General features: G+C 52.6%; 56 protein-coding genes and 5 tRNA genes (2 of these 61 cut by a window edge). 13 read left to right on the top strand and 48 right to left on the bottom strand.

Translation table 11 applies throughout. From position 1 onward, the window contains the following. Positions 1-297 carry the 5' portion of a YaiI/YqxD family protein gene (locus ABD035_RS10010; protein ID WP_212714250.1) on the bottom strand. Its footprint begins 147 nt before the window's first position, so the window shows 297 of its 444 coding nt (coding positions 1-297); its start codon is at positions 295-297; its stop codon lies off the left edge, out of view. Positions 298-448: 151 nt separating this feature from the next. On the opposite strand from ABD035_RS10010, the gene proC reads away from it, so the two are divergent. Then, positions 449-1,261: a pyrroline-5-carboxylate reductase gene (gene proC, locus ABD035_RS10005; protein ID WP_212714249.1), complete on the top strand. Its 813-nt coding sequence runs from the start codon at positions 449-451 to the stop codon at positions 1,259-1,261. A gap of 564 nt (positions 1,262-1,825) precedes the next feature. On the opposite strand, the gene ABD035_RS10000 is transcribed toward proC, so the two are convergent. The 4 genes from ABD035_RS10000 to ABD035_RS09985 form a co-directional block, all read right to left on the bottom strand. Continuing rightward, positions 1,826-2,089, bottom strand: coding sequence for a PsiF family protein (locus ABD035_RS10000; RefSeq protein WP_371813119.1), 264 nt, complete (start codon positions 2,087-2,089; stop codon positions 1,826-1,828). A gap of 147 nt (positions 2,090-2,236) precedes the next feature. Beyond that, complete coding sequence (locus ABD035_RS09995) at positions 2,237-2,491, bottom strand: anti-adapter protein IraP (RefSeq protein ID WP_249213588.1); 255 nt, start codon at positions 2,489-2,491, stop codon at positions 2,237-2,239. A 233-nt stretch (positions 2,492-2,724) separates the two neighbouring features. Then, on the bottom strand, positions 2,725-2,874 hold the full coding sequence (locus ABD035_RS09990; RefSeq protein WP_343869781.1) for a hypothetical protein: 150 nt from the start codon (positions 2,872-2,874) through the stop codon (positions 2,725-2,727). Positions 2,875-3,052: 178 nt separating this feature from the next. Continuing rightward, positions 3,053-3,346, bottom strand: a complete 294-nt coding sequence (locus ABD035_RS09985; protein WP_212715232.1) for an I78 family peptidase inhibitor — start codon at positions 3,344-3,346, stop codon at positions 3,053-3,055. Between the two features lie 368 nt (positions 3,347-3,714). On the opposite strand from ABD035_RS09985, the gene ABD035_RS09980 reads away from it, so the two are divergent. Beyond that, positions 3,715-4,368, top strand: coding sequence for a CPBP family intramembrane glutamic endopeptidase (locus tag ABD035_RS09980; RefSeq protein ID WP_212715249.1), 654 nt, complete (start codon positions 3,715-3,717; stop codon positions 4,366-4,368). 35 nt (positions 4,369-4,403) lie between these two features. Here ABD035_RS09980 and ABD035_RS09975 read toward each other — a convergent pair whose 3' ends face one another. Then, the gene (locus ABD035_RS09975) at positions 4,404-4,601 is read right to left on the bottom strand and encodes a hypothetical protein (RefSeq protein WP_212715251.1); all 198 of its coding nucleotides are present in this window, start codon (positions 4,599-4,601) and stop codon (positions 4,404-4,406) included. Between the two features lie 162 nt (positions 4,602-4,763). Here ABD035_RS09975 and ABD035_RS09970 point away from each other — a divergent pair, with 162 nt between their 5' ends. Beyond that, positions 4,764-4,961, top strand: coding sequence for a hypothetical protein (locus tag ABD035_RS09970; RefSeq protein ID WP_212715233.1), 198 nt, complete (start codon positions 4,764-4,766; stop codon positions 4,959-4,961). A gap of 80 nt (positions 4,962-5,041) precedes the next feature. Further along, positions 5,042-5,311: a hypothetical protein gene (locus tag ABD035_RS09965; protein WP_343869777.1), complete on the top strand. Its 270-nt coding sequence runs from the start codon at positions 5,042-5,044 to the stop codon at positions 5,309-5,311. Between the two features lie 25 nt (positions 5,312-5,336). Here ABD035_RS09965 and ABD035_RS09960 read toward each other — a convergent pair whose 3' ends face one another. From ABD035_RS09960 to adhP, 4 genes are all read right to left on the bottom strand, one after another. Continuing rightward, positions 5,337-5,765, bottom strand: a complete 429-nt coding sequence (locus tag ABD035_RS09960) for an OsmC family protein (RefSeq protein ID WP_212715234.1) — start codon at positions 5,763-5,765, stop codon at positions 5,337-5,339. Between the two features lie 99 nt (positions 5,766-5,864). Beyond that, entirely contained in the window at positions 5,865-7,004 is a 1,140-nt protein-coding gene (lldD, locus tag ABD035_RS09955; RefSeq protein ID WP_212715235.1) for an FMN-dependent L-lactate dehydrogenase LldD, read from the bottom strand. A 2-nt stretch (positions 7,005-7,006) separates the two neighbouring features. Next, complete coding sequence (gene lldR / locus ABD035_RS09950) at positions 7,007-7,783, bottom strand: transcriptional regulator LldR (RefSeq protein ID WP_343869772.1); 777 nt, start codon at positions 7,781-7,783, stop codon at positions 7,007-7,009. 343 nt (positions 7,784-8,126) lie between these two features. Next, positions 8,127-9,146, bottom strand: a complete 1,020-nt coding sequence (adhP, locus tag ABD035_RS09945; RefSeq protein ID WP_212715237.1) for an alcohol dehydrogenase AdhP — start codon at positions 9,144-9,146, stop codon at positions 8,127-8,129. Between the two features lie 405 nt (positions 9,147-9,551). Here adhP and ABD035_RS09940 point away from each other — a divergent pair, with 405 nt between their 5' ends. Next, positions 9,552-10,151 carry a nitroreductase family protein gene (locus ABD035_RS09940; RefSeq protein ID WP_343869770.1) on the top strand — a complete coding sequence of 200 codons (600 nt, stop codon included), beginning with the start codon at positions 9,552-9,554 and terminating at the stop codon, positions 10,149-10,151. Between the two features lie 42 nt (positions 10,152-10,193). Here ABD035_RS09940 and ABD035_RS09935 read toward each other — a convergent pair whose 3' ends face one another. Then, positions 10,194-11,483, bottom strand: coding sequence for a cystathionine gamma-synthase family protein (locus ABD035_RS09935; protein WP_343869768.1), 1,290 nt, complete (start codon positions 11,481-11,483; stop codon positions 10,194-10,196). A gap of 543 nt (positions 11,484-12,026) precedes the next feature. On the opposite strand from ABD035_RS09935, the gene ABD035_RS09930 reads away from it, so the two are divergent. Both ABD035_RS09930 and ABD035_RS09925 read left to right on the top strand, forming a co-directional pair. Beyond that, positions 12,027-12,170 carry a hypothetical protein gene (locus ABD035_RS09930; protein ID WP_343869766.1) on the top strand — a complete coding sequence of 48 codons (144 nt, stop codon included), beginning with the start codon at positions 12,027-12,029 and terminating at the stop codon, positions 12,168-12,170. Between the two features lie 28 nt (positions 12,171-12,198). Further along, on the top strand, positions 12,199-12,537 hold the full coding sequence (locus tag ABD035_RS09925) for a contact-dependent growth inhibition system immunity protein (RefSeq protein ID WP_343869764.1): 339 nt from the start codon (positions 12,199-12,201) through the stop codon (positions 12,535-12,537). A 236-nt stretch (positions 12,538-12,773) separates the two neighbouring features. Here ABD035_RS09925 and rplS read toward each other — a convergent pair whose 3' ends face one another. The 5 genes from rplS to ffh all read right to left on the bottom strand — a co-directional run bounded on the left by rplS (position 12,774) and on the right by ffh (position 16,293). Continuing rightward, positions 12,774-13,121: a 50S ribosomal protein L19 gene (gene rplS, locus ABD035_RS09920; protein WP_025902542.1), complete on the bottom strand. Its 348-nt coding sequence runs from the start codon at positions 13,119-13,121 to the stop codon at positions 12,774-12,776. A 42-nt stretch (positions 13,122-13,163) separates the two neighbouring features. Beyond that, complete coding sequence (trmD, locus tag ABD035_RS09915) at positions 13,164-13,928, bottom strand: tRNA (guanosine(37)-N1)-methyltransferase TrmD (protein ID WP_212715250.1); 765 nt, start codon at positions 13,926-13,928, stop codon at positions 13,164-13,166. Between the two features lie 35 nt (positions 13,929-13,963). Beyond that, on the bottom strand, positions 13,964-14,512 hold the full coding sequence (rimM, locus tag ABD035_RS09910) for a ribosome maturation factor RimM (RefSeq protein ID WP_025902544.1): 549 nt from the start codon (positions 14,510-14,512) through the stop codon (positions 13,964-13,966). A 24-nt stretch (positions 14,513-14,536) separates the two neighbouring features. Then, the gene (rpsP, locus tag ABD035_RS09905) at positions 14,537-14,785 is read right to left on the bottom strand and encodes a 30S ribosomal protein S16 (RefSeq protein ID WP_212715242.1); all 249 of its coding nucleotides are present in this window, start codon (positions 14,783-14,785) and stop codon (positions 14,537-14,539) included. A 146-nt stretch (positions 14,786-14,931) separates the two neighbouring features. Continuing rightward, positions 14,932-16,293, bottom strand: coding sequence for a signal recognition particle protein (ffh, locus tag ABD035_RS09900; protein ID WP_212715243.1), 1,362 nt, complete (start codon positions 16,291-16,293; stop codon positions 14,932-14,934). A gap of 171 nt (positions 16,294-16,464) precedes the next feature. Between ffh and ABD035_RS09895 the strand changes: the two genes are divergently transcribed. Both ABD035_RS09895 and ABD035_RS09890 read left to right on the top strand, forming a co-directional pair. Continuing rightward, entirely contained in the window at positions 16,465-17,256 is a 792-nt protein-coding gene (locus ABD035_RS09895) for a cytochrome C assembly family protein (protein WP_212715244.1), read from the top strand. Positions 17,257-17,280: 24 nt separating this feature from the next. Further along, entirely contained in the window at positions 17,281-18,564 is a 1,284-nt protein-coding gene (locus ABD035_RS09890) for an HlyC/CorC family transporter (protein ID WP_343869757.1), read from the top strand. A gap of 91 nt (positions 18,565-18,655) precedes the next feature. On the opposite strand, the gene luxS is transcribed toward ABD035_RS09890, so the two are convergent. The 32 genes from luxS to tssH form a co-directional block, all read right to left on the bottom strand. Beyond that, positions 18,656-19,171 carry an S-ribosylhomocysteine lyase gene (gene luxS / locus ABD035_RS09885; RefSeq protein ID WP_212715246.1) on the bottom strand — a complete coding sequence of 172 codons (516 nt, stop codon included), beginning with the start codon at positions 19,169-19,171 and terminating at the stop codon, positions 18,656-18,658. Between the two features lie 148 nt (positions 19,172-19,319). After that, positions 19,320-20,882 carry a glutamate--cysteine ligase gene (gshA, locus tag ABD035_RS09880; protein WP_343869753.1) on the bottom strand — a complete coding sequence of 521 codons (1,563 nt, stop codon included), beginning with the start codon at positions 20,880-20,882 and terminating at the stop codon, positions 19,320-19,322. A gap of 209 nt (positions 20,883-21,091) precedes the next feature. Beyond that, positions 21,092-21,658, bottom strand: a complete 567-nt coding sequence (gene yqaB, locus ABD035_RS09875) for a fructose-1-phosphate/6-phosphogluconate phosphatase (protein WP_212715248.1) — start codon at positions 21,656-21,658, stop codon at positions 21,092-21,094. Between the two features lie 538 nt (positions 21,659-22,196). Then, a tRNA-Arg gene (locus ABD035_RS09870) sits at positions 22,197-22,273 on the bottom strand. Between the two features lie 42 nt (positions 22,274-22,315). Then, a tRNA-Arg gene (locus ABD035_RS09865) sits at positions 22,316-22,392 on the bottom strand. A gap of 51 nt (positions 22,393-22,443) precedes the next feature. Beyond that, a tRNA-Arg gene (locus ABD035_RS09860) sits at positions 22,444-22,520 on the bottom strand. A gap of 70 nt (positions 22,521-22,590) precedes the next feature. Beyond that, positions 22,591-22,667: transfer RNA gene (locus ABD035_RS09855), tRNA-Arg, on the bottom strand. A gap of 8 nt (positions 22,668-22,675) precedes the next feature. After that, positions 22,676-22,768: transfer RNA gene (locus ABD035_RS09850), tRNA-Ser, on the bottom strand. Between the two features lie 264 nt (positions 22,769-23,032). Further along, positions 23,033-23,218 (bottom strand): carbon storage regulator CsrA, encoded by a 186-nt coding sequence (gene csrA / locus ABD035_RS09845; protein WP_025902553.1) that lies wholly within the window; start codon positions 23,216-23,218, stop codon positions 23,033-23,035. A gap of 251 nt (positions 23,219-23,469) precedes the next feature. Further along, the gene (gene alaS, locus ABD035_RS09840) at positions 23,470-26,097 is read right to left on the bottom strand and encodes an alanine--tRNA ligase (RefSeq protein ID WP_343869746.1); all 2,628 of its coding nucleotides are present in this window, start codon (positions 26,095-26,097) and stop codon (positions 23,470-23,472) included. Positions 26,098-26,233: 136 nt separating this feature from the next. Next, positions 26,234-26,749 carry a regulatory protein RecX gene (locus tag ABD035_RS09835; protein WP_212714343.1) on the bottom strand — a complete coding sequence of 172 codons (516 nt, stop codon included), beginning with the start codon at positions 26,747-26,749 and terminating at the stop codon, positions 26,234-26,236. 132 nt (positions 26,750-26,881) lie between these two features. After that, a complete protein-coding gene (gene recA / locus ABD035_RS09830) occupies positions 26,882-27,952 on the bottom strand; it encodes a recombinase RecA (RefSeq protein ID WP_343869744.1) in 1,071 nt (356 codons plus the stop codon). Positions 27,953-28,048: 96 nt separating this feature from the next. Further along, on the bottom strand, positions 28,049-28,540 hold the full coding sequence (gene pncC / locus ABD035_RS09825; RefSeq protein WP_343869742.1) for a nicotinamide-nucleotide amidase: 492 nt from the start codon (positions 28,538-28,540) through the stop codon (positions 28,049-28,051). A 203-nt stretch (positions 28,541-28,743) separates the two neighbouring features. Further along, the gene (locus ABD035_RS09820; protein WP_343869740.1) at positions 28,744-29,082 is read right to left on the bottom strand and encodes a zinc ribbon domain-containing protein YjdM; all 339 of its coding nucleotides are present in this window, start codon (positions 29,080-29,082) and stop codon (positions 28,744-28,746) included. Positions 29,083-29,172: 90 nt separating this feature from the next. Further along, positions 29,173-30,243, bottom strand: a complete 1,071-nt coding sequence (gene mltB, locus ABD035_RS09815; protein WP_343869738.1) for a lytic murein transglycosylase B — start codon at positions 30,241-30,243, stop codon at positions 29,173-29,175. A 162-nt stretch (positions 30,244-30,405) separates the two neighbouring features. Then, positions 30,406-30,993, bottom strand: coding sequence for a helix-turn-helix transcriptional regulator (locus tag ABD035_RS09810; protein ID WP_212714348.1), 588 nt, complete (start codon positions 30,991-30,993; stop codon positions 30,406-30,408). A 315-nt stretch (positions 30,994-31,308) separates the two neighbouring features. After that, the gene (locus ABD035_RS09805; protein WP_343869735.1) at positions 31,309-31,785 is read right to left on the bottom strand and encodes a type VI secretion system baseplate subunit TssE; all 477 of its coding nucleotides are present in this window, start codon (positions 31,783-31,785) and stop codon (positions 31,309-31,311) included. Positions 31,786-31,834: 49 nt separating this feature from the next. Further along, complete coding sequence (locus ABD035_RS09800) at positions 31,835-32,293, bottom strand: hypothetical protein (protein WP_343869733.1); 459 nt, start codon at positions 32,291-32,293, stop codon at positions 31,835-31,837. Positions 32,294-32,317: 24 nt separating this feature from the next. After that, entirely contained in the window at positions 32,318-32,581 is a 264-nt protein-coding gene (locus ABD035_RS09795; RefSeq protein WP_212714351.1) for a PAAR domain-containing protein, read from the bottom strand. A gap of 69 nt (positions 32,582-32,650) precedes the next feature. Further along, a complete protein-coding gene (locus tag ABD035_RS09790) occupies positions 32,651-34,798 on the bottom strand; it encodes a type VI secretion system Vgr family protein (protein ID WP_343869730.1) in 2,148 nt (715 codons plus the stop codon). 81 nt (positions 34,799-34,879) lie between these two features. Further along, positions 34,880-38,647, bottom strand: a complete 3,768-nt coding sequence (gene tssM / locus ABD035_RS09785; protein ID WP_343869728.1) for a type VI secretion system membrane subunit TssM — start codon at positions 38,645-38,647, stop codon at positions 34,880-34,882. 11 nt (positions 38,648-38,658) lie between these two features. Beyond that, complete coding sequence (gene tssL, locus ABD035_RS09780) at positions 38,659-40,017, bottom strand: type VI secretion system protein TssL, long form (protein ID WP_343869726.1); 1,359 nt, start codon at positions 40,015-40,017, stop codon at positions 38,659-38,661. Next, positions 40,014-41,363, bottom strand: coding sequence for a type VI secretion system baseplate subunit TssK (tssK, locus tag ABD035_RS09775; protein WP_343869724.1), 1,350 nt, complete (start codon positions 41,361-41,363; stop codon positions 40,014-40,016). Before tssK ends, tssL begins: the two co-directional genes overlap by 4 nt. A 3-nt stretch (positions 41,364-41,366) precedes the next feature. Further along, positions 41,367-41,927, bottom strand: a complete 561-nt coding sequence (gene tssJ / locus ABD035_RS09770) for a type VI secretion system lipoprotein TssJ (protein WP_343869722.1) — start codon at positions 41,925-41,927, stop codon at positions 41,367-41,369. A gap of 80 nt (positions 41,928-42,007) precedes the next feature. Further along, positions 42,008-42,493, bottom strand: a complete 486-nt coding sequence (locus tag ABD035_RS09765) for an Hcp family type VI secretion system effector (RefSeq protein WP_212714356.1) — start codon at positions 42,491-42,493, stop codon at positions 42,008-42,010. 140 nt (positions 42,494-42,633) lie between these two features. Continuing rightward, positions 42,634-44,130 carry a type VI secretion system contractile sheath large subunit gene (gene tssC / locus ABD035_RS09760; RefSeq protein WP_212714357.1) on the bottom strand — a complete coding sequence of 499 codons (1,497 nt, stop codon included), beginning with the start codon at positions 44,128-44,130 and terminating at the stop codon, positions 42,634-42,636. Between the two features lie 27 nt (positions 44,131-44,157). Next, positions 44,158-44,694, bottom strand: a complete 537-nt coding sequence (tssB, locus tag ABD035_RS09755) for a type VI secretion system contractile sheath small subunit (protein ID WP_343869719.1) — start codon at positions 44,692-44,694, stop codon at positions 44,158-44,160. 69 nt (positions 44,695-44,763) lie between these two features. Further along, positions 44,764-45,333 (bottom strand): fimbrial protein, encoded by a 570-nt coding sequence (locus tag ABD035_RS09750; protein ID WP_212714359.1) that lies wholly within the window; start codon positions 45,331-45,333, stop codon positions 44,764-44,766. After that, positions 45,321-47,939, bottom strand: a complete 2,619-nt coding sequence (locus ABD035_RS09745) for a fimbria/pilus outer membrane usher protein (RefSeq protein WP_343869715.1) — start codon at positions 47,937-47,939, stop codon at positions 45,321-45,323. The genes ABD035_RS09750 and ABD035_RS09745 overlap by 13 nt, the downstream gene beginning before the upstream one ends. A gap of 60 nt (positions 47,940-47,999) precedes the next feature. After that, positions 48,000-48,782, bottom strand: a complete 783-nt coding sequence (locus ABD035_RS09740; protein ID WP_343869713.1) for a fimbrial biogenesis chaperone — start codon at positions 48,780-48,782, stop codon at positions 48,000-48,002. Between the two features lie 77 nt (positions 48,783-48,859). Next, the gene (locus ABD035_RS09735) at positions 48,860-49,417 is read right to left on the bottom strand and encodes a fimbrial protein (protein ID WP_343869710.1); all 558 of its coding nucleotides are present in this window, start codon (positions 49,415-49,417) and stop codon (positions 48,860-48,862) included. 77 nt (positions 49,418-49,494) lie between these two features. Continuing rightward, entirely contained in the window at positions 49,495-52,164 is a 2,670-nt protein-coding gene (gene tssH / locus ABD035_RS09730) for a type VI secretion system ATPase TssH (RefSeq protein ID WP_343869707.1), read from the bottom strand. A 570-nt stretch (positions 52,165-52,734) separates the two neighbouring features. On the opposite strand from tssH, the gene tssF reads away from it, so the two are divergent. The 4 genes in view from tssF to ABD035_RS09710 are tightly spaced (at most 11 nt apart) and all read left to right on the top strand, a layout consistent with a single transcriptional unit that may run on beyond the window. Then, positions 52,735-54,609 (top strand): type VI secretion system baseplate subunit TssF, encoded by a 1,875-nt coding sequence (gene tssF, locus ABD035_RS09725; RefSeq protein WP_343869704.1) that lies wholly within the window; start codon positions 52,735-52,737, stop codon positions 54,607-54,609. Continuing rightward, positions 54,606-55,637: a type VI secretion system baseplate subunit TssG gene (gene tssG, locus ABD035_RS09720; RefSeq protein ID WP_212714364.1), complete on the top strand. Its 1,032-nt coding sequence runs from the start codon at positions 54,606-54,608 to the stop codon at positions 55,635-55,637. The genes tssF and tssG overlap by 4 nt, the downstream gene beginning before the upstream one ends. Further along, complete coding sequence (locus tag ABD035_RS09715) at positions 55,637-56,674, top strand: type VI secretion system protein TssA (protein ID WP_343869908.1); 1,038 nt, start codon at positions 55,637-55,639, stop codon at positions 56,672-56,674. Before tssG ends, ABD035_RS09715 begins: the two co-directional genes overlap by 1 nt. Positions 56,675-56,685: 11 nt before the next feature. Beyond that, positions 56,686-57,671 carry the 5' portion of a fimbrial protein gene (locus tag ABD035_RS09710; protein ID WP_343869701.1) on the top strand. It continues 10 nt past the right edge of the window, so only the first 986 of its 996 coding nucleotides appear in the window; its start codon is at positions 56,686-56,688; the stop codon falls past the right edge of the window.

The raw sequence follows: 57,671 nt of genomic DNA, 5'->3' as shown, positions 1-57,671 counted from the left end.
CGGTGAATAGCGTTCTCCGCGGGGATTCAGTGCCGCGCCGCCCTTTTCAAGCACTTCAGCCGCCAGGGGAATGTCGGCGGTCACCACTAAATCCCCGGCCTCAACACGCCGCACAATTTCATTGTCAGCCACATCAAACCCTGCCGCCACCTGTAATGAATGAAGCCACGGAGAAGCCGGGATCCGCAATCCCTGGTTAGCAACAAAAGTAATATGTGTTTGCGTTCTGTCGGCCGCACGATAAAGTATTTCTTTAATAACGGCAGGACAAGCGTCTGCATCTACCCAGATAGCCATAGTTTTTCCTGAAAGAGACTGAACAGGAATTGTGGATCATTATGGCTGTGCAGAACAACTTTTTATCCTTGCCGGAGAAGACCGGACGGCACCTTACCGGGTCTGTTAAAGGTATCACTGCTGATTTTCTGATTAACACAAAGGACAGATAATGCTGAACAAAAAAGTGGGGTTCATTGGTTGCGGTAATATGGCCAAAGCGATTATCAATGGGATGATTGCCAGCCGAATCATCGCCCCGGAAAATGTGTGGGTCTTTGATCGTAAACCTGAAACAAATCAGGCGATGGCAGAAAAATACGGGCTGCACGCGGCAGAAAGTCTGGAGTCAATGGCCCGTGAGGTAGATATTCTGGTCGGTGCGATCAAGCCGAATGTGATGCTGAAACTGCTGGGAAGCATTGCCGGGTTGCTGAAAAAAGAGACGCTGGTCGTTTCTATCGCCGCCGGGATCACGCTGGATGCTCTCGCTACCGTACTGGGTCATGACCGGAAGATTATTCGTGTTATGCCAAACACACCGGCCTTAGTCGGTACCGGCATGACCTCCGTCACCCCGAATGTGCTGGTGAATGAGGAGGAAACCGATATTATCCTGCAAGTGTTCCGTAGCTTCGGGAAAGCCGAACTGGTCAGTGAATACCTTATCCACTCGGTCGTCGGCGTCAGCGGCTCCGCACCGGCTTATGTGTTTATGATGATTGAAGCCATGGCGGATGCGGCCGTACTGGGGGGAATGCCCCGCAAACAGGCCTACGAATTTGCGGCTCAGACCGTAAAAGGTGCGGCTCAGATGGTTCTGGAAACCGATCAGCACCCCGCTCAACTGAAAGACAGTGTCTGCTCTCCAGGCGGTACCACCATTGAAGCGGTGAAGACTCTGGAAAGTAAAGGGTTCCGTGCTGCGATTATGGAAGCCATGCAGAAATGTATGGAAAAGTCAGAGCAGCTGAGCAAAGCATAATAATGCCGCTTCCCTCCGGTCATCTCTCTGCCGGGGGGCTATCCGTTTTACCGCAAATCAGAGTCACCCGTCCTGCCGCCTCAGAAAATGCCGTTGCCCGCAAACCATTGTAAGATGCACGTTCTGCAGCCCATAGCAATACCGGCAATCGCTTACCAGCCCCGGCATGACAGCCGATAACCTTTTTTCACCGGGGATAGCGTGTACACGGCACTTTTTCCATGGCTCAGAGAATACTGAAACCCGCTATCAAACAGGGGCCAGCGACAGCATTCAGGGAGTGATCTGTTCCTGACGGAAATGCGTTTTCTGACCTTATCGCGTGGCCCTGCTGATACCCAGGCCCCGTCAGGGCGAGCGTTTACAGGCCAGTGCCGTCCGGTGAACGGTGGATGGTCACGGCATCACCGCCAGTACCGCGTGGCTGACAGAGATGGGTATTGTCCGCCACCGGGGACAAAGGCAACCGGGTACCCGCATTAAGTATAGCCGGATGCTGACAGATAAAAAAACAGCCCCGGAGAGGCTGTTCTGATGAACTACCAGGGTTAATGACCTAAGTCATTAGCCTTTTTTCAGGCAGCTGCTCATAAAGGATTTACGGTCAGCACCTTTTAAGGCTTTCTGTTTGGCATCAGCATTACAGGTTTTCATTTTCTGTTGCTGTGCCGTCAGCGCTTTTGGCGCCTTATGATCTTTTTTCAGGCAGGTGCTCATAAAGCCTTTACGGGCTTCACCCTTCAGAGACTGTGTCGAGGCCTGGTTGTTACAGTCAGTCATTTTTTGCTGCTGCGCGGTTCTTTCCGCTGCAGAAGCCTGCCCCGCCATTAATAATCCGCCCAGAACAGCGGCTACGATCATTTTATTCATGATTACTCCTGTCAATAAAAAAACCGGTAAACAACCGGTGATACCCGACAACCTTTCACTGAAGTGAGTTATCGGTAATTAGGTGAACACTTAACCGTCAGACTATCAGCGGCTAATGCCCGTTATCTTTTCAAGATAGCCGGTATTCAGTAATGCGCGACTTTTTTCTGACGACGTCTCGTTAGTATTATCTATCAGGTGTTCGATTTGCGTCTGAAATGACAAGCGGGCTTCGGGTGAAAGGGTTTCTACCAGTGCCGATAAAATAATCTCTATCGTGGCCTGGCGCTCTTGCTGAAGTTTATATTCTTCATCCCTCTCCGCCAGTTTAATTAAAAGCTCAGCAATAATATTTTTCATACATAAGCCTCAGAATCATCTGATCCTGAACTTAACATTGCGAATAGCAAAAAAACAGGCTTTTTATAAAACTGAAACAGTTAATTTCATAAACAAATAGAAAGTTAAATACCGGGGAGAACCGCAGGAGAAGAGCATTCCGGTCAGCGGGACCCGCGGACAGGCAGGGCATTGCGGCCGGTCAGAGTCCCCGGCATGATGCCGGGGACTCTATAGCCGTTAAGCAGGGTTTATCAGTTACCGGAGTAGTTATAGTGCGGACCACCGCCACCGCCACCCCAGCCACCACCGCCGCCCCATCCTCCTCCGGGAGACGGGAAAATACAGCCATTCAGCATTACCACGACGCCCAGAACAGCAGCAATTTTTAACAGTCGTACCATAGTTGACCTCTATTCGGGTTGTTTCTGCTTCCGGCCTTCAGTATATAACCAGCCTTGCTCAGAAAAATCCGTATCCTCCTTCTGTTTATTCACTGAAACCAGCCTTAACAGTTTTCTGACACTAATCCTACAGCCCGCTTTCGTAGTCCCACGGTTCCTGACGGCAGAGATCACTGCTTCAGCCGCAATAGATCCGTGTAATGTTCCCCTGCGCATCCGCCATAAAATTCAGGCGACGCAGATTAAAGTCCATGCTGACGACAGAGTTATAGGCAATCGCCCTGGACTCAGTACCGAATCGCATGTTCTCTATCGAGGTCAGTGGCTTGCCGATAAAGCTCTGAAACTGAGAGGCCCCGCACATATCATCATCCGGGACATACGCCTGGTCCTGCGGATGCTGACGGGCTGACTGGCAGGAAGCCAGCAGTACTATTCCGCTTAACAGCACGAGCTTTCCGTAAAATGTCATAACAACTCCTTAAACGCCTCACAGAGACTCCCCTGCGGACTTTGCTTAGCGCAGAAATACCGGTCCGGGTCACGCCTGTGCTGATTTAATAATGAAATGCCACCTGCGGCACGGAAAATTATCCCCCGGCAGCCATACTGTTTACTGTCACGGGTTTCTGTCGCAAAGCGACCTGTGTATCTCACTGCCAGGCCGCCGCTACGGGTGTTTACCGCGGGTCAAACGACATGCAGGCCCTTTGTCTTCACTGAGGACAGCACACCGAATCCTCCTGAATGACAGCAATGACCTCTGCGATTATCGCCGATGACTCGACAGTGATCTGTACCATTGATACTATTCAGAAGATTCTTAACTCCGGGCCACCGATGAATACACATTCAGATAAAATCACACTTACCGCGTTTTATCTCGGAAGTTTTGTTATCTACTATCTGATAACGCTGATGATAACGCTGTTTCCTGACTTTCTGGTGCTGCGGACCAGTGGTTTGCTGGTGCCGGTGATCTGCCTGTTTGAATTCGCGGTGATTTATCCGTTGTATCGTTTTTATTGTCAGCGCCGGGACGACATTCCTTTCGGTCAGCTAACGCTGGTACAGACACTCCTGTTCACCGCGGCATTACTGATCCTGATGCTGGCGGAAACACAATATTTGCTGCCGGAGGTCTGGCTGTCAGAGCAATCGTCACAGGCCCGAAGTTCACAATTAATATTGCTGATCACCGCCGTTTGTCTGGCCCCGGTATTCGAAGAAGTTTTGTTCCGCGGGTTTCTGCTGCAGGCCTTTCTGTTATGGGCCCCTGAAAGCAGACTGGCCTGTACCTTACTGACCTCGCTGCTGTTTGCGGCCATGCATACACAGTATGTCCACTGGCAGTCCATCGCGGCACTGACGCTTTTCTCCCTCTTGCTGTGCTGGGCCAGAATGAAAAGCAAAGGGCTTGCCTTACCGGTGTTTTTGCACACCCTGAATAATCTGATAGCGCTGGTGCCGGCGCTGTATCTTACCGCCTGGTAGCGCGGGCAGTCCGTTGCCCGCCCGCGTATTGCCTCTCACGCCCCTGCGTCAGATTCCTGCTCAAAATGGGTTTTGAACTGTTCGTAAATCGACAGCATATTTGAGGCATCTCCCTGTAACGGGCTCAGTTTACCGGCACGCACCAGCTCAATCACAACCTGTAAGGCCGCCTGCTTAGGGTTTTCGGAAGGGCTGGCGATGGGTTCATTCATTATCTTGTTACCTGTCATCATTGAGGGAAATCCTGCAGAAAAATTAAATTGTAACGCAGCAACGCCCCCGCTTGCAGAAAAACCTGTAATGCCGGTCTCCGTCATCATCGCGTTATCTGTAAGAGTGCTATACTGGTTCACCCGGCAATCACGACATGTGCTTACTGGTATAAGGAGTTAGTCATGTTAATCGGATTCGTGCTATTAGTCAGTGCCTGCGGTAATGATGCCTGCGATGCATTGCCGGTTTCTGAACATATTTTTCCGACGCAGAGTAGCTGTGAGGTGATGGCCCAACGTATTCGTAAGGTCCGTCCGCATGTGGTATTGCTCTGCGGTGAGGTTCACCGGGGCGGCGGATCAGAGTCAGAATCAGAGTAGGTATTAATGTATGACCTGCAATACTGCCCGGCCGGCCAAAGCCCGTGGGATACGTTGTTACCCCGGATAGCGGATAGTTTATGAAGCTTAAAAAAAATAAGCGACCACGTAAACCCGGGGGACGCTGGATCTATTACTTGCTGTATCAGGATATTATCTGGCCCTGTCCCGTGCGCTGGGAATGGGAAGCGGGATATGGCGGATGGTTGCCGTTCTACTACGCGCCGACATTAGAATTTATTGCCGCAGATCCGGGCCGGGTGATCCGGGTTCCGCGCGGTTCAGCATCCCCTGTCCTGCCTGCCGGCGGCCGGCGCGGGAAAAAAGCGGATACTGACGGGAGGCCGTAGCCTCCCGGGAAATGACACCGCTGAATTAATTTTCCAGTACGTAATCCAGTGTAATTTCGGTATTCAGCAACTGAGAGACCGGACAGCCCGCTTTAGCTTTATTGATGATCTCTTCGAATTTTTTCTCATCAATCCCTGGAAGTTCGATAACACTTTTCAGTGCCACTTTGGTGATGGCAAAGCCTTCCCCCTTTTTATCCAGAGAAACATCGGCGGTCGTATCGATACTTTTCGGCGTATGCCCCGCCTGGCCCAGCATCAGAGAGAGCGCCATGGAGAAACAGGCTGCATGCGCTGCGCCAATCAGCTCTTCAGGATTCGTACCAGGTTTATCTTCAAAGCGGGTATTAAAGCCATAAGGTTGCTGACTAAGCGCACCACTTTCGGTGCTGACAGTCCCTTTACCTTTAATATCACCTTCCCAGTGAGCCGAACCTTTCTTATGAATCGTCATACACTCCTCCATAGTAAGAGACTAAGTACTCAGTATAGTCGCTCTGTCGATATTGGCTTGTTTTGCTGTGTTACAGGCTATATTTACGAATTATCCGGGTCACTGGAGGTTAGCCAGTAAATCACGGTTTATCTCCTGAACCGATTTGGCGCCGGTCAGGGTCATGGCCACCCGCATTTCATTAGCGATCAGCGTCAGCAGATTTTCAACCCCCTGCTGCCCGTGAGCCGCCAGCGCATAGATAAACGCTCGTCCCAGTAATACCGTATCCGCCCCCAGCGCCAGCATGCGCACGACATCCAGTCCGTTACGGATACCACTGTCTGCCAGCAGAGTAAGGTCGCCTTTAACGGCATCGGCTATTGCAGGCATGGCCCTGGCCGTTGACAGTACGCCATCCAGTTGTCGTCCGCCGTGGTTAGATACCACGATACCATCGGCACCAAAACGCACGGCATCCTTAGCATCTTCCGGGTCGAGGATACCTTTAATCACCATCGGACCGTCCCAGAAATCCCGGATCCATTCCAGATCCTTCCAGGAAATAGACTGATCAAAGTTATTCGCCAGCCAGCCAATATAGTCTTCCAGTGCCGTCGGTTTGCCAAGATACGCTGAAACATTCCCCAGGTCATGCGGACGGCCCATGACCCCCACATCCCACGCCCAGGAAGGATGCTGCACGGATTGTAAATAACGGCGGGAGGCCGCAAACGGACCACTCATCCCGGAGTGAGCATCACGGTAACGCGCCCCCGGGGTCGGCATATCTACCGTAAAGACCAGCGTGGAACAGCCCGCGGCTTTGGCCCGTTCCAGTACGTTACGCATAAACCCGCGGTCACGTAAAACATAGAGCTGGAACCACATCGGACGGTCAATCGCGGGGGTCACTTCTTCAATCGGACAGACAGAGACGGTGGATAAGGTAAACGGGATCCCTGCCTTTGCTGCAGCTTTCGCGGCCTGTACTTCCCCTCTGCGGGCATACATACCCGTCAGGCCTACCGGCCCGAGCGCAACCGGCATCGATAAGGTCTCATTGAACAGCTTTGTTTCCAGACTCAGCGAGGACATATTTTTTAATACCCGCTGACGCAGAGCAATACCGGATAAATCATCGGTATTACGTTTCATTGTATATTCGGTATAGGCCCCGCCATCGATGTAATGAAACAGGAATGGGGGTAAACGTCGCTCCGCGGCGGCACGATAGTCAGATGAAGCAGAAATAATCATGATCAATTCTCTGTGCTTTGCAGAAGGCTGTCAGGCAAGCGAATAACTCTGAGTTGTCTGGCATAGTCTTCATCAAGTTGTTGTGTTGTCCTGTGCACGAAACTGAGATGGCAGTTAGCGGCATTACGTGCTGCCTCAGCATCACCCCGGAGGATCGCCTGCAACAGATGAAGATGTTGTTCCGATAACTGGCTGACAATATCCTCGCTGGAAAACATTTGCTGGCGACTCTGTAATACCGAGCTGTGCAATAAATCAAACAGTCCGCGCATAGTCTGTAACAACACAGCATTGTGTGACGCTTCAGCAATCATCAGATGAAAGCGGGCATCGGCCTGAGCCACCAGGCCGGCATCGCCACCTTCCTGTAACTCACACATGGCATCAAAGCAGTACTGTAACCGTTGCTTATCTTCGGCAGTGGCTCTGAGTGCCGCATGCCAGGCCGTTCCCGCTTCCAGCGTATGTCTTGCTTCCAGAATATCTGAACGGTAGCCGGGGTTATCCATCTGAGCCAGTAAAGGCTCGACGATCACCCGTTGCGACCAGGGCGAGAGTGCTTTACACACATAGGTTCCGCCTCCGCGGTGCGTGGTGACCACTCCGGTACTGTTCAGTTTCTGTAGTGCTTCCCTGACCGATGCCCGGGAAACCTGCAGCTCCGCCGCAAGTTTACGCTCTGAAGGTAACCGCATTCCGGCCGTCAGTGACCGTTCCCTGATCAGGGTTTGCAGGCGTCTGACCAGCAAATCACTGAGTTTATCTGACGGTTTTTCCATGTTTCCCTCCGGCGCGAGCCCCTGTTTCAGACGATTATCCCGAACGCATGATCTCCTGAAGTTAACGCTGTGTTGTCGGGAATATCCTAACGACAATGTAAAAGTGTTGTTAAGTTTATTCGAAACAGATCACAGAATTAGTATCAGAAGTGTGATTCAGCTTACTTTACAACAAAATCCGGTCTGACCAATTTAACCGAAAACAGACTCAGTCGTCCTGCGGCTTTGGCGGAATTTTTTACAATGCGGGGCAGTGATTGTCATTTTTATGTGACGAAAAATTATCTGAAGCCAAAAAAAAACCCTGACCTTTCGGTCAGGGCCTGTTTTAGTCGTGGGGGGTTTAGTGGTCGTGTGAACAGAAGTCGATCACCATACGGCCTTTGATTTTCCCCTGCTCCATCTCGTGGAAAATATCATTAATGTCTTCCACTTTACGTTTTTCAACTTTCGGCACCACTTTACCTTCCGCCGCGAAACGGAAAGCTTCACTCAGATCTTTACGGGTACCCACCAGCGAACCGACAACTTCGATACCGTCCAGAACCAGGCGAGGAATATCCAGACTCATAGACTCCGGAGGCAGACCGACCGCCACCACACGTCCGCCTGCACGTACACAATCGACCGCTGAGTTAAAGGCAGATTTAGCGACCGCAGTCACTACTGCGGCATGGGCTCCGCCACATTTTTCCTGCATCACTTTCGCTGCGTCTTCATTTAACGGGTTAATCGTCAGATCGGCGCCCATCTCTTTGGCGAATTCGAGCTGATTTTCGTTGACATCGACGGCGACAACTTTCGCATTAAATACATTTTTTGCATACTGCAGCGCCAGGTTCCCCAGGCCGCCCAGACCATAAATCGCAATCCACTGCCCCGGACGAATGTTAGATACTTTGACCGCTTTATAGGTCGTCACCCCGGCACAGGTAATACTGCTGGCGGCGGCAGAATCTAATCCCTCCGGGACTTTCACGGCATAATCTGCAACAACGATACATTCTTCAGCCATCCCGCCATCGACGGTATAGCCGGCATTTTTCACGCTACGACACAGGGTTTCATTACCGCTGTTACAATACTCACAGTATCCGCAGCCCTGGAAGAACCAGGCGACACTGGCACGGTCGCCCGGCTTCAGAGAAGTCACGCCCGGGCCGATTTCTTTAACCACCCCGATACCTTCATGGCCCAGAATAACGCCGGTTTTGTCACCAAAGTCGCCGTTTTTTACATGAAGATCCGTATGGCATACCCCACAGTACTCCATCTTTAACAGGGCCTCTCCGTGCCCGAGGGGACGCAGTTTCTTATCAACAATGTCTACACTATGATCTTTAGTTACGACTGCTGCTTTCATGGAAGAACTCCTTAAGACGGGAACAGTGAAAGTGGATATCTCATACACCGGAGTGTATCGATATATCAGGGTAAAAGAGTTGATATTCATCAGAAAAAATTAAATATCCGGGATATTTTTAGCACAATTTTCCGACAGAATCGCCCGGTTGTTGATATTACCGGCAAAATCAGACCCGGTACAGGTGACGGTTATCGCAGGAAAACATATCGGACGGGGTTAATCACCCACTGCAATCAGAAAAGAAACACGGCTAAACCCTTTGATACTATCAATCATATTTGTTACTTAGTATCCGGAGGTATTATTTCTGTGGAAAGCATACCCTGTCGCTCAGACAGGCAAACACCTTACTTCCCCCTGCGGGATTAACGGGGATATTTTTCCTCTCACGAAGGAGACGATATGTCGCAAGGTTTCAATGAACTGGCCGAAAAACGCAGAACTATCTATGCCCTGGGTCCGACGCTGCCGCTGGCAGAGGACGAGGTGATTTCTCTTATCCGCACCGCCATCCGGAATGCGCCCTCGGCTTTTAACTCCCAAAGTTCGCGGGCGCTGATCCTGCTCGGCGAGGAACATAAAAAATTCTGGGCGCTGACCCGGGACCAACTGAAAAAGCGGGTGGCTGCTGATGCCTTCGCTAATACCGAAAAAAAACTGGCAGGCTTTGCGGCTGCGGCAGGCTCGGTGCTGTTTTTTGAAGACCAGCAGGTCGTCAGCGGACTTCAGCAACAGTTTCCGTCCTATGCGGATAACTTCCCTGTCTGGTCCGAGCACAGCACCGGCATCGCTCAGTATGCTGTCTGGCTGGCATTGGCAGAGAAAGGTATCGGAGCTAACCTGCAGCACTATAATCCGCTGGTCGACGAGGATGTGCAGAAAGCATGGAATATTCCGGCCAGCTGGAAATTGCGGGCACAGATGAACTTCGGTGCCATCGAAGCCCCGGCAGGAGAAAAGACCTATATTCCTGACAGTGAACGCTTTATCGTTGCACGCTAAGCGTTCAGCGCTATGCCGGCCTGCTGGCCGGCATACAATGCATTATGCTGACAGAGAGTCCAGCGCCTGTTGCAGATCAGCAATCAGATCGTCCGGATGCTCGATGCCGATAGAGACGCGAACCGTAGTATCGTAGATAGCAAAGGCTTCGCGGGTTTCTTTTGCGACACCAGAGTGCGTGGTGGTCGCCGGATGACTCGCCAGCGATTCGGTCCCCCCCAGACTGACAGCCAGCCTGAAAATTTTCAGGTGATTCAGGAACCGGAAGGCATCTGCCTGAGTCTGTCCGACATCAAAAGAGAACGTGGACCCGGCCCCCTGACACTGCTGCTGATACAATTTACCTTCCGGGGTTTCCGCCCCTTTGAAAGGCAGGTAATTGACCGCCGAAATCCCGGGGTGCTGTTGCAGAAATTCGGCCACTTTCTGTGCATTATTATTCGCTTTTTCCATGCGTAACTGCAGGGTTTCCAGAGAGCGCCCCAGCATCCAGCAGGAATGCGGGTCAAGCTGAGTCCCGATCGCACTGCGCATCTGCCTGACCGGCGCCATCAGCGCACGGCTCCCCATCGCTGCACCCGCCACCAAATCAGAATGCCCGCCGACATATTTGGTCAGAGAGTAAACACTGATATCGGCACCCAGTGCCAGGGGACGCTGAAAGACCGGACCGAGCAACGTATTATCGCAGACCACCGGCGGACGGAAGCCCTGTAACTGCTCAAGTTCATCAGCGAGCCTGGCAAGCAGACGAATATCCGCCAGCGAGTTGGTCGGGTTAGCCGGTGTTTCCACAAAGATGGCAGCCACACGACCGGTGCTGAGCGCGGCCTTACCGGAGGCCAGCATCGGTTCATACGACAGCGCATCACTTAACGGATGGCTGCTGATCCCTAAGCGGGCCAGCGTTTTATTAAACAGGGTTTCTGTGCCGCCGTAGAGTGGCTGGGTTTTCAGCACCACATCCCCTGGCTGACACAACGTCAGTAATACTGAGCTAATCGCCGACATCCCTGAGGAAAACAGGGCACAACGTTCAGCGCCTTCATACAGCGCCAGACGATCTTCCACAATTTCACTGTTAGGATGGTTAAAACGGGAATAGACCAGCCCTTCGCGCGTCCCGTCCGGAGCCGCCTGACGTCCGCTGGCGACATCGAAGAAGGTTTGCCCTTCTTCTGCGGTACGAAAAATAAAGGTTGAGGTAAGGAAAACCGGAGGCTTCACCGCACCTTCAGATAACATCGGGTCATAACCATAACTGGTCATTAATGTCTCCGGGTGCAGATGATGCTCTCCCTGGCGGGTTTTAATGGTTTTACCGTCACTCATAACATGTTCCTGTCGTCGTCAGTCCCCGTTTTTACGGGCGCCGGGTCGTACAGCATCAGACAATCTGACCTGCAACCGCGGATGAATGAACACATAATAACATTTCCGGACGAAAAGTGATGTCAGTCCCGTATAAATCCCTGTCCGGCCGGGCTGTGATATCAGTTATCCCCGGGGATGCAGTGGCTGATGAGGGAACAGCCCCCCGGTAGTCAGAGGCCGTGGTCAGGAGGCATTCAGTTAATGAATAAGGTCAGCGATGACCTGCCACCGGGTTCAGGGAGAGTCCTGTCAGTTATTGCAAAGAGACTCATACGCCTGAGACCGGGAATCATCCTGACAAATCCGGTCAGCGCCCGGATTAGCGAAGTCATCAGGCTGCTGATCGTTAAAGGCCCTTTACGGGGCGGATGATTTTTCGGAAAACCGTGAGGAAGGCTGTCAAAACTGGCATCTCCCGACAGTAAACACTTTTAAAAATTAAACCTCCGTAATAGCCTTACCTTTGCAAAATTCATATTCACGATTAAAAAGGATTTGATAATGAATAAGGATGAAGGGCTTAGTTTCGTTTTATCGCCCATACAATTGGCTGCTATGGTTCGCCACCAGACAGTAAGCGAAGGTGAGATACTCAGTCATCGCCTGTGGGGAGGTTTAGGTGTCGTTTGCAATATTATCTGGTGACGGCCTTCCCTACGCCATAAGGAGTGATATGGATACTGATATGACCAAATCCTGTGAGATGGATAACCTCGTTGTGGCGTACTACGGCCAGGATTGTGATATTTTCGATCCCGGGTGTAATTTCGATAACTTACTGAATGAATATATAGCCACTTCATCACCCTTCCATCTGAGAATGCTGCTGGCTAATATTCAGGAATTTGAGCAGGAACCGCTGGGGCTGAGGTTTTTTACCGTGCGATACCGCGTTGATTTTTCGCCCGACAGATGGGATATGACAGCCGCTGAGTGGCTCGGTGCCGTTAAAGTGAGAGTCATCGACTACCTTCACGCGAATGGCTACTCCTCAGAATTATCAAAATTTTAAGAGCACGGGGAAAAGAGAGTGCTTAACCGGGTCCGTTAAACAGAACTCTGCTGTATCGTCATTCCGAAAATACCGGCACCAGGCTCCCCAAAAAATCTGCAACATCGTTCTCTTACGCGGGTAATACGCTGACTTTCCTCCCTGCCAGGCGACTGCCCGCAGGCAAAAAAAAAGGGGGCTGGCCAGTGGCCAACCCCTTTCTGCTATTAACTTTCAGATGTCGCGTTAGCGATACCTTAGTTAAGACGCTCTTTGATACGAGCAGCCTTACCAGTACGCTCACGCAGGTAGTACAGTTTGGCCTGACGTACAGCACCACGACGTTTAACAGCAATGCTGTCAATTACTGGTGAGTGAGTCTGGAATACACGCTCAACACCTTCGCCGTTAGAAATCTTACGAACAGTGAATGCAGAGTGCAGACCGCGGTTACGAATAGCGATAACCACGCCCTCGAATGCCTGCAGACGTTTTTTAGAACCTTCAACGACCCATACTTTCACTTCCACGGAGTCACCCGGACGGAATGAAGGTACATCCTGTTTCATCTGTTCTTGTTCAATTTGTTTAATAATGTTGCTCATAATTAAATCTCTTATCCTGGGTAAACTGATATTCAGGGAAGATTACTCTTCCGTATCATCATGTTGTTGCTGCTGGTGTTCCTTACGGAACTCACGCAACAATTTAGTTTGCTCTTCAGTCAGAGCCAGGTTTTCCAGAAGCTCAGGTCTTCTTAGCCAGGTACGGCCCAACGACTGCTTCAGACGCCAGCGGCGAATTTCAGCATGGTTTCCCGACAGCAGAACCGGCGGTACCTCCACACCTTCTAACACTTCAGGTCGGGTATAATGCGGACAATCCAGCAATCCGTCAGAAAACGAGTCTTCTTCCGCCGATGCCTGTTTCCCGAGCACTCCCGGAATAAACCGGGCGACCGAGTCGATCATCGTCATTGCCGGCAGTTCCCCGCCGCTGAGCACGTAATCACCGATTGACCATTCTTCATCAATTTCGGCGTCGATTACCCGCTCATCAATACCTTCATACCTGCCACACACCAGAATTAGCTTCTGATCTGCGGCGAGTTCGCAAACGCCCTGTTGGTCCAGTTTGCGTCCCTGAGGTGACAGATAAATCACCTTAGCACCTTCACCTGCCGCAGCTTTCGCTGCATGGATAGCATCCCGTAAAGGTTGCACCATCATCAGCATTCCCGGCCCGCCCCCATAAGGACGGTCGTCGACAGTACGATGCCTGTCATGTGTGAAGTCTCTTGGACTCCAGCACTGAATGCTGAGCAGACCGCTTTTTACAGCCCGGCCAGTTACCCCGTAATCGGTAATCGCACGAAACATCTCTGGAAACAGGCTTATCACACCAATCCACATAGCGTTCGCCGTTGGTTTACCGTTATGTCCGGAGATCAAAAACCAGGATCCCAATCTACTTCAATTGTGCCAGCAGAGAGATCGACTTTTCTGATAACCTGTTCATAAAGAAACGGGATTAACCGCTCTTTAGCGCCAAAAGCATCTTTCAGGTTTGCCTTCACGACCATCACGTCGTTCGATCCGGTTTCCATCATATCAATGACTTTCCCCATCGCGTAGCCTTCAACGTTAACCACCTGGCAACCGATAAGGTCTTTCCAGTAGTAGTCACCGTCTTCCAGCTCGGGCAACTGCGTCGAATCAACCACAATTTCGCAATTCGTTAATTGAGCCGCCGCATCACGATCATCAATGCCTTTGACTTTGATAATCATGTCCTGATTGTGATTTTTCCAGCCTTCCAGTTCAACCTGCTGCCATTGACCGGCACGCTGAATAAACCAGGGTTGGTAATCAAAGATACGCTCAGCGTCTTCAGTGGAAGAAAACACTTTGAGCCAACCACGAATACCGTAGGCCGCTCCCATCTTTCCTAACGTAAGAGAATTAACAGGAGGTTGTGCGGTAGATTTTCTGGTCATGCTCATGTTCGCCACCGTGACAGATTAAGCTGCTTTTTTCGCTTCTTTAACCAGCGCGTGAACGCGGTCAGAAACAGTTGCGCCTAAGCCAACCCAGTGTTCGATGCGATCCAGATCCAGACGCAGTGCTTCAGCCTGACCAGATGCAACCGGGTTGAAGAAACCAACGCGCTCAATGAAACGACCATTACGCGCATTACGGCTGTCAGTAACGACAACCTGATAGAATGGACGCTTTTTAGCGCCGTGACGTGCCAAACGAATTGTTACCATAACATCCTCTTTAGTTAATAAAACAACCGGGCCCCATCGAGGAACGGGGCCCGGGTGCAATATAAAAAGCCCGAAAATTTTACTCATTTTGGCGCAAAAAGCAACCTGTTAAGTGAATCAGACGCCGGGCTTTTCATTATTCCGGCTTAACGGCCTGGAAATCCTGGCGGCATCGCCCCTTTCATGCCACGTAACATCTTGGCCATGCCACCTTTTTTCATCTTTTTCATCATCCGCTGCATATCATCAAATTGTTTCAGCAGGCGGTTAACGTCCTGAACCTGTAAACCACACCCGGTCGCAATACGACGCTTACGCGACCCTTTGATGATTTCAGGCTTCTCGCGCTCTTTGCGCGTCATGGAGTTGATAATGGCTTCCATACGGACCAGCACTTTATCATCCATCTGAGATTTTACGTTATCAGGTAACTGCCCCATACCTGGCAGTTTACCCATCAGGCTGGCCATGCCACCCATATTACGCATCTGTTTCAGTTGCTGCAGGAAGTCATTGAGGTCAAAACCATCGCCGGTTTTCAGCTTCTTCGCCAGCTTTTCGGCCTGATCACGGTCAACTTTGCTCTCAATATCTTCGATAAGCGACAACATGTCCCCCATGCCAAGAATACGTGAGGCAATACGTTCCGGATAGAAAGCTTCCAGCGCTTCGGTTTTTTCGCCCATCCCCATAAACTTGATCGGTTTACCGGTAATATGGCGAATAGACAATGCAGCCCCGCCGCGGGCATCACCGTCCACTTTGGTCAGGATAACCCCGGTCAGAGGCAGGGCTTCGTTAAAGGCCTTCGCGGTGTTTGCCGCATCCTGACCGGTCATGGCATCGACAACAAACAGGGTTTCTACCGGGTTGATCGCGGCATGAACCTGTTTGATTTCATCCATCATCGCTTCATCGACATGCAAACGACCGGCGGTATCCACCAGCAGCACATCATAAAACTTCAGTCTGGCTTCATTTAAGGCCTGGCTGACAATATCTACCGGCTTCTGAGAGATATCCGACGGACAGAAATCCACGCCCACCTGTTCGGCCAGGGTTTCGAGCTGTTTGATCGCCGCAGGGCGATAGACGTCGGCAGAAACCACCAGCACTTTCTTCTTGTGTTTCTCTTTCAGGAATTTACCTAATTTCCCGACGCTGGTCGTTTTACCGGCCCCCTGCAAACCCGCCATCAGCACCACGGCCGGGGGCTGTGCAGCAAGATTCAGGGTGTTATTTTCAGCGCCCATGGCTGCCACCAGTTCATCACGAACTATCTTGATGAACTCCTGGCCCGGGGTCAGGCTTTTATTGACGTCGTGCCCGACGGCACTCTCTTTAACCCTGGAGATAAAATCACGGACTACCGGCAGGGCGACATCGGCCTCCAGTAATGCCATGCGCACTTCACGCAGAGTGTCTTTAATATTGTCTTCTGTCAGCCTTCCGCGGCCGCTGATATTGCGCAGTGTTTGCGACAAACGATCGGTTAAATTATCAAACATTATCTATCACTCAGAATATATAGCGAAGCCGCCTGTGCGACATTTTCCGGGCAGTATAACATGAAGCGTCAGCGATCTCTGCAATTGACCATCAGATCGTTTGGCGCAAGTCGCTGCTAACGCTATACTGCCCTTTCTGAACACTCACTGATGGCTAACACGAAACCTTTTATGTCAGTTTTTGCGATTTTGGCGCTATTCGCCTATTCACTGAGTCTCGCCTTGATTATTCCAAGCCTGCTGACACGGGGCAGTGGCTGGCGGCGTATGGCTATGCTTTCGGCGGTTATCGCGCTGATATCGCATGGTGTCGCTATTGAACAACGGATTTTCCTGCCAGGCTCAGTACAGAACTTCAGCTTACTGAACACAGGATCACTGGTCAGTCTGATGATTTGTGCGGTGATGACGATTGTCGCATCACGTAACCGTGGCTGGCTGCTGCTGCCCTTTGTCTATAGTTTTTCGCTTATTAACCTGACGTTTGCCACCTTTGTTCCCAATGCTTTCCTGACTCATCTGGAAGCCACCCCCGGCATACTGGTTCACATTGGTCTGGCTCTGTTTGCCTATGCGACACTGATCATTGCTGCCCTGTATGCACTGCAACTGGCATGGATTGATTATCAGCTGAAAAATAAGAAGCTGGCTTTCAGTCATGATATGCCTCCGCTGATGGTGATTGAACGTAAAATGTTCCATATCACGCAGGTCGGTGTGGTGCTTCTGACGCTGGTGCTGTGTAGCGGCCTGTTCTATATGCATGACCTCTTTTCAGAAGACAATATTGATAAAGCCGTCCTTTCCATACTCGCCTGGTTTGTCTATATCGTACTGCTGTGGGGACATTACCGTGAAGGCTGGCGTGGTCGCCGGGTGGTGTGGTTCAACTGCGGCGGCGCTGTGCTGCTGACGATGGCCTATTTTGGCAGCCGTACGATCGGATACCTGTTAACCCGCTAATTTATTAAAAAAGGAAATTTCGCGTTGGATCATGTTTCAACTTCTACGCTAATTATCACACTAGTCATCATGATCCTGGTCTCCGCCTGGTTTGCCGGCTCCGAGACCGGCATGATGACGCTCAACCGCTATAAACTGCGCCATAATGCACGCAATGGTAACCGTGCAGCCAAACGGGTCGAGAAGCTGTTATCCAAACCTGACCGCCTGATCAGTCTGGTACTGATCGGTAACAACCTGGTGAATATTCTGGCTTCCTCGCTGGCAACCATTGTCGGTATCCGTCTGTACGGAAATACCGGGGTCGCTATTGCCACCGGGATCCTGACCTTCGTCGTGCTAGTCTTTGCCGAGGTACTGCCAAAAACGATTGCTGCGCTCTATCCGGAAAAAGTGGCCTACCCGAGCAGTTTTTTACTGGCACCGTTACAGATTATTATGATGCCCATCGTCTGGCTGCTGAACTCCATTACCCGGGTTCTGATGCGGCTGGTCGGTATTCGTACCAGCGGTGCGGTTAACTCTGCGCTCAGTAAAGAAGAGTTACGAACCATCGTCCACGAATCGCGCTCGCTGATGTCGCGCCGGAATCAGGATATGCTGCTGTCCGTGCTGGATCTGGAAAAAGTCACCGTCGATGACATCATGGTGCCCCGTAATGAAATTGTCGGTATCAACGTCAATGATGACTGGAAATCCATCATTCGTCAGCTGACCCACTCCCCGCATGGGCGCATTGTTTTATTCCGCGATACGCTGGATGACACCGTAGGTATGCTGCGGGTCCGGGAAGCCTGGCGCATGATGACGGAAAAGAAAGAGTTCACCAAAGAAAACCTGCTGCGTGCGGCCGATGAGATTTATTACATTCCTCAGGGGACGGCATTGAATATGCAGCTGGTGAAGTTTCAGCGTAATAAAAAGAAAGCGGGCCTGATTGTCGATGAATACGGTGATATCAAAGGGCTGGTGACCATTGAGGATATTCTGGAAGAGATCGTCGGCGACTTCACCACCTCGATGTCTCCTTCTCTGGCAGAAGAAGTGATGCCACAGAATGACGGGTCGGTGCTGGTCGATGGCAGTGCAAATGTCCGGGAAATCAATAAAGCCTTTAACTGGACGCTGCCGGAAGATGGCGCACGTACCATTAACGGTATGTTGCTGGAAGCGCTGGAAGAGATCCCTGAGGTACAGCGAAAAGTACAGATTGGCCACTACGCTGTCGAGATCCTCGACGTTCAGGACAATATGGTTAAACAGACGCGGATCACGCCCCATACGACGCTCGAAGAATCGCTGGGGTAAACCTGCAGGAATCAAAAAAGGCGGCGGAACCGGAAGGTCTGCCGCCTTTTTTATTTCAGCCGCCTGAAAGCGGCGCCTGACACTCTGAGAACTAGATGTGTAACTCTTTCAGCGTTTCCGCGGGCAGAGCCAGTTCATCATTGTGGTTCACGCGAACATCATGGCTGATGATGTGACGAGCGATATCCTGGGCTTCTTCCAGAGAGTGCATCTCGTAAGTACCGCACTGGAACTCGTTCAGTTCAGGGATCTTGCGCTGGTCAGTCACTTTCAGCACATCTTCCATCGCCGCTTTCCAGGCATCTGCCACACGCTGCTCGTCAGGCGTACCGATCAGGCTCATGTAGAACCCTGTACGGCACCCCATCGGCGAAATATCGATAATTTCCACGCCCTCACCGTTCAGGTGATTACGCATGAAACCTGCAAACAGGTGTTCAAGGGTGTGGATCCCGCGCTCAGGCATCACTTCTTTGTTAGGAATGCAGAAACGCAGATCGAACACAGTGATCGTGTCGCCATGAGGTGTATTCATGGTTTTCGCAACACGAACCGCAGGCGCTGCCATACGGGTATGATCAACAGTAAAACTATCCAGCAATGGCATATCGTTACCTCTTTTAAAAAAATTTTCGGGTTTTATGAAACTTTTCCGCCAGGCGTGCGTCTGAGTATATGAAAGACGCGCATTTGTTATCATCATCCCTGACAACAGAGATGTTTATTTGGCCACAGTGATGTGGCCTTTTCTTTTTTCAGCCTTCCCTGCCCGCCAGATAGTCTTCGAAACTCAGTGTATCACCCGCTTCAATGCTCTTCTGTGCGAGAACCGATGCTTCCGCCTGGCGACGGAACTGCTCATCAGTGAGTACCTCCAGGGGCTCAGACACTAACATCTGATGATAGTGCTCTGCCAGCGTAATACCTGCGCCAGCCAGACCCTGTTGCTGCATATCCTTCAGGATACGCGCAGAGTAAGTCTGTTCCGGGTCTTCCACCGAACGTAACAGGTTCCGGCAGACCTGCTGATAATGGTCGCCTTGCCCGGTCGAATCCAGAACCTTCGCGATACGCTCAAGTCCGTCAAACAGATCCCGCGCTGCTTCCTTAAGCGGATAGACAAATTCTCCGCAACCTGAACGCAGGGTAAGCCCGGGCTTACGTCCTTCCATCACCACCCGGTTCCAGTTACCCCGGGTGCATTGCAGTTCGTCTGCACTCATATCCGGAGCATCCGCCAGCGCACACCAGATCAGGAACATATCTAAAAAACGCACCTGTTCATCATTAATGCCGATCGGTGTAAACGGATTCACATCCAGAGAACGGACTTCAATATACTCTATCCCCCCCCGCTTCAGAGCCTCTGACGGTGCTTCTCCGGAACGAATCACCCGTTTCGGGCGAATGGGCGCATAAAGTTCATTCTCTATCTGCAGCACATTCGTATTCAACTGAATACGACGGCCCTCACTGTCCTTAACACCTAGTTTAGCATACTGCCCGGACGGGGTTTTTATCGCCTTCTTCAGCGCTGCAACATACTCTTCGAGTGAGTTGAAGGTAATGCCCAGAGCACTCTGTGATTTATTCGTATACCCCAGGTCACTGAGACGCAGAGACGTTGCATACGGCAGCCATAACGTACCTTTGCCATTGTCTTCCAGCGGCAGGTCGCCCCCGCCCTGAGGCAGAAAACTTTCACAGATCGCCGGGGATGCCCCAAACAGATAAGGAATGATCCAGCCAAAACGATAATAATTACGGATAAGTTGCAGATAGCCGTCAGAGACCTCGTCTTTACCCGGAGCGGCATTCTGCTGGCCGGATTTTGCTTTCCAGAAAGCTTCCGGCAGAGAGAAATTATAATGCAGCCCTGAAATCACCTGCATCAGTGATCCATAACGATGTTTAAGCCCCTCACGATAGACCGTTTTCATCCGTCCGATATTTGAGGTGCCATACTGTGCCAGAGTGATATTTTCAGGATCCGGAATGATGCAGGGCATACTGAATGGCCACAGACGCTCTTCCCCCAGCTCACGGCTGACATGACGATGGATATCCCGCAAAAAAGCCAGCAAATGCGAAACATCACGATCCACAGGGGTGACAAATTCCAGCAACGATTCGGCAAAATCGGTGATGATCCACTCATGAGTCAGTGCTGAACCCAACGTGCCAGGATGCCCCTGTTGTGATAGATGCCCGTCAGGCTGAACCCTCAGGGTTTCACGTTCAATACCACGACCAATGCCGGTTAAGGCTTCAGGGTGCTTTTCCAGCCAGCTTAATGCTTCAGATACGTCAGGTATCACTGTCACCTCCCACGGTGATAATAATGTCTTATAGTTCTGTTCACAGTCGCAGTGTAGCAACGAACCAGGATAAACGAAAAATCCAAACAGCTGTCACTGCGGCCCGCTCCGGGCCACAGATGATCATTCTTGCAGATTATCAGCAATTCACGCCGGACAGACCCGCGTTTACACCGAAAGCGGCACGACGGTCTGCATGACGTTGTCTGTCAGAGCGTACGCACATCAACCGCATCCATGCCCGCCGCTTTTGCCGCACGCAGACCAAAATCAGCATCTTCAAATACCACACATTTCTCAGGTGTCACTCCCATAAGCCTGGCACATTCCAGGAAAGTCTGCGGGTCAGGTTTATGGTGCTGAACATCATCTGCACCGACCAGCACCTCAAAAAGATGCCGGACACCGTGGTGAGTCAGCAGACGGTCGGCCATGGCATGGCTGCTTCCGGTACCCACGGCCAGCGGCAGACGTCCGTGATAATGTCTGGCAACGCCGATCAAGGGCAACAACGCGGAATTTGTCAGTAATATTTTATCCAGATACCGCTCTTTTTCTGCGGCTAACTGAGAAGAATCGAGTGTTACGTCATTCGCAACGATGATCTGATGGGCAATTTTCCAGGACGGGGCACCGTTGAGTGCGATCATTTGTTCAAAAGAGAACGTCAGACGGTGCTTTTCTAACACCTGCGTCCATGCCTGTCGGTGTGCCGGCTCACTGTTTACCAGCGTGCCATCCATATCAAAAATAAGCCCGTCATAATGATCGTACATAGTGACTCCAGACTAAACCGGTAAGTCGTTACTTTATATTAATGCAGGTGGATTGTCGCCGTCCTGAGTAAACCGTAAATGCTAATGCAAAAATCCAGCTAACGAACTGATGCTTAATAGGAATCCCCCTGCCATTCGTCATGCAGTTGTCCGGCGAAATACTCTTAATGTCAGTCAGAAGCCGGAGATATTGGTCAGTAAGGGTCCCAGCTTAACGGGCAGGCTTTGGGCAAAGCGTAAGGATCCTGCCTGACTCACAGAGAGAAGGACTGACAGACAACGGCGGGGAAAATAGTGCCCGGGAATAAAAGGGGATAGATGTACGTCGGGAAAGACGTGAAACTGCCGATCACAAGCCGTAAGCAGTAAGCAGTAAGCAGTAAGCAGTAAGCAGTAAGCAGTAAGCAGTAAGCAGTAAGCAGTAAGCAGTAAGCAGTAAGCAGTAAGCAGTAAGCAGTAAGCAGTAAGCAGTAAGCAGTAAGCAGTAAGCAGTAAGCGTACAGAGGTAACGATAAACGTCAATCAGGGGATTCAGAAATGGTGCATCCGGGAGGATTCGAACCTCCGACCGCCCGGTTCGTAGCCGGGTACTCTATCCAGCTGAGCTACGGATGCATTGGAAAAGCTGTGTGACTGTTACAACGGGTAATACGCGAATGGTGCATCCGGGAGGATTCGAACCTCCGACCGCTCGGTTCGTAGCCGAGTACTCTATCCAGCTGAGCTACGGATGCATCGGAAAAACTTTATTGATGGACTGTACAACCTGGGAAACTACACGAGAATGGTGCATCCGGGAGGATTCGAACCTCCGACCGCTCGGTTCGTAGCCGAGTACTCTATCCAGCTGAGCTACGGATGCATTTTAGAATTCTTGTATAATGCAGAGTGCTGATATCACATCTTCGTAAATTAACGTGCCAGGTTACGCATGGTGCATCCGGGAGGATTCGAACCTCCGACCGCTCGGTTCGTAGCCGAGTACTCTATCCAGCTGAGCTACGGATGCAGCGTAAATGGCGGTGAGGGAGGGATTCGAACCCTCGATGCAGCTTTTGACCGCATACTCCCTTAGCAGGGGAGCGCCTTCAGCCTCTCGGCCACCTCACCATCGTTACTTTACTTCCCGCCCGACTCAGTGCTTTACATCGCTCTTCGTCGCTGCGTTGGCGCACATATTACTTTCCCCGACTTATAAGTCAAACAATTTTTCCGGAAGATTGTTTGTTTGAGCGCTTCTTCATCAATCAGGGCATTTAAAAAGCAAAAAGAGTGAATATTCAACAGCACAGCATGGGGTAAGAAAGAGAGGACGACAAAAATCCGGGGCTTAAAAAGAGGCGCGCCTCGTTAAAAAACGAGGCGCTGAATATGTTAGTAGTCAGGCTGCTGGGTTTTCTCTGCCTGAATGCGTTGGTAGATCTCTTCCCGGTGGACAGAAACCTCTTTGGGAGCATTAACGCCTATACGTACCTGATTCCCTTTCACACCTAATACCGTGACCGTCACCTCATCGCCAATCATGAGGGTTTCACCAACTCGACGAGTTAGAATAAGCATTCTTTGCTCCTTGAAAGATTAAAAGAGTCGGGCCTGTTCATGCTCCCGGCAAATCCATCGTATAACGCAACACATATATTGACTATGACTGATACAGAAAATTCAATCAGTTTGCCAATACATTTCGCTAATAGTTAGTTTAGCCGAAATACACCATTACACCCTGACTTTATCATTACTGGCTGTTCCTCGTGTAAAAAGCGCCCGGAGAAACCTCCTGAGCGCCTTTACCGATAGCTCGTTTTATTTCATTACAACTTTGCACTGACCAGCGCTTCAACGCCTGCCAGAGCAGCCGGTAATGCCGCAGGGTCCGTTCCGCCGGCCTGAGCCATATCCGGACGACCACCACCTTTACCGCCCACCTGACTGGCGATGACGCTGATCAGTTCCCCTGCTTTTACCTTGTCCGTTAAATCTTTCGTTACACCAGCAATTAGAGAAACTTTACCTTCATTCGCAGTGCCAAGCACAATAACAGCAGAACCCAGCTGATTTTTCAAATCGTCAACCATGGTCCGCAGCAGCTTCGGCTCCGTGTTACTGAGCTCGCTGACCAGCACACGGACACCTTTAATATCAATGGCCCTGGCAGCCAGAGAACTGCTCTCCTGTGCTGCCTGTTGGTCCTGCAACTGCTGCACTTCTTTCTCCAGTGAACGCACCTGCTCCACCAGAGAACGAACTTTTTCATTCAGGTTACTGTTATTCGCTTTCACCTGATGTGCAATTTCATGCAACTGAGCATCCTGAGTGAAAACACTCTCCAGTGCCGTCTGGCCGGTCACGGCTTCAATACGACGTACACCGGCTGCCGTGCCTGCCTCTGAGGTGATGCGGAACAGACCAATGTCTCCGGTCCGGCTGGCGTGGGTTCCCCCGCACAGCTCGACAGAGAAGTCCCCCATCGTCAGGACACGGACTTTCTGATCATATTTTTCACCAAACAACGCCATTGCACCATTTGCCTTCGCCTCGTCCAGATCCATGATACGGGTCTCGACAGGCAGATTGCGGCGAATTTGCGTGTTCACAATCTCGTTAACACGACGCAATTGCTCCGGTTTAACGGCTTCGGTGTGAGAAAAATCGAAACGCAGGTATTTATCGTTCACCAGCGACCCTTTCTGAGCCACGTGGTCACCCAACACTTCACGCAATGCTGCATGCAGTAAGTGGGTGGCAGAGTGATTCAGACGAATCCGGGCACGGCGCTGTTCGTCAACATGGGCAGTGACGCGGTCTCCGACTTTCATCGTCCCGGCGGTCAGCGTCCCGAGGTGGCCGTTTGACTGACCAAACTTCCGGGTATCAGAAACCGTAAAGGTCGTCCCGTTAGCCGTCAGAGTGCCGGTATCACCCACCTGTCCGCCCGACTCACCATAGAATGGCGTCTGGTCCAGGATAATCACCGCTTCCTGTCCGGCCGTCAGCACATCGGTGGCTTGTCCTTCCACAAAAATACCCGTGATTTCGGACTGCGCCTGCAGGGCATCATACCCTGTAAAAGCTGAGTCTTTTTCGACACGGATAAGATTGTTGTAGTCTGCGCTGAATCCACTGGCGCTGCGCGCACGCTGACGCTGCGCTTCCATCGCCTCTTCGAACCCGGCCTCATCAATTTTCAGATTACGCTCACGGCAGACATCGGCGGTTAAATCCGCCGGGAAACCGAAGGTATCATACAGACGGAAGACCGTTTCACCGTCCAGCGTGTCTCCGGTCAGGGCTGACAGTTCTTCGTCCAGCAGAGCCAGACCACGTTCCAGCGTTTTTGCAAACTGCTCTTCTTCAGTTTTCAGCACCGCTTCCACATGATCTTTTTGTTTGCGAAGCTCTTCACCGGCAATGTCCATAACATCAATTAACGGCTGCACCAGTTTGTAGAAGAAGCTCTCTTTAGCACCCAGCATATTTCCGTGACGTACCGCACGACGAATAATACGACGCAGGACATAACCGCGGTTTTCATTGGATGGGATCACACCATCGGCGATCAGGAAGGCACAGGAACGGATATGGTCAGCAATGACCCGCAGCGATTTATTATTCAGATCGGTCGTGCCGGTCACCTCGGCTACCGCGCGGATCAGGTTACGGAACAGGTCGATTTCATAGTTAGAATTGACGTGTTGTAACACCGCAGTGATACGTTCCAGACCCATTCCGGTATCTACAGAAGGTTTTGGTAACGGCAGCATGGTTCCGTCAGGCTGACGGTTAAATTGCATAAAGACGATATTCCAGATCTCTATGTAGCGATCACCATCTTCTTCAGGGCTGCCCGGAGGACCTCCCCAGATGTGATCTCCGTGGTCATAGAAAATCTCACTGCATGGGCCGCACGGACCGGTATCACCCATCTGCCAGAAGTTATCAGAAGCGTAGGCGCTGCCTTTATTATCACCAATGCGGATAATACGTTCCGGCGGAATGCCGATATCATTTGCCCAGATATTGTAGGCTTCGTCATCGGTCTCATAGACCGTGACCCATAACCGTTCTTTAGGCAGGCTGAACCACTCATCCCCGGTCAGTAATTCCCAGGCGTAAGCGATTGCATCAGATTTGAAGTAGTCACCGAAGCTGAAGTTACCCAGCATTTCAAAGAAGGTATGGTGACGTGCGGTGTAGCCGACATTTTCCAGGTCGTTATGTTTACCGCCCGCCCGCACACAACGCTGTGAAGTGGTTGCCCGATGATAACTGCGTTTATCCTGACCCAGGAAAACGTCTTTAAACTGGTTCATCCCGGCGTTAGTGAACAGTAACGTCGGGTCGTTATTCGGTACGAGGGAGCTGCTGGCTACAACCTGATGTCCCTTGCCATGAAAGAAATCGAGAAACGCTTGACGGATCTCAGCAGTACTCTTGCTCATAATTATCCTGGTATCACGCTAACGGATGTTCCGCTCAGTCCGGGCGATTGCTGAAATAACATCTGCCCGTGACAAAGGAACAAAAAGTGGGAATAAGATAAGTTTTCTTCACTGGGAAGTAAAATCCCATTATGGCTCAGTGACCAAAATTTGCTAAAACAGCACGAATATCTGCCATCAGAAAGCCTCTGGAGTGCAAAAAACGTTGGGCTTTTGCTTTTTCTTTCAGATCGGCCGGGCCCTGCTCGCCATATTTTTTGTGCGCGACTTCGCTGGCGCAGGCCAGCCAGTCTACCTCAGCCTCATCCATGGCCTGTTCAATGGCATGTCTGTCCACCCCTTTCTGCGTTAAATCCTGTCGGATACGCTGCGGGCCATAGCCACTCCGGCTTCGGCTGACGATAAAACGCCCGATAAAGCGATCATCATTCAGCCAGTCGTTCTCAAGGCAGTAGGCAATGACCTGTTCCAGAGCTTCCTCATCCAGAGGTTCAGCACTGCCACTGCCCTGCCGCAACTCGCTTCGGCGCAGTGACAGACGGATTTTCTCCCGCAACTCCTGCTCAGGATGGTCTCGCTGAGCAAGCAGCCTCATCGCACGGTCAAGCAATGCGGTAAATGAAGGACGTCGTTCGTTTTCTGTAAAAAGCATGGTGTTCCTTTCCCCGACAGGTAAAACGGTGAATACCGCCCTACTCTATCAGTGGCGGTAAACAAATAACAAAAAACGGGAGTAGCCCTGAGGCTATCTCCCGTTTTGTTGACATCCGTCAGGCGGTTTACATCAGAATTCCTGATGCTCATCGCTGACAGCATCGAGGTGATTTTCACCCTTCTCTGCTTCAGCGGTTTCCTGAGCCGGATTGTTCAGTAGCATGTCACGCAGTTTCTTTTCGATTTCTGTAGCAGCCTGCGGGTTATCACGCAGATAGTTGCTGGCATTCGCTTTACCCTGGCCAATTTTGTCGCCATTGTAGCTATACCATGCACCGGCTTTTTCAATCAGCTTGTGCTTCACGCCCAGGTCAACCAGTTCACCGTAGAAGTTGATCCCTTCACCGTACATGATCTGGAATTCTGCCTGTTTGAACGGCGCCGCAATTTTGTTCTTAACGACTTTTACCCGCGTCTCACTGCCGACGACATTATCGCCTTCTTTAATGGCACCGATACGACGAATATCCAGACGTACAGACGCATAAAACTTCAGGGCGTTGCCCCCGGTGGTCGTTTCCGGGTTACCGAACATGACACCAATTTTCATACGGATCTGGTTGATGAAAATCAGTAACGTATTGGACTGTTTCAGGTTACCGGCCAGCTTACGCATCGCCTGGCTCATCATACGGGCAGCCAGACCCATGTGTGAGTCACCGATTTCACCTTCGATTTCGGCTTTTGGTGTCAGTGCTGCGACAGAATCGACGATGATAACGTCTACCGCACCGGAACGTGCCAGCGCATCACAGATTTCCAGCGCCTGTTCACCGGTATCCGGCTGTGAACACAGCAGGTTGTCGATATCCACACCCAGCTTCTTGGCATAGACCGGGTCCAGTGCGTGCTCTGCATCGATAAAGGCACAGGTCTTGCCTTTACGCTGAGCGGCGGCAATGACCTGAAGGGTCAGTGTCGTTTTACCTGACGATTCCGGGCCATAAATCTCGACAATACGTCCCATCGGCAGGCCACCGGCACCTAACGCAATATCAAGAGACAGAGAACCGGTCGAAATAGTCTCAACATCCATAGTGCGGTCTTCACCCAGACGCATAATGGAGCCTTTACCGAATTGCTTTTCAATCTGCCCCAGCGCTGCGGCTAAAGCCTTCTGTTTGTTTTCGTCGATCGCCATTTCCACTCCTGATTATGCCGGATTAGCCAGGCAAATTTAATGATATCTCTGTCTCTGTGACCACCAATTATACTGTATAGTCATACAGTATCAAGTTTATTTTTCCGCAAATCCTTCACACAATGTCTGCAGCGCAAAAATAACTGCCTGCTTGCGAACTTCGTCACGGTCTCCCCGGAACAGACGATGAACGGCCACCGTTTCACCGGACGCAGAAGCGAAACCAAACCAGACCGTTCCTACCGGTTTCTCATCACTCCCCCCTCCGGGACCGGCAATGCCGCTGACGGCAATAGCATAATCTGCACCCGCCTGTTGTAATGCTCCGTTCGCCATTTCACGCACCGTTTGCTCACTGACCGCACCGTAGGTTTCAAGCGTGACCGGACTCACGCCCAGCATCGTGGTTTTCGCCTCGTTGCTGTACGTGACAAACCCCTGCTCGAACCAGGCCGAACTGCCGCTGATATCGGTAATGACTTTGGCTATCCAGCCCCCGGTACAGGATTCTGCGGCCGTTAACGTCGCCCCGCGGGATAATAAAAACTGACCGGCTTTAATACTTAACTGCTGTAAATCCCTATCCATCGTTTCTCCTTTCATTCTCCGGCATGACAAATTTCTGCCACTACTCAGAAGATACTATGGGTTAATCGCTGGTTTTCAAGTTATCTCCGCCGGCTTGCGGGGGATTTGGGAATATGGCTGAGGGAAAACAGTCAGAAAGGCGTGAAAATTAGCAGTAATGTGCCCGGTCTCACAGGAGTCCCGGGCGCAGAGCGGAAATCATATTAGTTCTTTTTTACGAACTCAGATTTCAGTTTCATCGGACCAAAGCCCTCGATACGGCAATCGATATTGTGGTCACCCTCGACCAGACGAATGCTTTTCACGCGGGTGCCGATCTTTAAGACCGATGAACTGCCTTTCACTTTCAGATCTTTGATCACCGTAACGGAGTCGCCATCCACCAGCAGGTTCCCGTTAGCATCGCGAACCTGAAGCTCAGTCTCCGCAGGCTGGCTTTCGTTCACCGGCCATAGGTGACCGCACTCAGGGCAGTTGTAGTTATCATTATCCTGCCAGGTGTACTCAGAATGGCATTGCGGGCAGGGAGGTAATGTTTGCATCGGAGGGTTCCTTCACTTAACGGCAGGCACAAAGGGCGCCCGCAAAGGGCGCCATAGTATATCCACACATTTGATAAGGAAAGGGCTGAATTAAAAAATGGTGCTTTGCCGGGCGTTACGGACCGCTTCTCCCAGCTGCCAGACTGCCATTGCATAGTGGGTGCTGTGGTTATAGCGGGTTATCACATAAAAGTTAGGCAACCCGAACCAGTACTGATAATACTGCCCCATATCCAGGCGAAGCAGACTCACCTCGGTGGAACCGGACAGTGCCATTTGCGGCTGCAGTCCATACGCCGCCAGCTGACTCACCCGATACCGGGTAGAAAAGCCATCATTGAGGCCGGGAGCGGAACCGTTCGCGGTGATTGCCACCGCCTGCCCGGCTTGCCAGCCGTTCTGCTGGAAATAGTGGGCCACACTGCCGATAGCATCAACGGGATCCCACAGGTTAATATGTCCGTCGCCGTTAAAGTCGACCGCATATTTCTGATAGGCCGACGGCATAAACTGCCCATAGCCCATCGCCCCGGCGAACGACCCCTTCAGCCCGAGCGGACTTTCATTTTCGTTCCGTGCCATCAACAGAAAGGTCTCAAGTTCACTGCTGAAATAGGCTGAACGCCGCGGATAATCAAAGGCCAGGGTTGCCAGCGCATCCAGGATACGGGTTTTCCCCATGACACGGCCCCAGCGGGTCTCTACCCCGATAATGCCCACGATGATTTCCGGCGGTACGCCGTATTTCTGCTGAGCCTGTTGGAGTTCTGTCTGATACTGATCCCAGAAAGCGACCCCGTTCCGGACGTTGCCCGGGGTGATGAAATTCTTCCGGTAGCGTAACCATGCGCCATTAGGACCGACGGCCGGAGCCACATTCGGCGCCTGGCGGTCCATCAGCCGTAACACATAGTCCAGGCGGCGGGCCTGTCCAAGCCAGGATTCCAGCTGACTGCGCTCGAAGCCATGCTTTTTCACCATCATCGTAATGAAGGCTTCGGTCTGAGGTTGTCCGAGAAAATCGCCGGACAGCATGCCCTGCTCTGCGGCAGGAGGCCGTAAAAAACCGCCCTGAGGCGAAGACCCGGCAGCCCCTTGCGGTTTACTGCTGCAAGCGGCGAGTAAGGCAAATAACGGTAACAAAGCAATTTTGTAACGCATCAGGGACCCATTTACCAGAAATCAGAAAGATTCCCATGATAATGCTTTACTACACAGAGCCAAAGTGACTGTGGAAAAAAATTCTGAGAATTGCCGGTAAAAAGCATTAAAACCGAAGGATATTCCGGCCAGATAGTCAGCCCCCGGGGGCTGTCATCACGATCACAAAAATAATGTGTTTCTCCGATCCCCGCCGGAACGGGAGATAAAGAAAGCATAACGATAAAATTCAGCCCGGTTAGCCGCCCCCATTTTCCGGCTGACGTTACGGTAATGGGCACTGATGGTTTTCTCTGAACGGTTCAGTGCCCGTGAAATATCCTGACAGGTCATCCCGCGACCGATCAGGATCATGACCTGATATTCAGTATCAGATAACTGTCTGTAACCCGTCAGTTTTGAAAGACTGTCAGCGAGAGGAAACCTGCGGGCGGAGGTGGCAATACTCAGAATTTTTTTTATTTTTAACGCAAAGTCATCCACCGGACACTTCCGGCTCAGAAACGGCACATGCAGTGTCATCACCGGACATCCCGCGACGGCCTGCTGCCGGCAGGAGGGCAACACCGGTAACTTCATGGTGATCGCTTCGTGACGAAAAATAATACGTGCGTCGCTTCTCAACGAGGACTCTTCCTGAGAAGGAAAACGGATATCGGCAGGATCTCCCGGGTATTGCTGACAGACAATCGCTTTAATCCCAATCACTTCATAGATATTGGGATCTAAAAAAAATATTTCCAATGTCATCCATTACACCTGTTATTTATTTTTATCAGAAGGCAAGCACCGCCTTCCCACAGGCTAATATGCATATTATCGCCGGCGGATACAAACAGGATGATTACACCCGCCTTGTAATTTTCTATTATTTAAGCCGGACGGATCCTGCAGCTTTTAATTAAACTAACCATTACTGGCGAATGCCTTACAAAAAAGAGTTACCACTGCCGGTTACAGGAATATTTAATGAGTCTCCGGCGGGTTATTGATATAAATAATCAGTCCGGACGTAGCGGTCATAATAATCATTTCCACGCCACGGATCACCGGCGGATAAATCGCCTACCGGACAGATAGCCGGTGGGTATCCCGGTCATAATGCCCTTTCAGACAGAGGTCCAGCGGTGAGGGATGCCAGTAGATCATCGCAGAAACCTCAACGGCTATCGTACCCCGTTGTTGCCTGCTCTGGCGGGAGGGGGAGACCCGGACGATTAATGTTTCAGGGATCACCCGCGGCTCAAAACGTAATATGGCCGTGCGGATATCATTTTCGGTCTGAATGCCTTCCTCCGCACCGGAAAAAAAACGCCGGGCTGGCCGTCCGAAATTCAGGGCAGAAGAAAGGACCTGCGGATATTTTTCACCATCAATCTCATTTTCTCTGTTAGTGTGATTTAATAATTCCAGAATTTCAGTAATTACCAGCTGACGCATTTTATCTGCACTTATCCGATAATCTCTGTTTTTATTTACCGTACTGTCGGAGCCCATTAGCCTGTCCGATAATGCCGGCGGGTAACGCCATCCTGATTTCATAGTATCTCCGTCCGTAAAACTCACGGGAAAAGGCAGCGCAAGACTTTCGCTATTCTATGACGGGTAAATCCTTCAGCAAAAAATCGGGAGCCAGTGCCGACAACAGATCCGGCTCATCTTCCCCGAACAGCGGCCGGATAACCCATTCTTCCTGAGGAGCATCGTCCAGTAACCGGTCAATCAGACGTTCGTCACCCAGCAGATATTCTGTCAGCGTTTTCTGAGCCCCGGGCGGGTCCTGCGCTGTAAACTCCGGCGGCAGGATTTTCGGCGGCGATCCGGCGGTCCTGCTCTGCGATCCCCCCTGTGGGTCATACAGATAACAGACATATTCATTCCCCAGAATTTTCAGAATATCCCGCGGGTCCCGCTGCAGTTGGCTGTAACCGCTATGCCGGTCTGTTGCGTAGGCTCCGCCGCTGAACCGGTCATCCACCGCGAGGAGTTCACTGCTCTTCAGGGATGACGGCTCGCCGGAAGTCTCAATCGGGGGCAGTATTACGGGCATAGTGCCTGTTCCTGGTGCTGACGGTTACCCCATAAAAACATTTCCGGCTCCCGTACAGATAACCGCACCACAGCCGGTCATATCGCTGACTCTGGCTGCCGCAACGCCTTCGATAAACACGGTACCGGACCCGGTGACCACGGGCGCCGTCCCGTGGGAAAGGCTGCAACCGGCCTGGCTGATCACCGCCACGGCGGCAGGAAGGCCGTTAATAAAAACCGTCGAAGCCCCGTTAATAATGACTCCGCCATGGGTGGTGGCATCGCCTGCCCGAGCTGCATTAAACATTCTGTAACTCCTTCGCGTTGAGTGTGCCGGGGGTGACTGCAACCCGCGTTACCGGCGTCCACGGTGACGTTATCCCAATGGCGGGCTCCAGGGCGGTGTTTCCGTTTCTGTCGGGACCGGCGATTCCGTCGGGCTTTCTGTGGGTGACGGCAGGGTTGGCAAACTGCCTAAGCCGGCCCCGGCGATAATTCCCGGAATACCGGGCTTGCCGATGATCGCGCCCCCACCGCCACCGCCACCACCGCCGCAGTTCTGACAATCGCCAGGGTTTATCAGTACCTGTCCTCCCTGTAATACCAGTTGCTGAGAACCGATAATCCGTACCAGCGGTGCGCTGATCACCAGCTCATTGGCGGAGTTAATACAGAAAATGCCCCCAGCGGTCATCGTCGCCGCCCCCCCGGCGGCCAGCTGATGCGCTCCGCCGACCACGACGGAGTGATATCCGCCCACCGCCGTCATAAATGCGCCTCCGACATTAATTCCTTTGGCGCCTCCCACATTATCGCTCTGCCCTCCGCCGACAGAGATACCTAGTGCGCCCCCGACCAGCATACTGCTTTCACCGGCCACCGACAGCGCATCATTCGCCCCGACCGTGACGGCCCGGGAGCGACCAATCACCTGTTCTTCATCGCGCTTGGTCAGCCGGTTCATATCTCTTTCGGCCTGCTCCCAGTAATTTTCCAGTCCCGGTTTATCTTCAAAGCGGAGTCCGTTGAAATTTGTACGGCCACCGCCGGGCGTGCGGCTGATCCAGCCACTCTGGGTGGCATTTTCGGGGAGTTCCCAGGGAGGCATGGTGACATTGTTATACAGACTGCCCATCACCAGCGGTCGATCCGGGTCCCCGTTAATAAAGTCAATGATCACTTCATGCCCCACCCTCGGGATACAGATACCGCCAAAATAATTACCCGCCCAGGGCTGACTGACGCGCATCCAGCAGGAATCCGACTCTCTGTTTTTTCCATAACGATCCCACAGAAAACGCACTTTGATCCGGCCATATTCATCGGTCCAGATCTCTTTTCCGGGCGGACCGACCACAATGGCGGTCTGGGGACCGTAAGTCCTGCGCCGGGGGACGCTGCGCGGATGCCGGTAAATTTTAGTGGCCGGCTGCACCTGAAAATGGCATTGCACCGAAAAATCGGCTGTGCCGGTCCGTTCAGTGATTTCACGGCAATCCAGTTCTGTCCCCAGCACAAGATATTCACAGTTCGCTTTCGCCAGAGGATAGTGGTCCAGTGTGAAAACACAGCCGCAGACGATCGTCGGTACCGGGGCACTGCCCTGACTGCGGGAACCTGCCGCTCCCCGCTCTTCCATCCGGATCCGTGCTAAATGTTCTCCCGTCGCCGTATCACCATAGTTGCCTGGCCAGTCAAATATCTCCTGCTGGTTAAAGCTGGTGTGCCGGGGTTTGCTGTCGAGGGACAGGATATCGGCGCGGGAGCGGGTAAAGTCATAATCATTCGTCACCCAGCGCCCGGAGGTAAGCGTTTGCAGGTGATGGAATTGCGCAATATATTCTTTCCGGTTTTCATGCGTTTGCTGGTCATACCCCACCACGTGAGCGCTGGCGGATAAAAACGGTTTATGTGCCCCGATATTATCGACAATCACGAGCTTATGCTGTTGTCCCTGATGCTCAAAAAACCAGTACAACCCCCACTCTTCCATCAGTCGCTGGATAAAACCGAAATCGGTTTCTCCGTACTGGACCTGATATTCCAGTGGCGGGTAGGTCGCCGCTATGCGTTTTTCCTGCGGAAAATCATAATCGGCGAGGACCTCACCGATGATCTCCGTCACCGTTTTATTCTGGAAAATACGGAAATCTGACGTCAGCTCGGCCAGATAAAGCCAGGGACGCAGGACCATCTGATAAAGGGCACAATTATTCCTGCGCCCGAGAAATCTGACCTGCTGAACAATACCGGTGATCTCGCGATGAGCTGATTCTGTTCCGGTCTCCGTCCGCCAGTCATTCAGGGCGATGCGGACGGTCATCTGTTTACCAATCAGTGACTTGATATCAATCGCTGAGGCCGCCTGCCACGAAATATTGCTGTTGTCCGGCGTGGTTGCGGTCACGGTATAATTGTAGAGTGCCGACAGCGACTCTTCTCCCTGCAGACGGGTGATCACCAGCGCGGGTTCACCAAGCAGGTGAGGCATTGCGGCACTTTCTAGGCTAAGAGTTCGGGTCATAAAACCGCCAGTCAGTTAGTTATCGTTAAAAACGGCGCGGACAGAAAAAACCGTGGATGCTTCGTCCTGCACCTCCGCAGATCACGGACAGGTAAAACGCCTCAGCAGAGTCATCAGTGATTCCCCGTGAAAAACCAGCCCGGCAATCTGCAACGTCGCTGCGGAGCTGCCATCACCGGTACCGAAATCGGCCGCGACCTCCCCCGTCAGCGTGATCCGCAATTGCTGCGCACTGTCCAGCCAGCGAAACAACGCCCAGGGGCCGGTAAAGCGGCGGGTTCGGGTTTCACCGGTTCTGGCTGAAGTCAGGCTCAGGGTCACCGACGGGTCAGATTCTGTGGCAGGCCAGTGGATAGCGGTCTGCCTGACCGGCCCATGGCTATAGGTCAGCCGCTGTGACGCCGTACGTAATTCAAGGCGGCTGATGCCCGGAGACAACCAGGGAACCGAAATCTTCAGGGGAAGCGACAGTTGCGCCGCCCCGTCCGGGAAAAATGCCTGTCTGATCTGCCGTGCATTGCTGAACATTTCCAGGCTCCGGTTCTCACTGTCTGCCGGGGCTGTCCCCGTAAAATGCCAGGCGGGTTCTGTCACCACCGTTTTTCCGGCAAGATGCTGATTAAAATAGGCTCCGGCACTCTCTTCCCCGCTAAAGAAGCGGTTAAAATCTTCCCCGCTGACTTCCCGGGCGGTCTGAATAAAGGGATACCTGCCTGCCAGAATCTTTCGGCAATACGCGACCGGACCCGCCGCAATACCCGCCGCCGTCCGCGCCGTTGCCGTCTGACGATTAACGGTGGCTATCTGCTCCAGCAATGGCTGCACGATATTGCTGACCGGTAACGGCCAGGCTGACGAACGGGTCAGCAGTTCCGCGATAAATTCAGTGACGGCTTGCGCGGAGGCTTTTTCGCTTTCTGCCTGCTGAGCACTCAACAGAATCTGTAACTCTTCCAGCTGTGCCCGGAGCTGACACAACGGGGTCTCCGTCTGACAATTCTCCGCAGCAGGGGTTGCCTCACCGCCTGCCCGGACAAAATAACGCAACGACTTAAACCGGTTATCCACCTGCCGGCGGAGCACAGACTGGCGATCGTCGTTATAAGCCTTCAGCCCTTGCCGGACCCCGGCGATACCGGCAGTTACCGGACTTTTTTCACTGCCGGCTTCCGGAGAGTCCGCCAGTGTGGTTTCTGCCACACTCCTCTGTAACAGGGTAAATAACGGCGAGTCGATGGACGCCAGTTGCCCCAGCCGGTCGGGCGGCTGCCGGTAACCCGGCCGCGAGGCATGCCCTGCCAGCACCGATGGACGCAGACGTATTTCAGCCAGATAGTGCTGCCAGGTGCGGGCATATTCCGACAGATAACGGTCCATCACCGCATGATATAACCGGATGGTCGCCGGGGTTCGCAGTTGCGATGCCGGGTCCGGATGCTCCTGTTCTGTAACCTGCCCCATGACTACCTTGTCCTCACGTGCCAGGGAAGTGACCTGTAGCAGAATTTTTTTTTTGACCTGCTGATAGCCTGCCCGTGTAAAAAGTCCGGGTATGACCGGTACCGGGGCTTCTGCCTGTAGTTCAAACAATGGCTGACTGCTGTCCCCGGCCATCTGCCGGAGATCCAGTGGCGGAGGCTCATCGGCGGACAATCCCTTTTTCAGGCGCAGATAGAGACGCGCCGGTGCGTCTTCGCGGCCCAGAAAATCCCTGGCGCGGCGGATCAACGCCTCATCCGCCGGTTCTCTGAGTAGTGTCTGTGGCAGACGGAAGAGCTGTGTCAGATGCGGGATCACGGAAATATCGGCAGGGGCGGCGGAAAGTGGTGCTGCCTCCGGCCATAAGCCGGAAAGGTCACGGGTCAGGAAAGGGACATCCGCCGGGATAATGCCATAGAGCATCAGATAACGCCGGAGACTGACATAAACGGTATCCGGGGAGCGTTCAGCCAGCGCCAGCGTTAACTGGCGTACAGCATACTGACGAAGAAACGGCAGTAAGGTTTTTTGCAGCATCTCACGGTAAAGTGCCTGCGAAACTTCAGCGACCCGACGACCGGTGAAAAGCCCGTATCGCCAGTTCAGCCCCGGATCCGCCAGATCCAGCCCCGGGGCATCCGGCAGGTGACGGAAGCCTGCCAGTAACGGCGGCAGTTCCGCAGGACGCGCCGACGGCTGCAGATGCATAAAGCGTTCCTGTGCTTCCCGAAGCGCGGCTGTTTTACCGCTGACCGCCTGTAAATAACCGGTATTATTCTGATAGCTACGGTACAGCCCATAAGAGATCACCATCAGTAACAACAGCAATGCACTGTGTTTCAGCCAGTGCCGGATGACAGGGCCGGAAAACGTCAGTGAGGTTTTGGCCGCCAGAGACTGATCCCTGATAATCAGTTCACAAAACAGCTGATGTAAAAAGCAGGGATGTCCGGGGCCCTGCCGGCGGGGGGGCGCTGCCTCTGCCTCTGCGGCCGGCGGGCTCACATAACCGGCCCACTGGCGGATAACGGTTAGCGGGTTAGTAAACTGCCGGGCGTCCCCGGGATAACAGCTGGTGAGATAGATCCCCCGCAGTGCAGAACCGTTGCCGGTATCGTCATAGCGGGACGGGAAAAAGAGCGTTTGCAGAAACTGTCGCAGATTCTGTACCAGTACCGAGAGATCACCCGGGAAGCCGTACATCTTTTTGCGATCAGCGGGATCATACTCTTTTAGCAGACGGACATTAATTTCTGATTCAATCCGCTGAACCAGCGAAACCAGTTGCTGCTCCGCCTGCTGGCTGACCAGCGATTCTCCGGCCCCGGCAGGGAAACTGATCCCCCAGATATCCTGTTGTTCCTGCCGGGAAAGCCCGCGAAAATATTCAGCAAATCCGCACAGATAATCCAGTTGCGTCACCACCAGATAGACCGGAAAAAACTGCTCATGGATCCGGCGTAATTCGCTCAGCCGGTGACGTAATGTTGCGGCAAGCCGCTCCCGGGTATCCTGGTCCGTTGCCGTCAGTTCCTGCGCCGAAACCATCAGTAAAACACCGTTGATGGCGACACCCGGCCGACTGGCTTTTAACGCATTCTGCAGCGTCAGCCATTCAGCCTGGCTGCTCTGTGACTCGCTGACATATTTCCCGTCAGTATCAAGATAGACCGCATCATTGGCCAGCCAGCAACGGCAGAGTTCCGGGTGACCGGCGCTGACCGACAAGGGTTCCATGGTTTCGGTTAACGGGAAATGCTGACCACACAGACTGACGGCCGTCGTTTTACCGGCGCCCTGGCTGCCAAGCAGGAGATACCAGGGGATCATCTCCTGCCGGCGTATCAGCCCTGTCAGTCTGCCCCTGCGGGAAGCGGCCTTCGTTCTCTGCTGCAACTCCCGGTTCACCTGTCGGAACATCGCATCTATCCCGTCAGAGACCTCTGCCGCTTCGGCAATCCTCTGCTCTGCCGCCGGACGGCGAAAATACCCTCGGCGGCGAAGCCAGAGAATAACGCAATAACACAACCAGACCACCAGCATCAGGCCGGTAAGCAGTAGCCGTGTCGTAACCCCGGAGAGAAAAAATCCCTCCCCGAAAGAGAGACAAGGTCCCGCTACCCAAAGCAACACTATCCCGGTGACCAGCACCGTCAGTGATCCATGCCAGCGGGCCAGGGAGGAAATAAACAGGAAAATAATAAACAGGATCGCCAGCAACCGCGGTAACACATCGGCCAGCGGCCGTGCATCACCGAACCCGATCTTTGGCCCCGTGAACCAGATGACTGTCATCAAAACGCCGGCAATCACCAGGCGCAGTAGCAGCAGAATATTATCACGCGATACCAGACGACGGAGAAAAGACATATTATATCTCATTAATAAGTCACGAAAAATTCAACACGACGGTTCACAGCCCTGCCGGCTGCGGTCGCATTACTGGCGACCGGTTGCCCTTCACCCATCCCCTGTACCGACACCCTGTCCGCCGGAATGCCCGACACTGTCAGTACATCGGCAACCGCTCGCGCACGAAGGGAAGAAAGCATCGTGTTATCTTTGATAGTCCCCTGACGAACGGGGAGGGAATCGGTATGCCCGATAACCCGAACCGAGCCGTTCACCTGCCGGATTTGTGTTGCGACTCTGCGGATGACCTCTGTCATCGCCGGAGAGACACGGGCAGAACCGGACTCAAAAGTATGATCACCGCTGAGCACCACATGACTCTGCTGACCATCTTCACTGACCGTGAGTAACCGCTGTTGTATTTCCGGCTGCAATAACTGGCTGAGCCGTAAACGGGGGAAAGGCAATAAATCGGCGGTTTTCACCGGATAAAGCGCATGGATCGCCGCCAGCAGCGGCTGTCTGGCTACGAATAACCGGTAACTGTCATTCAGCCAGCTCACCGCCAGGATAACTCCGGAGATAATCAGCGTGGTACGCAATGGCAGAGACCAGCGCCAACGGTAAGGCGACGGATATTCCGGTAAGATCGCCATGATGGCTGGCAACGCCTGCTGCCGGCGATGACTCTGTAACAGCGTAAGCAGCCGCTGACGTATCCTGATCAGTTGCCGCTCACCGTCCTGCTGAACACTGTAACGACCTTCAAACCCCAGGCCGAGTATGCGCAATAAAATCCCGATAACATCCATATACTCCGCAGGACTCATGGATATCCGGCCAATCAGCAGGAAAAATTTAGTACCGCCATCGTTATCATTTTCAAAGTAATTCAGCAGATTGTTTTGGGACCAACCGGTTTCGGTCCCCCAGTTCGTACTGTGCGCGGCTTCATCCAGCGCCGTGCAGAGGCAATAACGGACGATGGCCATTTTTTTCCAGGGAATATTCACCTCATCGCAGAGCATCGTGAAGTAATTGATTTCACGCATCAGGATCTCCCGCAGGGGAGCGGCATGCCGGAGATCGGTCATCTCCTGCGGCATTTGGCTGATTGCCCGCAACAGGGGTTTTGCGGCTTCCAGTAACGGATCGCTGGCGGCTTTTACTCCCGGGATACGCGAGCGGACATGCTGCGGATCGGCATCAAACACGGCTGCGATTTGTTCGTGCTGCAGCGGCACATGCTGATATTCCGGGTCGCCGGGCGGGATAGCCTCCTCGCTCTCCCAGACATCTCTGTTATCCAGCAAAAAATCGCCCCATCCCTCTTCTGCCTCTGAGGCCGCTGGCTGTGCGGGCACTTCCTGTGCCTTCTCTGGTTTCATGAAGTTCGTATCCCCCAAAGTTCCATCTTCATGGCTGGAAAGTCACCCGCGATATGTAAAGACAGCGACCCGGATTCCGCTATCGCCCGCCAGAAATCGCCTTTTCTCTGCAGTTCAAAATAGACATAGTCTGCCCGGTAAGGGATCTGACGGGGGGGCACGGGTAATGCCTGAATCAGCAACCCCGGCAGGTGTGATCGCACCAGCTCGTGAAGGTGCTGTGGTGCACTGATTTTGACCCGCGAGAAAAACTGATGCTGTAACACATCCGGGGCCAGCCGGGCATGTACCGCAAGCACAATACCTGTAAACGCATTCAGTTCAGCCGGCAACACGGATGCCACCCAGATACCGTGACCTTTGGCATGCAACGGAATTATCTCTCCCGCCCTGACCAGAATCTGATTAAGCAGGTCATGGACCTGATCCACCAGCGGACGTAGCGAGCTATAAAGGCTGGCATGATCATAATCGGGGGCCGGCGAAGGCCGGCGGACTTTCGTTTCCACAAAGGTCGATGCCTCCGCCGCCAGCCGGGCGAGTATCTGATAAACGTCGACCGGCGGGGTTTGCGGTGTATTGCGCAGATGCTCCAGGATCACCTGATATTTATTGAATATCTGCAATAACAGATAATCCATGACACTGGCGTTATCTTCGGGTTTTCCGTCGCTGGCGATCAGTCGTCCGGCAAGTAAGCCGGCGCGTATCTTCACTAACCCGCTGAGATGATTAAGCCATTCGCAGATCAACGCATTCGCCCCGTAACAGCTGACCGGGGGGATGTAGTCGTCCGTATGCAGTAATACACTGCCGTCCGGACGAAGTGCTTTGACTTTTGCACAGGGCAACCCAATCCAGGCTCCGGTCATTCCGCTATCGGGGAGTAATTTCAGCCGCAGCCGCGCCAGCTGAACAGGCTTCCTTCCCTGCCGGATAGCATTACTGTCCGTCAGCTCCGTATCCACGGCAGAAAAACGTGCCAGAGAATCCGGGCTGCCGCTATCGAAGATGGTTTCATCGCTGTTATCCAGCCTGAGTGGCACCGCCAGAAAGATAGTCTTACCGCTGTGCTCCGGCAGGAGCGTCAGAGGCGCTGGGATCCCGGCATGGCCGGGCATATCAAAGGGTGTACCATCGGGAAAAACACCACTGGCACTGCGTAAGACCAGCTTGCCGTAAGTCAGTGCTTCACTGTCTATCTCATAGTGTGAAAATCCCCAGAAATAGAGGCCAGGGGCAGACGCCCGCTGATGGATAAAATACTCCAGATAGCGTTCCTGCTGCTGAAATATCTGGGGGCGTAAAAACAGCCCCTCACTCCAGACCACTTTATTGGTTTTCATGATTTATTCCGTTTCCGTCAGAGTCAGCCCCAGCCGGTGAACTCTGGCATACAGGGTGTTATCCCGGGAGGTAAACAGCTTTTTCCACCAGGGAAGTGCATCACGCTGCGGGAGCGGCTGTACCGATTTCCACTGCGCGTGATCAATGTCACGAAACTCACCGGTGACGCCAATGGCCCGGGTGTCTGCCATGACCGGTAGTGTCAGGCACCGGCTTTCCCCCGGCTGAAATACCGCACTGAATATACGTTTTGCACCGTTGTTTTCCCCGAAGTCCCGCAACTCAGTTATCTCACTGTCGATAATCCCGGGGAGGCTCATACGATAGATTGCAATATTTACCGGTGCCGGTTCACCGTAGCGGTTTGGGTTAACATCTTTATCGACCCGGATATCCAGCAATAACGGGGATCGTTTTTTTTCGGGTAATGAAGAACTGCAGCCCACCGCGAAAAAAATGAAAAACAATGACAACAGCCGAAGGCTGCGATAAATAGCTGCTCTGTTTTTCACCTGACGGAAATTCTTTACTCTGCCATTTAAAATAACCGTTTTTATTTTCATCGCTTCCCTGCCCCCGGCTATCAGCCGCACCCCGGGTGAAATATCCCGGGCCAGGCTGAATATTCAGCCTGGCTGATCAATTAACTGCGCTGATTGGCCTTGATATCGTAACTGGCAGAAATAATGCCGGATTTATTCCCTTCAGCACTCTGCATAACATAGTCCTGTGTGAAGCCGGAGAACGAGAAAGCAACCACTTCACGGGGGCGGACATCTTCATTACTGCATCCGGAAACCCCGACCTGCGTAATAATGACATCCGTGAATTTAATATTCAGATATTCCAGCGGTTCTCCCCCCGCTTTACGGACGACAAACTTAATTTCCTTAATATGTTTTCCTGAAAGGCAATAACTTAATAAATTGGTACTCGCCTTATCCAGATAATGTTCAAACCTGAAATCACTGACCGTCGCCTTCCCGGCGCCGCCGCCGGAACCGGCATGCATATTGGAATGCTGGAGGCTTTCCCAGCTCCAGTTAAGCACTTCAATTTCATTTTTATGAGAAGCATCCAGTGATTCACCTTCGATGCCATCGATTTTAATAAACATATCCTGAGCCATAATAATCCTTATTTATCGCTGTTAGAGATACACGTTACCGGTCAGGTAACGTCATTACGTTTTCAGACGACGTCCTGATTACCGCTGTCGTCTTTGGTACTCTTCCTATGGTCATTTCCCACAGGGGGAATCACATTTATTCAGGCAACATCTTTAACGGACGGTAATTTAGCGACCATCCGTAAAGACACCGTCAGTCCTTCAAGCTGAAAATGAGGCCGTAAAAAAAACTTCGCCTGGTAGTAACCGGGATTTCCTTCAACATCTTCCACCAGCACTTCGGCATCGGCTAAAGGCCGGCGTGCCTTGGTTTCTTCTGATGAATTTGCCGGGTCACCATCCACATAGTTCATGATCCAGTCATTCAGCCACTTTTGCATATCCTCACGCGCTTTAAAGGCCCCGATTTTGTCGCGGACGATACATTTCAGATAATGCGCGAAGCGGGAACAGGCAAACAGATAAGGCAAACGCGCAGAAAGATTAGCGTTCGCTGTCGCATCGGCGTCGTAATATTCCGCAGGTTTCTGCAGGGACTGAGCACCGATAAAGGCGGCATAATCGGTATTTTTACGGTGGATCAGGGGAATAAATCCGTTTTTAGCCAGTTCGGCTTCCCGGCGATCAGAAATAGCGATTTCGGTAGGGCATTTAATATCGACACCGCCATCATCCGTAGGAAAGGTATGACAGGGCAGTTTTTCCACCACTCCGCCACTTTCCACGCCACGGATCATCGTGCACCAGCCGTAATTTTTAAAAGAACGGTTGATATTCACGGCCATCGAATATGCAGCGTTTGCCCAGACATAGCGACTGTGATCTGCGCCTTCGGTATCCTCTTCAAAGCTGAAGGCATCCACCGGATTAGTGCGTATCCCGTAAGGAAGGCGCGCCAGAAAACGGGGCATAGTCAGACCAATATAGCGCGAGTCTTCAGACTGGCGCAGGGCATTCCAGGCGGCATATTCCAGATTACGGGTAAATATCCGGGTCAGATCCCGCGGGTTCGCCAGCTCCTGCCAGCTTTCCATTTGTAACACCGAGGGCGACGCACCGGTAATAAAGGGCACATGGGCGGATGCGGCGATTCTGCCAATAGAGGATAACAGGTCAACATCCGGCGCGGAGTGGTCAAAATAGTAATCTGCGACCAGACACCCGTAAGGTTCTCCCCCTAACTGTCCGTACTCCTCCTCATAAATTTGTTTAAACAGCGGGCTTTGATCCCAGGCGATACCTTTATAGCGTTTGATGTTACGTCTCAATTCCTGCTTCGAAATATCCATAAAACGCAGTTTGAGCTTCTCATCCGTTTCCGTGTGGGTGACCAGATAATGCAGGCCACGCCATGCACTTTCCAGCGCCTGGAATTCAGGATGATGCAGAATTAAATTAATCTGTTCAGTCAGTTTGCGGTCAATCTCTGCAATCAGTGCTGAGATATTCTTATAGGCATCCTCGGCGATAGTGACCGAACTTTGCAGAGCCTGTTCTGCCAGTGTTTTAACGGCATTTTCTACCGCAGCCCGCGTCTGGTCTGACCTCGGACGGAACTCTTTGGATAATAATGCATTAAAATCACTTTGCCGGATGTCCGTTTTCCCCGGCTGCGTTTTCTGCTGTTGGGTATCCATTATTATGACCTCTCATCCCTGATACTTTCATTCATCCCCGGTCACGGCATCTGTGCATACCGAATCCTGCCGGGGAGCCTTCGCTAAGCTATTCAGCAGCGCTTTATCCTGCAGCACCTGCATGACCAGACCTTCTGCGCCCGCCTTGCCATCCATATACGTTTGCAGATTCGCCAGTTGCGTCCGCGCCTCCAGTAGCTGCGATAGCGCATCCACTTTGCGGGCAATGGCATCGGGCGAGAAATCGTCCATGCACCCGAAGGTCATATTGACCATCAGTTGCCCGTCACGGGTCAGCGTATCCGGGACCGCAAAGGCAACGCCTGGCTGCATTGCCTGCATTCGTTCATCAAAATTATCGATGTCAATATCCAGGAATTTACGCTCAGTCACCGGAGGTAAAGGCTCTTTCGTTTTACCGGATAAATCCGCCATTATCCCCATGACAAACGGCAACTCTATTTTTTTTTCATTCCCATAGATTTCAACGTCGTATTCAATCTGTACCCGCGGGGCCCGGTTCCTTGCAATAAACTTCTGAGAATTATCCTTAGGCATAAGCATACTCACCTTCAGTTGGACGAGAATAGACAGGAGAGCAATGCCGGCTGAGGGCACTGAACGCCTGTCCGGTTAATGGTAATCGACGGTAATACCGGCAATGGCATGGACTTTTCCGGCCGTCACCGGGCCTGCATTTCCTGAAAAATAACTTACGTAAAACTGATGAGTGACCGGGGTATTTGCAAACCATATCCGGTATTGCTGAGCCGTATTCCGGTCATCAATCATTATCTGACTGCCATCTTCCTTACGGATCCGCAACTGTACATTGCGGCTATAGTCATTGCCGGTCTGATTAAGCAAATTCCCGGTAGCAGTATCTGCCGGGGAATAATCACTCCCGAAAAGCAGATTCACGGTCGTGAACCCCGGGCACTCTGCCAGTGTCACGGTAAATCCGGTTTTCCCCCCTTCCCCGCCACTGTTATTCAGCGCCGTGGTGGTGAGCCTTGGTAAGGTGACCGCTTCATTATTTCCGCTTCCGTTGATTCTGATTTCACAGGTCTCCGTCACATACTCCCCGGTGAAATTTACGGTGATCGGATACTCGCCGGCAGATGCAGTGGCCGGTATCAGCAGCCCCAGTAACGTCATCGCGCACTGTGTTATGCCGGCCCCCCTGCGTATTAAGACTTGCATATGACCTCCGCACGGATCACCGCACTGCTGCCCGATAATGCGATATCTTGCGCCAGCGCTTTGTCTGCCGGAATGGTACAGGTGGTGCTTCCGGTCCGGACTGACATCGCTTCGGTCCCTATACTCCAGCCACGAATAAATGCCATACCGGCCTGCCCGACAATGCCGGCCATCTCTCCGGAGGCGTTAGTCAGTTCGCTGCCTATCGGCAGATAATTACCGCCCGGGTCGCGGATGATCAGTAATACCGGCTTGCCGGATTGGGTTTTCATCTTCACCGCGACGGCGGCCCCCGAGCGGGGAATAATGACCTGCTCATTCTGCAGAATATCCACCGTATCCGGCAGACCTTTACTGTCGACAGACACCGTATTCTCACGGTAAGGCGTCAGTGACGGCACAATGGCATATCCGCGACTATCGACCCGAGCCCCGTATCCATTCAATAGCCTTGCCCCCGTAGCCCCGGGAACATTGACTATCGCAAAAGGTGACTCTCCCAGAGGCGGTCCCATCGTCAGGCCGCCCCGGTGCGCCACCAGGCTGCCGTTCGCGGTCGCAGAGAACTGGCGCGACTGATTGCCGATAGCCAGCGTTGAACCAAATTGCCCCATATCGGAATAGTGGTTCATGTTGCCGTTCAGCGAATAACTGGTACCGCCCCCGCGGGTTCGACTGGTGCTGGTTCCGAGGCCATAACTCAGCGCGGAACGCTCACCGCGACTGCCGTTCGCATTAGTGATAAGTGAGGTATTCCCGTTATTGTCCCGGCTCATCATCATGCTCATGGAAGTGAACAGCGGTTTATCGGTGATGTTATAGCGGCGGCTTAGCGGAATGGTGAGCGACAGGGAATAACTGTTAATATTTTTCCCGATAGCGTTATAGCTTCTGCTGATCCCCGCAGACCAGGAGAACAGCCGCTGCGATTTACTGAAATAGAGCGAATACTGGGAAGACGCATTACGGTTATTCCAGTACTGATAGAAATTGCCGGCCAGTACCAGACGACTGTCCCCCGGCAATGTCTGGGCAAGGTTGACCGAGAGCCGCTGACGGGTACGGTAATCAATCAGGTAGTAGTCGCGGCCCATGCCATAACGTTCTGCGGCAGCATCACGCAGGGAATAAAAGCCTTTTGAGGAATAGCGATACGCTACCATCGAGATATTTGTGGCGGAATACTCAAGGTACTTACTGAACCCGACATTAAAACTATTGCCTGTCGAAATTCGGCTGTCTTTCAGCCGGCTTCGGGCGCGGGTGATATCCACCGAAATCCCGCCGACCCGGGTGTTAAAAGACTGCCCGATAGCCAGCGAGAGATAATTTTCTGAAAACTGGCCGCCACCATACAGTGTATAAAAGTTGTTCATTCCGTACTGATAAAAGCCGGTCGCCATCAGCGGGTTTTTCTTCATGCTGCTCTCATTCATCTCACCCACCGACACCGAGTAACGGGAGATTCCGGCATGTAATAACATCGGGGGGGCGGAGTACGGGATCACCTGGCTGCGCTGTTGGCCATCTGCCTCGATAATTGTCATCTGTAAATCACCGCCATACCCCATCGCACCGATGCTGTTCAGCTCAAAGGGCCCCGGCGGTACCGTGGTTTCATAGATCAGTTGCCCGTGCTGAGTCACCTGTACCCGGGCATTGCTCTCCGCTATCCCCTGAATGACCGGATTGTACTGACGAAGACTTTCCGGCAGCATCCGGTCATCAGAGGCGAGTTGTACGCCGCGAATATTGAGGCTATCGAACAGATCCCCGCTGGTGACCGTTTCCCCGAGCGTCACCTGGCTTTTAATCCGTGGTATATCATGACGGGCATAGGTATACAGATTGCGGGAACCGGGGGCTTCGCTGCCGGAGAAATAGCTGCTGCTGCGGTTACGTAACTGCCAGCCAAACAGATTAATTCCGGTCAGTAACCCCAGATTCGCGCTGATGGCATGGCCGACACCGTTTGAATAGGCCCTGGAAAACTGCTGGGTATAGACATTCGCGGTGTAATCCAGAAACATTGCCGGAACACCGCTGTCCCAGCTCGCCGGGTTGGTATAGCCGGGTAACTGACTTACCAGATATAATTGCGGCACAAAGAGATCAAGTTCAAAGTCGGCAGGATCATAGCGGGTACTGGCGCCGTCTATCCATTGTGGTAACGCATTACATTGCTCACCGTCTGATGCGAAGTCAGTCCCCCGGTATTTCATCACCGGCGGCCGGATACCAAACTGTTCCAGCTGAGCCGCACTGAAACAGGGTTCGGCGATATCACGGCCAGGCACGGCCACGAAAAGAACATCATATTTTCCGCGGATCTTACCGTTCACCCGCACCTTTACCGCCGCCTGTCCCGGGGGAACCGGGTTTCCGGCAGCAAACCGTTTTACATCCACGGCGCTACCGTGAATAAATGCGCTATTGAATACAACCGGTGAGGCGCTGTCCGGCGCGAAAGGACGGTCAGAGAGCTCTGCAGAGAAGGCTGCCGAGGCCGGTAGTATGAGTAAACTGCTGCTGAACACCAGCATCCCGAATCTGACGGGATACCCGCCATGGTCGCGCAATCCGGCGCTCAAAGTGATTATTTTCAACGCTCTGACTCCCTTCAGTTATTTGATCCTGTTCAGCGCGTTACGCTGTGGTCTCCGCCATCAGGACTCATCTCCGGCTGACTGACTCAGTACCCAGCCTTTATTCTGCTGATACACCACTTTCTCAGTCACTGTGCTGCCGTAATCATTAAGGACATTAAACCGGATACTACTCAGCTGAGCGGGTAATCCCTGCGCGCCCTCCGTGGCCAACGACGCAGAGGAGTACGGTGCCAGCATTTGCGGTACCAGCGGATAGGTTCGCTTACCGTCTTTTGCCGTCACGGATTCAAAAGAAAAGTAATACGGGGTGGGGTTTTCTATTTTTACGTATTTTTTATAGGGTTCTGTTTGCCAGCGTAATGCTGAAACATAATCGGTACTATTTCCTGTTAATGCTGCCGGCCGATAAAATATTTTTATCCGGGTACGAAAGGCCAGCTCCAGCCGATCTCTGTTTTTATCGTCATCATTAACCGTGGGTATTTCCAGTAAATTAAACCAGTAAACGGATTCCCGGTCGGCGGGTAATTCCATCCCGTTATATATCAGCCGGACACTTTGTCCTTTCCCGGGGTCAATCCGGTAAACCGGAGGTGTTACCGTAAACGGTACCAGCATGGTGTTAATATCAGTATTCTTACTACCGTCATCAACCCAGACCTGTACCAGTACGGGAGAACTCCCTTTATTATTGGTACGAATACTTTTTTCCCGCTCAGCCGCGGGGAAGATAACCCGTGTACCGGCGATGGTGACACCTGCGCTGGCGGGCGCTGGCAGCAACAATAACCCGGCGATCATCATCACGAGGGGCGAGAGTACTTCCCTGTAACATCTCATAGAATAAACCATTCAAAGTGGTGGAATAACAGGGGCAGCTTTCGCTCCCCCGCGGTCATTAACTGCCAATAACGGTATCAAGGATAAGAAAGCGTATACACCACATGCGCCGTGACTTTCCCCGCCGTTGTTACTCCAGTGGCATAATAGCCGCCGGCATAGGTCATGCTGGCCTGTCCGCCAACAATATCCACTGCGTTTCCGGTATCTCCCGGACGAAGATGGGTATGATCCGAATTAAACAAACGCACCTCGACATTCGTCGCGGCTTCTTTACCTCCGCCGGTGGCCTGATAATCATTTTTCAGGTTCCAGGTACTGTAGTTAATCCCGGAGGAACCAATCGGCTCGAAGTGGGCCGCTACTTTTTTAAAGGAAGCGGGACAGTCCTTCACTTTAATATCAAAGTTTTTAATGCCGCCCTGGCTTCCGGCACCCGACATCGACTGAGTCGATATTGTCGGTAAAGTGACAATCAGATTGTCATTTTCAATCGTACAGGTCTCCCCCACCAGTTCCCCATCGAACGTGACCATGCCTTGTCCGGGGTTCAGGGTATCTGCGGCTGAAGCAGATAATGTGAAAGACGATGCGAACAACGCCAGTAAGGCGATCGATACTTTATTTTTTTTCATAAAAATCCCTATTTTTGTCACGTAATTACCCTTCAGGTAGAAATTTCCCTCTTCATATTTTTCACTGAATTTTGTGCTTATAGCTCAACCTCCTTGTTTTCCGGATAATCAACCACCAGCGCTACCCCCTGTTCAGCGGTGTAGCTCAAAAAAAGTGTCTCTTGTTCATCCCTGCGGTTTTGAGGACGCGATAAAAGAAATGTGGCAATAACAGGGAGAATCTCTTTCCCGATCACATGAATGATCTCCCGGGCACCGGACGTTACCGACTGACAGCGTTCAATAATGAAACTGACGATGTCATCACTGTATTTCAGTACCAGTGACTGCTGCTCCAGCCGGGTAATCACTTTAGAAAGCTGCATTCGGACAATGACGTCCAGTGATGTTCTGCACAGAGAGAAATAAGGCACGACATTGACCCGGCCAAGAAATGCAGCAGGAAACGTTTTCAGCAATAAGGCATGGAGTCGCGGAAGCAGCGTCGCATTTTCCGGCAGTGCAGACGCGTCAGAATCACCGACTGTCAGCAATTCGCTACCGATATTACTGGTAAGCAGGATAAGGGTATGCCGGAAATCGATACGACGTCCTTCCGCATCTTCCAGGGTCCCTTTATCAAAAATGCGGAAAAATAATTCATGGACATCCGGATGTGCTTTTTCAACTTCATCCAGTAACACCACACTGTAGGGCTTGCGGCGTACCGCTTCGGTCAGAATGCCGCCTTCACCGTAGCCGACATATCCTGGCGGTGATCCCTTAAGGGTCGAGACGGTATGGGCTTCCTGGAATTCGCTCATATTAATCGTGATCAGATTAGGTTCTCCCCCGTAAAGCAATTCAGCGAGTGCCAGCGCCGTTTCCGTTTTACCGGTACCGGAAGGCCCGGTAAGGAAGAAAACCCCTGTCGGCCGCTCCGGGTCGGATAAGCCTGCCCTGGCGGTCCTGACAGACTGACAAATCTGCTCAAGCGCGCGGGGTTGCCCCGTCACCCGGGCGGCCAGCAGTGCCGGGAGTTCCCGTACCGCACTTAAATCATCCTTCATCACCCGCCCGGTCGGGATACCGGTCCATTGCGCGATAATTTCAGCAATCACCGTCGCATCGACCTGAGCCCGGACCAACGGTGGCTGCTCCCCCTGCTGCTCCAGTCTGAACTGTAACTCTTGCAGTTGTTGCTGAAGCTCCTGAATCTTTGTTTCCGGCAGACCGGGTTGCAGTCGTTGTTCTCTGAGCGCATAGATTTCCGTCAGCAATTCACACGCCTGATGCCAGCGATTTTCCAGACGTTCCGACGCGTGCTGCGCATGTTCGAGAGCGGCTTCAATGTCACTTCTTCGCTGCGGACTGGCTTTACCAAAGCAGAGTGATTTATCCAGCAAAGCCAGTTCACTGACCGAAGCCCGGATACTGGCACGGAGCTGCTGAAGCTTCACGGGAGGAGTGTATCTGGCGATGGCCACACGGGCGCAGGCCGTATCCAGCAGGCTGATCGCTTTATCGGGTAACTGCCTGGCCGGAATATAGCGATGCGATAACCGCACCGCTGCCTGTAATGCCTCATCCAGGATCCAGACCTGATGATGCTGTTCCAGAGCGGGTAACAGACCACGTAACATCTGTACCGATAAAGATTCGGAGGGTTCATCTATTTGTACCACCTGAAATCTGCGGGTCAGTGCAGGGTCTTTTTCGATATGACGTTTAAATTCACTCCAGGTCGTCGCTCCGAGGGTACGGATCTCTCCCCTCGCCAGCATCGGTTTCATCAGGTTCGCCGCATCACCGGTCCCCGCGTCTCCGCCGGCACCGACCAGGGTATGAAACTCATCGATAAACAGGATCACCGCAGGTACTGCCCTGGCCGCCGATTCCAGGACGGATTTCAGCCGGGATTCGAATTCACCTTTCATCCCTGCGCCGGCTGTCAGTGCCACGATATCCAGCGCCAGCAGACGGACGTTCGCCAGGGCCGGCGGTACGGCACCGTCGGCAATGGCCAGCGCCAGGCCTTCAGCCACCGCCGTTTTACCCACCCCGGCATCCCCGGTAAGTAACGGGTTGTTCTGACGGCGACGCAGCAGAATATCAATGAGGGTCGTAATTTCACGGTCTCTGCCGGTGACCGGGTCAATTTTCCCCGCCCTCGCCTGTGCCGTCAGATCGGTGGTGTAGGTCGCCAGCGCATTTTCTGCCCCGGGGCGGAGGCCGGTGAAGGCCGTGTCCGCATTTTCCGACGCGGTACTCTCCGCCGGGAACAGGTTTTCCTGCTCTGCCGAATCGCGGGTCAGCGCGGCCGGCAGACGGCTGAGTTCCTCCGCCGACAGGACACGGAACTCCGGAGATAACGATAATAGTGCACGGCGCAGTTCAGGATGACTCAGCAGGGCAATCAGAAGATGAAGACTGCGTATCCGCGTCACAGGACAGGGCCCGAGACTGGCGATGATCCATGCTTTTTCAATAGCCAGCTCAATAAGATAGGAAAAATCGGTGACCTCATTCGCCCCACGCGGCAGACGTGCGGCCTGTGCCATCAGATCTTCTTCCAGTTTCGCCCTGTCCAGCGGGTAGTGACGAAGAATATATTGTAAATCACAGCGCTCTTCCTGAAGCAGTGTGATCAGCCAGTGGACCAGCTCAACATAAGGGTTCCCCTTCAGACGACAGAGCTCTGTCCCGCTTTCAATACTTCGGGATAATACGTCGTTAAGTTTATCGAATAAGGTTCTTCTGACGATCATAAATGTTATCGCACCCAAAAATAACAGACTCACCATAAAGACGGGGACAAAAATAACCTCCCCCTGCCATCATGTTCGGGATAGTAGCCAAAAAAAGAATCAGTTAACAACGCCGTGCCTGGCAGTTATATAAAAATAAGAAAACAGCCTGATACATAATCCTAAAAAACAAAAACAGAGGAGAGGAGTGTTTTATTCCTGGCGAGAATCGATAATATCTCCGGGTGTTGTAATAACAGAGAAATGAATTCATCAATATCATTATTATCACTATTTAAATTAATTAATCACCTGACAGTAAGGTGCTAAAAAGATAAAGTATAATAAAGAAAAAAAGGCGATAAAGAATAGCTTTACTCTGTGTCCTCCGCGACATCCCGGGGTGGAGAAAACCGCGATGGTCTGTCAGCAGACGATGAATCCGACAGAGTTGCTGGTGAATTCTGATCACAGAAACAGGCAGGAAATAAAAAGGAAGTTAACTCGTTATAAATCCCGGCTGATAATTATCACCCGCGGCTTAACACCGCGGCATATTCATTAAAATAATGTCATTAATCAGAGAACACCGTGGAAAATAATTTTCTGGATTATTATAACCGTGAGCTGACATTTATCCGCGAAATGGCCCGTGAGTTTGCGCAGAAACATCCGGGGATTGCGGCCAGGCTGGGAATGCAGGGAATAGAAGTCGCCGACCCGTATGTGGAAAGGCTGATCGAAGCGTTCTGCTTTTTATCCGCCAGAACCCGTATCAAACTGGATGCTGAGTTCCCCCGCTTCACTCAGCGATTACTGGATACGCTGTCACCGAATTACAATGCACCAACACCTGCGATGGGGGTCGTTCGCCTGTATCCCGACCCCGATACCGGTGATTTGACCCGCGGCTATACCCTTGAGCGCGAGAGCACCTTTATCAGCCAGCGGCTTCCGGAGAGCCAGACACGCTGCGAGTTTCGTAATAGTCAGCCGGTGACGCTTTGGCCGCTGGAAATTGCTGATGCCCGGCTAACCTCGGTACCACCGGATCTTCCGGCGATGACGGGAGAAGAATATGACATCAGCCAGTGTAAAGGTGCCTTACGGTTACGACTCAGGCTGACCGGCGAGACCACTTTTTCGGCGCTAAAGGGGCTGGACCGGCTGCCGGTCTATATTTCCGGTGATGAAACTATCGTCTCGCACCTGTTTGAATTGCTGCACTGTCACCATCAATGGGTCATTATGCCCTCTCCCCATGCCGGTACTCCTGCCACGATTATCACAGAGCAGCCACTGGTTCCTGAAGGTCTGGAACCGCAACAAGGACTGCTGCCTGCCAGCTGGAATATGTTTCACGGCCATACTTTGCTGCAGGAATATGTCTGTTGCCGCCAGCGCTTCTACTTCTTTACCCTGACCCGGCTGGCGGCCGGGCTGAAAAATAATCATACCCGTGAAGCCGAAATTATTGTTCTGCTGGACCGGTTACCGCAGGACCTGATTGCCCATGTCAGTGCTGCCCGCTTTTTACTGTTTTGTACCCCGGTCATTAATCTGTTTCCGAAACGGCTGGACAGGATCCCTCTCAACCGTTCACTGACGCAGTTTCATGCGGTGGCCGACCGCAGCCATCCCCTGGATTATGAGATCTTTTCTGTCAGTCGCGTGACCGGACTTCAGGCAGAAAACAGCGACGAGGTGGTATTTACCCCCCTGTATCACACCCGTCATGCGGATCACGGAAACTACGGGCGCTATTTCTCTCTGCAACGTGAAGTCCGCCAGGGACAGGACGACAGCCGCTATCTGACCCGCCATGCCTACCCGGGGACAGAAACGTATATTTCGCTGGTAGATCAACATGAAGCCCCTTACGGCGATACTCTGCGTTACCTGTGGGTAGATGCCCTGGTCACAAACCGTGATCTGCCGTGCACACTGGCTGAACATGCCCGCTTCCGTCTGACCCTGCCGGAAGATGTGCCGGTAAGCCAGGCGGAGTTTGTCAGTACGCCGTCGGACCCGCGGGGTTCTTTTGCTGTCGGCGAAGCCGCCTGGCGACTGATTTCCCAGCTCAGTCTGAATTATCTGCCTGTCGGTGAAATGTCCGGGTCCAGCGGAGCCGGTGTTCTGCGCGACATTTTACGATTATTCACTACCCGTTCAGACCCGGAAACCGCCAGGCAGATAGAAAGCCTGGTCAGCTGTACGACCGAACCGGTGATCCGCCGGCTGGGCGGGGAAGGCCTGTTGATTTATGGCCGCGGGATCCGCTGTCGCCTGACCGTCGATGAGACGGGGTTTTCCGGCCTCAGCCCTTATTTATTCGGACTGATTATGGAAAATTATCTGTCCCGTCATGTGGCGATCAATATTTTTACTGAAACCGAACTGTATTCGGTACAGCGCGGACGGGTCGCTGACTGGCCGGCTCGCCCGGGACGGAGAGGGATCCTATGACCCCTGAGTTTCCGCCGGATAACGGCCTGAGCGAATGGTACGAATGTTCAGCCCCCTGGAAGAGTGGCTTTTTCAGCCTGATGCGGGCTATTGCCGCCCGTCATCCCCGCTCACCGGCCCCGGGCACCGCACGACTGCCGTCCCGGGAACCGGTCCGGCTCGGACAGCAGCCCGGCATGATCTTTCCCCCGCGGGAGATTGCCAGCCTGAATGACAACAACGGGACACTGAAGATCGATCTGTTCTGGCCGGGAGTCTGGGGCCCCAACAGCGTCTTTCCGCTACACCTGTCAGAACAGGCCTATTTCTGTACGACCCGTCAGGACTATGGCCTGAGTGATTTCGCGGATATTTTTCACCACCGGGCCTTGTCACTGTTTTACCGTGCATGGTTTCTGTGTCAGGACACGGCCACCCTGGACGACCCGAAAAATGAACGGTTCTCTTTTTACCTCGGTTGTCTGACGGGGTTTGCACCGGTGACAGGGGGATCGTCCCCGTTACCCCGCCATGCTCAGCTGGCGTCCGCCCCGCATCTGGTCAGAGAAGCCCGTTCACCCGATGGCCTGACCGGGAGCCTGCAGCATTACTTTGACCTTCCCTTCCGACTGCAGGAATTCGTGCTGCAATGGATTGAGTTAGCCGAAGAAGACCAGAGCCGTCTCGGGATAAAAAAGGGCGCCTGCCGGCTGGGGGAAGGCGCCATCCTCGGGAGTACGGTGCATGACCGCCAGCATAAATTCAGGCTCATTGCGGGCCCGCTCACCCTGCAACAGTATCTCTCGTTTACCCCCGGTGGCGAGGATATGCCGGTGTTACGTGAATGGGTGAGGTGTTTTACCGGGGTGGAATACAGCTGGGATGTACAGCTGGTACTGGCGGCCAGCCAGGTTCCGTTGGTGCAACTGGATGGACGCCATCGGTTAGGGCATGCCGTCTGGCTGGAAAGAGAAAACACAACTCAGCCACTGGCCGGGATGTGCTTCGAACCGGAAAATTTTTCCGGAGACTCAGGGGCAGAAGATTGATGGGACAAACAGGGGTTCAGACTGCAACACCGGAAAATGAGGATGCCTCACTGCTGACAGAAATCAGTGCCGATGCTCCTTGCGGGGTGGCCATCGATGAGAACCCGCAATTTCTGCTGTTACTGGCGGGACTGCAACCGAAAACCGATGCTCAGTATGGCGATTTTTATGAGCCGGCAGAGTCAGTGAACTGGGCAGACACCGGGGCTGCGACGCAACGCTTATTGTGCCAGTGTAAGGATATCCGGTTACTCATTATCCTGATGCGCTGCCGGATCCGACTGACAGGGGCGGCAGCACTGACGAGCGGTCTTTCATTGCTACTGGCTCTGTTAGAAAAATGGCCGGACGATCTGCATCCCCGGTTGTTCGATGAAGAAGAGTTTGCTCCGCAACTGCGGGCTAATGCCTTTGCCGAACTGAATGACAGCCACGGAATACTGGCTGATATCCGCCAGTTACCACTACCGAAAACAGCGGAGGGCCAGCTAAGCGTCCGCGATGTCGAACAAGCCTGCGGCCCCCAGCCTGGAAAGGCACCTGTCGCTGCCCGGAGGCTCACCCTGTTACGTCAGCAATGGGCCAGCAGCGAGGACGCAACCTTCCGCGACTTATCTCAGGCTCATCACTATGCCGGCCGGTTAGTCACGCAGATACGGGATAACCTGGGCGATGACGCGCCTGATCTGACCGGTTTTCTCTCTCTGCTGGCCATATTTGCCCCGGGCAATCCCCTTCCGTCAGTCGTTCTGCCGGGTTCCGCCCCCCCGGAGACGGATATCCCCCTGCCCGCAGGCCCGGCTGGGCGTTCAGCTCCCTCCCTTCTGCCGTCCGGACAGCCTGCGGTGCCGGTCATTACCGACCGGCAGAGCGCCTGCGCCAGACTGGAAGAAGTGCGTCTCTGGTTCAGGGAAGCGGAACCCGGTAGCCCGGTGATCCCTTTACTGGCCTATGCCGAACGCAGTATTGGCCGAAATTTTTCTGAGCTGGTGGCGATGTATCCACCGGAAATCCTCTTATTACTGCAAGATAATTAAGGAAGAAAGATATGATATGGCGATCCCTCCTGCTCCCTCCTCTGCTTTTCGGCGCGGGAAGCGTACAGGCCCTTTGTGACTGGGAAAAAGGTAGCCCGGCAATATTGAGTGTGCCGGATCAGGTCATTACTATTGCTGCGGATGCGCCGGCGGACAGTTCCACCCCGATAGCGGCCTTTGAGACCCCGCGACTGGGTCATGATATTTTTTACACCTACTGTCTGGTCGGGACCGAAGTTGGCCGCAGGGTGATCGGGCTGGAGTCCTACAGCGCCCGCGACAAAACCTTCAAAACCAATATTCCCGGTATTGTCATCAAACCCCTTTGGACCAACGGCCTGCCCGGATGGGGAGGATTTCCCACCACCGTATATATGCCTCCCATGGATGACTCCGGGTACGTCTATTTCCGTTTCCCTGATGTTTCCGGCTACAGAGTCGAGTTTTATAAAGTGGCTGACAGCCTGCAGCTTAAAAACCCGGCCGGTGATCTCGTGCTGCCTCCCGGGCCGATTGGCTATTTTTATCTGATCGTCAGCGATGATCCGAATAATTACCTGAGTAAACTGAGCCTCAACGAAATTAAAGTGATCAGTACTCCGGTATGTACTCCCGACAGTGCGAAAACGGTCGATTTTGGTAAGGTCACGGCCAAAATGCTCGAGAACGGCGTCTCGGAAAAACTGGATTTTGCTATCAACTGTAAAAGTGATTATGGCAGTTACTCCGCCACAGCGTACATCACCACCGATACCCCCTCTTACGATGCCGCCAACATTATGGTGAAGGATGCCGGGGGTAACAGTGGCCGCCTGAGGATCACCATCAAAGACAGCCAGAACCGGCCTTTGAGGGTGAATGGTAAGGAGGGTGAGCAAATCACCAGCACCCCCAGTCAGAACAACGCGGAGTTTCACTGGACGGCAGAGCTTTCAGCCGCAGGCTGGTTCCAGCCTTCTGCGGGGACATTTTCTGCCAAGGCTGAAATTATTTTTGA

The organism is Tatumella terrea, from assembly GCF_039523755.1.
Classification (GTDB): domain Bacteria; phylum Pseudomonadota; class Gammaproteobacteria; order Enterobacterales; family Enterobacteriaceae; genus Tatumella; species Tatumella terrea.
Note: the sequence above shows the minus strand (reverse complement) of the source record. Positions and strands in the feature narration are given on the sequence as shown.

Excerpts from the sequence above, each read along its gene's own strand:
- proC (WP_212714249.1), top strand. The coding sequence starts at position 449 with ATGCTGAACAAAAAAGTGGGGTTCATTGGTTGCGGTAATATGGCCAAA.
- ABD035_RS10000 (WP_371813119.1), bottom strand. The coding sequence starts at position 2,089 with ATGGCGGGGCAGGCTTCTGCAGCGGAAAGAACCGCGCAGCAGCAAAAA.
- ABD035_RS09995 (WP_249213588.1), bottom strand. The coding sequence starts at position 2,491 with ATGAAAAATATTATTGCTGAGCTTTTAATTAAACTGGCGGAGAGGGAT.
- ABD035_RS09990 (WP_343869781.1), bottom strand. The coding sequence starts at position 2,874 with ATGGTACGACTGTTAAAAATTGCTGCTGTTCTGGGCGTCGTGGTAATG.
- ABD035_RS09985 (WP_212715232.1), bottom strand. The coding sequence starts at position 3,346 with ATGACATTTTACGGAAAGCTCGTGCTGTTAAGCGGAATAGTACTGCTG.
- ABD035_RS09980 (WP_212715249.1), top strand. The coding sequence starts at position 3,715 with ATGAATACACATTCAGATAAAATCACACTTACCGCGTTTTATCTCGGA.
- ABD035_RS09975 (WP_212715251.1), bottom strand. The coding sequence starts at position 4,601 with ATGATGACAGGTAACAAGATAATGAATGAACCCATCGCCAGCCCTTCC.
- ABD035_RS09970 (WP_212715233.1), top strand. The coding sequence starts at position 4,764 with ATGTTAATCGGATTCGTGCTATTAGTCAGTGCCTGCGGTAATGATGCC.
- ABD035_RS09965 (WP_343869777.1), top strand. The coding sequence starts at position 5,042 with ATGAAGCTTAAAAAAAATAAGCGACCACGTAAACCCGGGGGACGCTGG.
- ABD035_RS09960 (WP_212715234.1), bottom strand. The coding sequence starts at position 5,765 with ATGACGATTCATAAGAAAGGTTCGGCTCACTGGGAAGGTGATATTAAA.
- lldD (WP_212715235.1), bottom strand. The coding sequence starts at position 7,004 with ATGATTATTTCTGCTTCATCTGACTATCGTGCCGCCGCGGAGCGACGT.
- lldR (WP_343869772.1), bottom strand. The coding sequence starts at position 7,783 with ATGGAAAAACCGTCAGATAAACTCAGTGATTTGCTGGTCAGACGCCTG.
- adhP (WP_212715237.1), bottom strand. The coding sequence starts at position 9,146 with ATGAAAGCAGCAGTCGTAACTAAAGATCATAGTGTAGACATTGTTGAT.
- ABD035_RS09940 (WP_343869770.1), top strand. The coding sequence starts at position 9,552 with ATGTCGCAAGGTTTCAATGAACTGGCCGAAAAACGCAGAACTATCTAT.
- ABD035_RS09935 (WP_343869768.1), bottom strand. The coding sequence starts at position 11,483 with ATGAGTGACGGTAAAACCATTAAAACCCGCCAGGGAGAGCATCATCTG.
- ABD035_RS09930 (WP_343869766.1), top strand. The coding sequence starts at position 12,027 with ATGAATAAGGATGAAGGGCTTAGTTTCGTTTTATCGCCCATACAATTG.
- ABD035_RS09925 (WP_343869764.1), top strand. The coding sequence starts at position 12,199 with ATGGATACTGATATGACCAAATCCTGTGAGATGGATAACCTCGTTGTG.
- rplS (WP_025902542.1), bottom strand. The coding sequence starts at position 13,121 with ATGAGCAACATTATTAAACAAATTGAACAAGAACAGATGAAACAGGAT.
- trmD (WP_212715250.1), bottom strand. The coding sequence starts at position 13,928 with ATGTGGATTGGTGTGATAAGCCTGTTTCCAGAGATGTTTCGTGCGATT.
- rimM (WP_025902544.1), bottom strand. The coding sequence starts at position 14,512 with ATGACCAGAAAATCTACCGCACAACCTCCTGTTAATTCTCTTACGTTA.
- rpsP (WP_212715242.1), bottom strand. The coding sequence starts at position 14,785 with ATGGTAACAATTCGTTTGGCACGTCACGGCGCTAAAAAGCGTCCATTC.
- ffh (WP_212715243.1), bottom strand. The coding sequence starts at position 16,293 with ATGTTTGATAATTTAACCGATCGTTTGTCGCAAACACTGCGCAATATC.
- ABD035_RS09895 (WP_212715244.1), top strand. The coding sequence starts at position 16,465 with ATGTCAGTTTTTGCGATTTTGGCGCTATTCGCCTATTCACTGAGTCTC.
- luxS (WP_212715246.1), bottom strand. The coding sequence starts at position 19,171 with ATGCCATTGCTGGATAGTTTTACTGTTGATCATACCCGTATGGCAGCG.
- yqaB (WP_212715248.1), bottom strand. The coding sequence starts at position 21,658 with ATGTACGATCATTATGACGGGCTTATTTTTGATATGGATGGCACGCTG.
- csrA (WP_025902553.1), bottom strand. The coding sequence starts at position 23,218 with ATGCTTATTCTAACTCGTCGAGTTGGTGAAACCCTCATGATTGGCGAT.
- alaS (WP_343869746.1), bottom strand. The coding sequence starts at position 26,097 with ATGAGCAAGAGTACTGCTGAGATCCGTCAAGCGTTTCTCGATTTCTTT.
- ABD035_RS09835 (WP_212714343.1), bottom strand. The coding sequence starts at position 26,749 with ATGCTTTTTACAGAAAACGAACGACGTCCTTCATTTACCGCATTGCTT.
- recA (WP_343869744.1), bottom strand. The coding sequence starts at position 27,952 with ATGGCGATCGACGAAAACAAACAGAAGGCTTTAGCCGCAGCGCTGGGG.
- pncC (WP_343869742.1), bottom strand. The coding sequence starts at position 28,540 with ATGGATAGGGATTTACAGCAGTTAAGTATTAAAGCCGGTCAGTTTTTA.
- ABD035_RS09820 (WP_343869740.1), bottom strand. The coding sequence starts at position 29,082 with ATGCAAACATTACCTCCCTGCCCGCAATGCCATTCTGAGTACACCTGG.
- mltB (WP_343869738.1), bottom strand. The coding sequence starts at position 30,243 with ATGCGTTACAAAATTGCTTTGTTACCGTTATTTGCCTTACTCGCCGCT.
- ABD035_RS09810 (WP_212714348.1), bottom strand. The coding sequence starts at position 30,993 with ATGACATTGGAAATATTTTTTTTAGATCCCAATATCTATGAAGTGATT.
- ABD035_RS09805 (WP_343869735.1), bottom strand. The coding sequence starts at position 31,785 with ATGAAATCAGGATGGCGTTACCCGCCGGCATTATCGGACAGGCTAATG.
- ABD035_RS09800 (WP_343869733.1), bottom strand. The coding sequence starts at position 32,293 with ATGCCCGTAATACTGCCCCCGATTGAGACTTCCGGCGAGCCGTCATCC.
- ABD035_RS09795 (WP_212714351.1), bottom strand. The coding sequence starts at position 32,581 with ATGTTTAATGCAGCTCGGGCAGGCGATGCCACCACCCATGGCGGAGTC.
- ABD035_RS09790 (WP_343869730.1), bottom strand. The coding sequence starts at position 34,798 with ATGACCCGAACTCTTAGCCTAGAAAGTGCCGCAATGCCTCACCTGCTT.
- tssM (WP_343869728.1), bottom strand. The coding sequence starts at position 38,647 with ATGTCTTTTCTCCGTCGTCTGGTATCGCGTGATAATATTCTGCTGCTA.
- tssL (WP_343869726.1), bottom strand. The coding sequence starts at position 40,017 with ATGAAACCAGAGAAGGCACAGGAAGTGCCCGCACAGCCAGCGGCCTCA.
- tssK (WP_343869724.1), bottom strand. The coding sequence starts at position 41,363 with ATGAAAACCAATAAAGTGGTCTGGAGTGAGGGGCTGTTTTTACGCCCC.
- tssJ (WP_343869722.1), bottom strand. The coding sequence starts at position 41,927 with ATGAAAATAAAAACGGTTATTTTAAATGGCAGAGTAAAGAATTTCCGT.
- ABD035_RS09765 (WP_212714356.1), bottom strand. The coding sequence starts at position 42,493 with ATGGCTCAGGATATGTTTATTAAAATCGATGGCATCGAAGGTGAATCA.
- tssC (WP_212714357.1), bottom strand. The coding sequence starts at position 44,130 with ATGGATACCCAACAGCAGAAAACGCAGCCGGGGAAAACGGACATCCGG.
- tssB (WP_343869719.1), bottom strand. The coding sequence starts at position 44,694 with ATGCTTATGCCTAAGGATAATTCTCAGAAGTTTATTGCAAGGAACCGG.
- ABD035_RS09750 (WP_212714359.1), bottom strand. The coding sequence starts at position 45,333 with ATGCAAGTCTTAATACGCAGGGGGGCCGGCATAACACAGTGCGCGATG.
- ABD035_RS09740 (WP_343869713.1), bottom strand. The coding sequence starts at position 48,782 with ATGAGATGTTACAGGGAAGTACTCTCGCCCCTCGTGATGATGATCGCC.
- ABD035_RS09735 (WP_343869710.1), bottom strand. The coding sequence starts at position 49,417 with ATGAAAAAAAATAAAGTATCGATCGCCTTACTGGCGTTGTTCGCATCG.
- tssH (WP_343869707.1), bottom strand. The coding sequence starts at position 52,164 with ATGATCGTCAGAAGAACCTTATTCGATAAACTTAACGACGTATTATCC.
- tssG (WP_212714364.1), top strand. The coding sequence starts at position 54,606 with ATGACCCCTGAGTTTCCGCCGGATAACGGCCTGAGCGAATGGTACGAA.
- ABD035_RS09715 (WP_343869908.1), top strand. The coding sequence starts at position 55,637 with ATGGGACAAACAGGGGTTCAGACTGCAACACCGGAAAATGAGGATGCC.